Origin of the sequence: Nocardia panacis, assembly GCF_003598715.1 — a bacterium.
Classification (GTDB): Bacteria; Actinomycetota; Actinomycetes; order Mycobacteriales; family Mycobacteriaceae; genus Nocardia; species Nocardia panacis.
Window position 1 is genome coordinate 1 of sequence record NZ_QZFU01000020.1, and the last position, 54,298, is coordinate 54,298.

Annotated in this window: 61 protein-coding genes and 1 pseudogene (1 of these 62 cut by a window edge); 25 read left to right on the top strand and 37 right to left on the bottom strand. The window is 68.9% G+C overall.

Annotated features, from left to right (window positions below; all coding sequences use genetic code 11):
• Positions 1 to 123 precede the first annotated feature (123 nt).
• The 4 genes from D5S18_RS18105 to D5S18_RS18120 form a co-directional block, all read right to left on the bottom strand.
• The gene (locus tag D5S18_RS18105) at positions 124 to 306 is read right to left on the bottom strand and encodes a hypothetical protein (protein WP_120042243.1); all 183 of its coding nucleotides are present in this window, start codon (positions 304 to 306) and stop codon (positions 124 to 126) included.
• A gap of 74 nt (positions 307 to 380) precedes the next feature.
• Positions 381 to 1,373 carry a HEAT repeat domain-containing protein gene (locus tag D5S18_RS18110; RefSeq protein ID WP_120042244.1) on the bottom strand — a complete coding sequence of 331 codons (993 nt, stop codon included), beginning with the start codon at positions 1,371 to 1,373 and terminating at the stop codon, positions 381 to 383.
• An 11-nt stretch (positions 1,374 to 1,384) separates the two neighbouring features.
• Positions 1,385 to 2,035, bottom strand: coding sequence for a HEAT repeat domain-containing protein (locus tag D5S18_RS18115; protein ID WP_120042364.1), 651 nt, complete (start codon positions 2,033 to 2,035; stop codon positions 1,385 to 1,387).
• A gap of 66 nt (positions 2,036 to 2,101) precedes the next feature.
• The gene (locus D5S18_RS18120) at positions 2,102 to 3,190 is read right to left on the bottom strand and encodes a hypothetical protein (RefSeq protein WP_147403990.1); all 1,089 of its coding nucleotides are present in this window, start codon (positions 3,188 to 3,190) and stop codon (positions 2,102 to 2,104) included.
• 94 nt (positions 3,191 to 3,284) lie between these two features.
• Here D5S18_RS18120 and D5S18_RS18125 point away from each other — a divergent pair, with 94 nt between their 5' ends.
• Positions 3,285 to 4,031: a DUF2470 domain-containing protein gene (locus tag D5S18_RS18125; RefSeq protein WP_120042246.1), complete on the top strand. Its 747-nt coding sequence runs from the start codon at positions 3,285 to 3,287 to the stop codon at positions 4,029 to 4,031.
• Here D5S18_RS18125 and gloA2 read toward each other — a convergent pair.
• Positions 4,019 to 4,405: an SMU1112c/YaeR family gloxylase I-like metalloprotein gene (gene gloA2, locus D5S18_RS18130; protein WP_120042247.1), complete on the bottom strand. Its 387-nt coding sequence runs from the start codon at positions 4,403 to 4,405 to the stop codon at positions 4,019 to 4,021. The two genes, D5S18_RS18125 and gloA2, sit on opposite strands and share 13 nt — an antisense overlap.
• A 63-nt stretch (positions 4,406 to 4,468) precedes the next feature.
• Between gloA2 and D5S18_RS18135 the strand changes: the two are divergent.
• A pseudogene (locus D5S18_RS18135) lies at positions 4,469 to 4,990 on the top strand (LLM class F420-dependent oxidoreductase); the annotation flags it as partial.
• Between the two features lie 3 nt (positions 4,991 to 4,993).
• Here D5S18_RS18135 and D5S18_RS18140 read toward each other — a convergent pair.
• The 6 genes from D5S18_RS18140 to secY all read right to left on the bottom strand — a co-directional run bounded on the left by D5S18_RS18140 (position 4,994) and on the right by secY (position 9,386).
• Positions 4,994 to 5,542, bottom strand: a complete 549-nt coding sequence (locus D5S18_RS18140; RefSeq protein WP_120042248.1) for a cysteine hydrolase family protein — start codon at positions 5,540 to 5,542, stop codon at positions 4,994 to 4,996.
• A 51-nt stretch (positions 5,543 to 5,593) separates the two neighbouring features.
• A complete protein-coding gene (locus tag D5S18_RS18145) occupies positions 5,594 to 5,986 on the bottom strand; it encodes a GNAT family N-acetyltransferase (RefSeq protein ID WP_203236799.1) in 393 nt (130 codons plus the stop codon).
• A gap of 166 nt (positions 5,987 to 6,152) precedes the next feature.
• Positions 6,153 to 6,380 carry an acetyltransferase gene (locus tag D5S18_RS18150; RefSeq protein WP_120042365.1) on the bottom strand — a complete coding sequence of 76 codons (228 nt, stop codon included), beginning with the start codon at positions 6,378 to 6,380 and terminating at the stop codon, positions 6,153 to 6,155.
• A 46-nt stretch (positions 6,381 to 6,426) separates the two neighbouring features.
• A complete protein-coding gene (locus tag D5S18_RS18155) occupies positions 6,427 to 7,014 on the bottom strand; it encodes a pyridoxamine 5'-phosphate oxidase family protein (protein WP_120042250.1) in 588 nt (195 codons plus the stop codon).
• A 108-nt stretch (positions 7,015 to 7,122) separates the two neighbouring features.
• Positions 7,123 to 8,013: a response regulator gene (locus D5S18_RS18160; RefSeq protein ID WP_120042251.1), complete on the bottom strand. Its 891-nt coding sequence runs from the start codon at positions 8,011 to 8,013 to the stop codon at positions 7,123 to 7,125.
• A gap of 77 nt (positions 8,014 to 8,090) precedes the next feature.
• Positions 8,091 to 9,386: a preprotein translocase subunit SecY gene (secY, locus tag D5S18_RS18165; RefSeq protein ID WP_120042252.1), complete on the bottom strand. Its 1,296-nt coding sequence runs from the start codon at positions 9,384 to 9,386 to the stop codon at positions 8,091 to 8,093.
• 280 nt (positions 9,387 to 9,666) lie between these two features.
• Between secY and D5S18_RS18170 the strand changes: the two genes are divergently transcribed.
• On the top strand, positions 9,667 to 10,269 hold the full coding sequence (locus D5S18_RS18170) for a GNAT family N-acetyltransferase (protein ID WP_203236800.1): 603 nt from the start codon (positions 9,667 to 9,669) through the stop codon (positions 10,267 to 10,269).
• Between the two features lie 10 nt (positions 10,270 to 10,279).
• Here D5S18_RS18170 and D5S18_RS18175 read toward each other — a convergent pair whose 3' ends face one another.
• Positions 10,280 to 10,801, bottom strand: a complete 522-nt coding sequence (locus D5S18_RS18175) for a CcdC protein domain-containing protein (protein WP_203236801.1) — start codon at positions 10,799 to 10,801, stop codon at positions 10,280 to 10,282.
• Positions 10,802 to 10,956: 155 nt separating this feature from the next.
• Between D5S18_RS18175 and D5S18_RS18180 the strand changes: the two genes are divergently transcribed.
• From D5S18_RS18180 to D5S18_RS18195, 4 genes are all read left to right on the top strand, one after another.
• Positions 10,957 to 11,574: a TetR/AcrR family transcriptional regulator gene (locus D5S18_RS18180; protein ID WP_120042254.1), complete on the top strand. Its 618-nt coding sequence runs from the start codon at positions 10,957 to 10,959 to the stop codon at positions 11,572 to 11,574.
• 170 nt (positions 11,575 to 11,744) lie between these two features.
• Entirely contained in the window at positions 11,745 to 12,233 is a 489-nt protein-coding gene (locus D5S18_RS18185; protein ID WP_120042255.1) for an NUDIX hydrolase, read from the top strand.
• A 182-nt stretch (positions 12,234 to 12,415) separates the two neighbouring features.
• On the top strand, positions 12,416 to 12,802 hold the full coding sequence (locus tag D5S18_RS18190) for a peptidase inhibitor family I36 protein (RefSeq protein WP_120042256.1): 387 nt from the start codon (positions 12,416 to 12,418) through the stop codon (positions 12,800 to 12,802).
• A gap of 193 nt (positions 12,803 to 12,995) precedes the next feature.
• The gene (locus tag D5S18_RS18195; protein ID WP_120042257.1) at positions 12,996 to 13,790 is read left to right on the top strand and encodes a thioesterase family protein; all 795 of its coding nucleotides are present in this window, start codon (positions 12,996 to 12,998) and stop codon (positions 13,788 to 13,790) included.
• A gap of 9 nt (positions 13,791 to 13,799) precedes the next feature.
• On the opposite strand, the gene D5S18_RS18200 is transcribed toward D5S18_RS18195, so the two are convergent.
• The 3 genes from D5S18_RS18200 to mshC all read right to left on the bottom strand — a co-directional run bounded on the left by D5S18_RS18200 (position 13,800) and on the right by mshC (position 16,441).
• Positions 13,800 to 14,312: a mycothiol transferase gene (locus D5S18_RS18200; protein ID WP_120042258.1), complete on the bottom strand. Its 513-nt coding sequence runs from the start codon at positions 14,310 to 14,312 to the stop codon at positions 13,800 to 13,802.
• A gap of 80 nt (positions 14,313 to 14,392) precedes the next feature.
• Positions 14,393 to 15,013 (bottom strand): membrane protein YczE, encoded by a 621-nt coding sequence (yczE, locus tag D5S18_RS18205; RefSeq protein WP_120042367.1) that lies wholly within the window; start codon positions 15,011 to 15,013, stop codon positions 14,393 to 14,395.
• Between the two features lie 189 nt (positions 15,014 to 15,202).
• The gene (mshC, locus tag D5S18_RS18210) at positions 15,203 to 16,441 is read right to left on the bottom strand and encodes a cysteine--1-D-myo-inosityl 2-amino-2-deoxy-alpha-D-glucopyranoside ligase (RefSeq protein WP_120042259.1); all 1,239 of its coding nucleotides are present in this window, start codon (positions 16,439 to 16,441) and stop codon (positions 15,203 to 15,205) included.
• A gap of 202 nt (positions 16,442 to 16,643) precedes the next feature.
• Between mshC and D5S18_RS18215 the strand changes: the two genes are divergently transcribed.
• The gene (locus D5S18_RS18215; protein WP_120042260.1) at positions 16,644 to 17,513 is read left to right on the top strand and encodes an LLM class flavin-dependent oxidoreductase; all 870 of its coding nucleotides are present in this window, start codon (positions 16,644 to 16,646) and stop codon (positions 17,511 to 17,513) included.
• Positions 17,514 to 17,582: 69 nt separating this feature from the next.
• Here the strand turns inward: D5S18_RS18215 and D5S18_RS18220 are convergent, their stop codons facing one another.
• The 4 genes from D5S18_RS18220 to D5S18_RS18235 all read right to left on the bottom strand — a co-directional run bounded on the left by D5S18_RS18220 (position 17,583) and on the right by D5S18_RS18235 (position 20,730).
• Positions 17,583 to 18,392 carry an SCO1664 family protein gene (locus D5S18_RS18220; RefSeq protein ID WP_120042261.1) on the bottom strand — a complete coding sequence of 270 codons (810 nt, stop codon included), beginning with the start codon at positions 18,390 to 18,392 and terminating at the stop codon, positions 17,583 to 17,585.
• Entirely contained in the window at positions 18,389 to 18,973 is a 585-nt protein-coding gene (locus D5S18_RS18225; protein WP_120042262.1) for a DUF3090 domain-containing protein, read from the bottom strand. Before D5S18_RS18225 ends, D5S18_RS18220 begins: the two co-directional genes overlap by 4 nt.
• An 85-nt stretch (positions 18,974 to 19,058) precedes the next feature.
• Positions 19,059 to 19,793, bottom strand: a complete 735-nt coding sequence (locus tag D5S18_RS18230) for a histidine phosphatase family protein (protein WP_120042263.1) — start codon at positions 19,791 to 19,793, stop codon at positions 19,059 to 19,061.
• Positions 19,794 to 19,806: 13 nt separating this feature from the next.
• Positions 19,807 to 20,730 (bottom strand): undecaprenyl-diphosphate phosphatase, encoded by a 924-nt coding sequence (locus D5S18_RS18235; RefSeq protein ID WP_120042264.1) that lies wholly within the window; start codon positions 20,728 to 20,730, stop codon positions 19,807 to 19,809.
• 215 nt (positions 20,731 to 20,945) lie between these two features.
• Here D5S18_RS18235 and D5S18_RS18240 point away from each other — a divergent pair, with 215 nt between their 5' ends.
• From D5S18_RS18240 to D5S18_RS18255, 4 genes are read left to right on the top strand one after another with little or no spacing between them, the layout of a single operon-like run.
• Positions 20,946 to 21,905, top strand: a complete 960-nt coding sequence (locus D5S18_RS18240; protein ID WP_120042265.1) for an aldo/keto reductase — start codon at positions 20,946 to 20,948, stop codon at positions 21,903 to 21,905.
• Positions 21,906 to 21,925: 20 nt separating this feature from the next.
• Positions 21,926 to 22,942 (top strand): heme/hemin ABC transporter substrate-binding protein, encoded by a 1,017-nt coding sequence (locus D5S18_RS18245; protein WP_120042266.1) that lies wholly within the window; start codon positions 21,926 to 21,928, stop codon positions 22,940 to 22,942.
• A complete protein-coding gene (locus D5S18_RS18250) occupies positions 22,939 to 24,060 on the top strand; it encodes a FecCD family ABC transporter permease (protein WP_120042267.1) in 1,122 nt (373 codons plus the stop codon). The genes D5S18_RS18245 and D5S18_RS18250 overlap by 4 nt, the downstream gene beginning before the upstream one ends.
• Before the next feature lie 4 nt (positions 24,061 to 24,064).
• The gene (locus D5S18_RS18255) at positions 24,065 to 24,925 is read left to right on the top strand and encodes a heme ABC transporter ATP-binding protein (protein ID WP_120042268.1); all 861 of its coding nucleotides are present in this window, start codon (positions 24,065 to 24,067) and stop codon (positions 24,923 to 24,925) included.
• Between the two features lie 251 nt (positions 24,926 to 25,176).
• Here the strand turns inward: D5S18_RS18255 and D5S18_RS18265 are convergent, their stop codons facing one another.
• The 6 genes from D5S18_RS18265 to D5S18_RS18290 form a co-directional block, all read right to left on the bottom strand.
• Complete coding sequence (locus D5S18_RS18265) at positions 25,177 to 25,914, bottom strand: alpha/beta fold hydrolase (RefSeq protein WP_239003857.1); 738 nt, start codon at positions 25,912 to 25,914, stop codon at positions 25,177 to 25,179.
• Between the two features lie 64 nt (positions 25,915 to 25,978).
• Entirely contained in the window at positions 25,979 to 26,389 is a 411-nt protein-coding gene (locus D5S18_RS18270) for a DUF6463 family protein (RefSeq protein ID WP_120042269.1), read from the bottom strand.
• The gene (locus tag D5S18_RS18275; protein ID WP_120042270.1) at positions 26,386 to 27,006 is read right to left on the bottom strand and encodes a DUF2867 domain-containing protein; all 621 of its coding nucleotides are present in this window, start codon (positions 27,004 to 27,006) and stop codon (positions 26,386 to 26,388) included. Before D5S18_RS18275 ends, D5S18_RS18270 begins: the two co-directional genes overlap by 4 nt.
• Before the next feature lie 93 nt (positions 27,007 to 27,099).
• Positions 27,100 to 29,193, bottom strand: coding sequence for an MMPL family transporter (locus D5S18_RS18280; RefSeq protein WP_120042271.1), 2,094 nt, complete (start codon positions 29,191 to 29,193; stop codon positions 27,100 to 27,102).
• A 9-nt stretch (positions 29,194 to 29,202) separates the two neighbouring features.
• Positions 29,203 to 29,715, bottom strand: a complete 513-nt coding sequence (locus tag D5S18_RS18285) for a WKL family lipoprotein (RefSeq protein WP_239003858.1) — start codon at positions 29,713 to 29,715, stop codon at positions 29,203 to 29,205.
• Positions 29,716 to 29,742: 27 nt separating this feature from the next.
• On the bottom strand, positions 29,743 to 30,093 hold the full coding sequence (locus tag D5S18_RS18290) for a hypothetical protein (RefSeq protein ID WP_120042273.1): 351 nt from the start codon (positions 30,091 to 30,093) through the stop codon (positions 29,743 to 29,745).
• Between the two features lie 180 nt (positions 30,094 to 30,273).
• On the opposite strand from D5S18_RS18290, the gene D5S18_RS18295 reads away from it, so the two are divergent.
• From D5S18_RS18295 to D5S18_RS18305, 3 genes are read left to right on the top strand one after another with little or no spacing between them, the layout of a single operon-like run.
• Positions 30,274 to 31,365, top strand: coding sequence for a YncE family protein (locus D5S18_RS18295; protein ID WP_239003859.1), 1,092 nt, complete (start codon positions 30,274 to 30,276; stop codon positions 31,363 to 31,365).
• Positions 31,365 to 31,643, top strand: coding sequence for a DUF5703 family protein (locus D5S18_RS18300; RefSeq protein WP_120042274.1), 279 nt, complete (start codon positions 31,365 to 31,367; stop codon positions 31,641 to 31,643). Before D5S18_RS18295 ends, D5S18_RS18300 begins: the two co-directional genes overlap by 1 nt.
• Before the next feature lie 5 nt (positions 31,644 to 31,648).
• Positions 31,649 to 32,722: a quinone-dependent dihydroorotate dehydrogenase gene (locus tag D5S18_RS18305; protein WP_120042370.1), complete on the top strand. Its 1,074-nt coding sequence runs from the start codon at positions 31,649 to 31,651 to the stop codon at positions 32,720 to 32,722.
• 62 nt (positions 32,723 to 32,784) lie between these two features.
• On the opposite strand, the gene D5S18_RS18310 is transcribed toward D5S18_RS18305, so the two are convergent.
• Positions 32,785 to 33,153: a hypothetical protein gene (locus tag D5S18_RS18310; RefSeq protein ID WP_203236802.1), complete on the bottom strand. Its 369-nt coding sequence runs from the start codon at positions 33,151 to 33,153 to the stop codon at positions 32,785 to 32,787.
• A gap of 259 nt (positions 33,154 to 33,412) precedes the next feature.
• On the opposite strand from D5S18_RS18310, the gene D5S18_RS18315 reads away from it, so the two are divergent.
• The 3 genes from D5S18_RS18315 (at position 33,413) to D5S18_RS18325 (ending at position 37,822) form a co-directional block, all read left to right on the top strand.
• Positions 33,413 to 34,954 carry a carbohydrate kinase family protein gene (locus D5S18_RS18315; protein ID WP_120042275.1) on the top strand — a complete coding sequence of 514 codons (1,542 nt, stop codon included), beginning with the start codon at positions 33,413 to 33,415 and terminating at the stop codon, positions 34,952 to 34,954.
• A gap of 158 nt (positions 34,955 to 35,112) precedes the next feature.
• Positions 35,113 to 35,814 carry a GTP cyclohydrolase II gene (locus D5S18_RS18320; protein WP_120042276.1) on the top strand — a complete coding sequence of 234 codons (702 nt, stop codon included), beginning with the start codon at positions 35,113 to 35,115 and terminating at the stop codon, positions 35,812 to 35,814.
• 178 nt (positions 35,815 to 35,992) lie between these two features.
• The gene (locus D5S18_RS18325; protein WP_120042277.1) at positions 35,993 to 37,822 is read left to right on the top strand and encodes an AMP-dependent synthetase/ligase; all 1,830 of its coding nucleotides are present in this window, start codon (positions 35,993 to 35,995) and stop codon (positions 37,820 to 37,822) included.
• A gap of 40 nt (positions 37,823 to 37,862) precedes the next feature.
• Here the strand turns inward: D5S18_RS18325 and D5S18_RS18330 are convergent, their stop codons facing one another.
• A complete protein-coding gene (locus tag D5S18_RS18330) occupies positions 37,863 to 38,387 on the bottom strand; it encodes a YbhB/YbcL family Raf kinase inhibitor-like protein (RefSeq protein WP_239003860.1) in 525 nt (174 codons plus the stop codon).
• A 13-nt stretch (positions 38,388 to 38,400) separates the two neighbouring features.
• Positions 38,401 to 39,753: a M20/M25/M40 family metallo-hydrolase gene (locus tag D5S18_RS18335; protein ID WP_120042279.1), complete on the bottom strand. Its 1,353-nt coding sequence runs from the start codon at positions 39,751 to 39,753 to the stop codon at positions 38,401 to 38,403.
• A gap of 163 nt (positions 39,754 to 39,916) precedes the next feature.
• Between D5S18_RS18335 and D5S18_RS18340 the strand changes: the two genes are divergently transcribed.
• On the top strand, positions 39,917 to 40,477 hold the full coding sequence (locus D5S18_RS18340) for a GNAT family N-acetyltransferase (protein ID WP_158607900.1): 561 nt from the start codon (positions 39,917 to 39,919) through the stop codon (positions 40,475 to 40,477).
• A 199-nt stretch (positions 40,478 to 40,676) separates the two neighbouring features.
• Positions 40,677 to 41,150 carry a carboxymuconolactone decarboxylase family protein gene (locus tag D5S18_RS18345; protein WP_120042280.1) on the top strand — a complete coding sequence of 158 codons (474 nt, stop codon included), beginning with the start codon at positions 40,677 to 40,679 and terminating at the stop codon, positions 41,148 to 41,150.
• A 286-nt stretch (positions 41,151 to 41,436) separates the two neighbouring features.
• On the opposite strand, the gene D5S18_RS18350 is transcribed toward D5S18_RS18345, so the two are convergent.
• The 8 genes from D5S18_RS18350 to D5S18_RS18385 form a co-directional block, all read right to left on the bottom strand.
• A complete protein-coding gene (locus D5S18_RS18350; RefSeq protein WP_120042281.1) occupies positions 41,437 to 42,414 on the bottom strand; it encodes an Rpn family recombination-promoting nuclease/putative transposase in 978 nt (325 codons plus the stop codon).
• Between the two features lie 208 nt (positions 42,415 to 42,622).
• A complete protein-coding gene (locus tag D5S18_RS18355; RefSeq protein WP_120042282.1) occupies positions 42,623 to 43,087 on the bottom strand; it encodes an SRPBCC family protein in 465 nt (154 codons plus the stop codon).
• A 231-nt stretch (positions 43,088 to 43,318) separates the two neighbouring features.
• Entirely contained in the window at positions 43,319 to 44,080 is a 762-nt protein-coding gene (locus D5S18_RS18360) for an ABC transporter ATP-binding protein (RefSeq protein WP_120042283.1), read from the bottom strand.
• The gene (locus tag D5S18_RS18365; protein ID WP_120042284.1) at positions 44,077 to 44,868 is read right to left on the bottom strand and encodes an ATP-binding cassette domain-containing protein; all 792 of its coding nucleotides are present in this window, start codon (positions 44,866 to 44,868) and stop codon (positions 44,077 to 44,079) included. Before D5S18_RS18365 ends, D5S18_RS18360 begins: the two co-directional genes overlap by 4 nt.
• Positions 44,865 to 45,683 (bottom strand): ABC transporter permease, encoded by an 819-nt coding sequence (locus D5S18_RS18370; protein ID WP_120042285.1) that lies wholly within the window; start codon positions 45,681 to 45,683, stop codon positions 44,865 to 44,867. The genes D5S18_RS18365 and D5S18_RS18370 overlap by 4 nt, the downstream gene beginning before the upstream one ends.
• Positions 45,680 to 46,642, bottom strand: coding sequence for an ABC transporter permease (locus D5S18_RS18375; protein WP_120042286.1), 963 nt, complete (start codon positions 46,640 to 46,642; stop codon positions 45,680 to 45,682). The genes D5S18_RS18370 and D5S18_RS18375 overlap by 4 nt, the downstream gene beginning before the upstream one ends.
• Before the next feature lie 3 nt (positions 46,643 to 46,645).
• Positions 46,646 to 48,187 carry an ABC transporter substrate-binding protein gene (locus tag D5S18_RS18380; RefSeq protein WP_120042287.1) on the bottom strand — a complete coding sequence of 514 codons (1,542 nt, stop codon included), beginning with the start codon at positions 48,185 to 48,187 and terminating at the stop codon, positions 46,646 to 46,648.
• A 174-nt stretch (positions 48,188 to 48,361) separates the two neighbouring features.
• Positions 48,362 to 48,946: a TetR/AcrR family transcriptional regulator gene (locus tag D5S18_RS18385; RefSeq protein WP_120042288.1), complete on the bottom strand. Its 585-nt coding sequence runs from the start codon at positions 48,944 to 48,946 to the stop codon at positions 48,362 to 48,364.
• Between the two features lie 42 nt (positions 48,947 to 48,988).
• Here D5S18_RS18385 and D5S18_RS18390 point away from each other — a divergent pair, with 42 nt between their 5' ends.
• Together D5S18_RS18390 and D5S18_RS18395 are read left to right on the top strand one after the other, a co-directional pair.
• Positions 48,989 to 49,378: a DUF5360 family protein gene (locus D5S18_RS18390; protein ID WP_120042289.1), complete on the top strand. Its 390-nt coding sequence runs from the start codon at positions 48,989 to 48,991 to the stop codon at positions 49,376 to 49,378.
• 122 nt (positions 49,379 to 49,500) lie between these two features.
• Positions 49,501 to 50,484 (top strand): Acg family FMN-binding oxidoreductase, encoded by a 984-nt coding sequence (locus tag D5S18_RS18395; RefSeq protein WP_120042290.1) that lies wholly within the window; start codon positions 49,501 to 49,503, stop codon positions 50,482 to 50,484.
• Positions 50,485 to 50,507: 23 nt separating this feature from the next.
• On the opposite strand, the gene D5S18_RS18400 is transcribed toward D5S18_RS18395, so the two are convergent.
• Positions 50,508 to 51,245, bottom strand: coding sequence for a sigma 54 modulation/S30EA ribosomal C-terminal domain-containing protein (locus D5S18_RS18400; protein ID WP_120042291.1), 738 nt, complete (start codon positions 51,243 to 51,245; stop codon positions 50,508 to 50,510).
• 223 nt (positions 51,246 to 51,468) lie between these two features.
• Here D5S18_RS18400 and D5S18_RS18405 point away from each other — a divergent pair, with 223 nt between their 5' ends.
• The 3 genes in view from D5S18_RS18405 to D5S18_RS18415 are tightly spaced (at most 16 nt apart) and all read left to right on the top strand, a layout consistent with a single transcriptional unit that may run on beyond the window.
• Complete coding sequence (locus tag D5S18_RS18405; RefSeq protein ID WP_147403992.1) at positions 51,469 to 52,395, top strand: nitroreductase family protein; 927 nt, start codon at positions 51,469 to 51,471, stop codon at positions 52,393 to 52,395.
• Positions 52,392 to 53,039 (top strand): response regulator transcription factor, encoded by a 648-nt coding sequence (locus D5S18_RS18410; protein WP_120042293.1) that lies wholly within the window; start codon positions 52,392 to 52,394, stop codon positions 53,037 to 53,039. Before D5S18_RS18405 ends, D5S18_RS18410 begins: the two co-directional genes overlap by 4 nt.
• A 16-nt stretch (positions 53,040 to 53,055) precedes the next feature.
• Positions 53,056 to 54,298, top strand: partial view of a sensor histidine kinase gene (locus D5S18_RS18415; protein WP_120042294.1) — the 5' portion only. Its footprint extends 452 nt past the window's final position; 1,243 of the gene's 1,695 nt are visible here — the first part of the coding sequence; its start codon is at positions 53,056 to 53,058; the stop codon falls past the right edge of the window.

Below are 54,298 nucleotides of genomic sequence, written 5' to 3' on the forward strand. Positions count from 1 at the left end.
GGTTCGTCTTGGTAAACAAACCATCTACCGGAGACCTCACCCATTCCCAGCCAACGACACACCATGCCCAACAACAAGTTTCACACCGCCGCAACCAGCACCGACCTACTTCTTAAACACGACCTAGAACGCAACGCGCGCCAAGTATCCGCAGGGACCCACATCTTCCGGGATGGTCGCGCATTCGGGGTGGCCGATGGCCGCGAAGGCGAGGGTCGCGAGCAGCGGAACCGCAACCGCCACGCTGAGTACGAACGCCAGACTCATGATCGCCAGGCTTCCGATGGGGCGGGAGAGGACTGCCATGCGGTCAAACCCTATTGCCCCGACATCGAATGGCTATGACCCGGGGGAAGATCCGCATCGAGGATTGATGGGGCCTATGGGTTTTCCTCAAGGGTCCGCACCAGGGCGCCTGCGAGCAGCCGAACGGCTCGGTCGTCGTCGTCGACCAGTTGGCGCAGGGTGTTCAGGGCGAGGGTTCCCGGCATTTCGGCGAGGGCCTGGGTGAGGCGTAGTCGGGCGGCCTGGTCGGGGGTGGTGAGGGCGTCGGTGAGCGCCTTCATGATTCGGGTGGCCCAGTGCGGGTCGTGGGCGAGTGCGCCGAGGTGTTCGGCGGCTTCGACGTCGTTGGGGCCGGTGACGACGGTGGCGACGAGTTCGGGGATGGCGCCGGTGTCGCCGCGTGCGCCGAGGGCCAGGGCGGCTCGGCGGCGGATGTCCCGGTCGTTGTCGTGAAGCGCTTCGGTGAGCAGGGCGGCGGGTTCCTCGCCGGGCAGTTCGGCGAGAGCATGCAGAGCGCGGCGACGGATGTCGATATCGGTGGCGCGCAGGCCCGCGGCGAGGCGGGTGGCGCCGTCGCCTTCGGCGCGGGTCAGTGCCCAGCGCAGGGCGCCCGCGACGTTCGGGTCGGTTTCGGTGAGGATGGCTTCGGCGAGCAGGTCGGCGGGCATGGTGTCGTCGGTGAGGGCGGCCTGTTGGCGGTGGGCGGCGTTCGGGGAGCCGAGGGCGCGCAGGAGTTCGATGAGGCGCAGGACGTCTTGCCAGTCGTAGGGTTCGGCGGCGTCGACGGTGCGGAGTCGGTCGAGGAGTTCGCGTTCGCGGTGGAGGCGTTCCTCGGTTTCTCGGATGAGGTCGCCGACGAGCACGCTCGGGGTGAAGGCCGGGTCGTCGAGGGCGCGTGCGACTTGTTCGAGGGTCAGTCCCAGCGTGCGCAGGCCCTCGACGTGGAAGATGCGTCGGATGTCGGCGGGGGCGTATTCCCGGTAGCCGCCGAAAGTGCGGCCGGTGGGTCGCACCAGTCCGAGGGCGTCGTAGTGCCTGAGCATGCGGGCGCTCACTCCGGAGCGGCGGGCGACCTCACCGATCAGCACGGGGGATCTCCTTAGCGGTCGGGGCCGAGCGCGGCGACTCGTCGTGCCTCGTCGATGGCGAGGTGGAATCCGGAGTCCGGGTCGCGCAGTAGGCGTTCGGTGGCGGCGGCGTGGGCGCGCACGGTCGGGTCGGGATGTGTCCGAGCGGTGCGCAGGGCCGGTTCGGCGGTGTCGCCGAGTGCGGTGAGCGCGCGGCTCAGGCTCAGTTGTACCTCGCGGTCGCCGCGGCCGAGCTGGGTGGTGAGTTCGGCGGCCAGTTGTGGCCGCGCGTCGTCGGGGACGAGGACGACAGCAGCGCGCCATGCGGCCCGCGCGACTTCGTCGTCGGTGTCGCGCAGCAGTGCGGGTGTGATGTCGGGCCATGCGGTCCGGTCGGCGATCTTGGACAGGGTGTGCAGTGCTTGGCTGCGGGCTTGTGCCTGGTCGGAGCGCAGTTCGGCGCGCAGTTTCGGGACGGTGATCTCGGCGGGGTGCCGGGTCAGTGCCCAGGTGAGCATGTCGCGGACGTAGAAGTCGGGTTCGAGTGCGCACCGTCGGATCAGTGGGTCGATGTAGTCGGGTTCGGGATGGGTGCCGATGGCCAGGGCCGCACCGAGTCTGGTGGACGAGTTCGCGGCGGAAAGGGCGTCGAGCGGTTTGTGTGTCGTATTGATGGGGACCACCTCCGCCACCCAGTCAAGACCTTGACATCGTGACAAGGTCAAGTCGCGGTGGGGAGGTGGTGCGGGTCAGAGCAGGCGGTCGCGGTTGTCGTCGGCCTCGGCGCGGACGTCTTCGATGAAGTTGGTCTCGGGGGCGTCCTCGGCGCTGTGTTCGACGTAGAGAAGCAGGCAGCCGCGGATACCGTCGAGGAGGTCTTCGAGCAGGTCCAGGGCGGGGCGGGTGGGGTCGAGGCGGCTGATGCGGAATTCGGCGAGCAGGGCGGCGCGGGTCGCGCCGTCGACATTGTGTTTGCGGGCCTGTTCCTCGATATCGGCGACGCGGGCGACGACGCCCCACGGGTTGGGGACGTGCCCTTCCGAGACTGCCATGGCTTCGGCGATGAGGTCGGTGACGACATCGGTGGGGGTTTCGCCGGCGGTGAGGCGTTCCAGGACGAGGGTGGGGATTTCGACGGGGAGGGCCTCGATATCGTCGGCTTCGGCGATGACGTCGACGGTGGCGAGTTCGGCGAGTTCGCCCGCGGCCTCGGCGGCGGCGTAGAGCCAGTGGGCGGCGGCGACGGCGGCGGAGGCGGGATCGAGTTCGGTGAACAGTTCGATGCTGCCGAGCGGGTCTTGGCGCAGCAGGTCGTCGGCGGCTTGGACCTGGGCCGGTGATACGTCGGGGCGCGAGAGTTCGACGGCTTGGCGGGCGCGGCCGGTGAGGTCGCCGAGTTCGGCGGATTCGATGGCGGCTTGTTCGCGCCGGATCTCCTCGATGATCGCCGTGCGCAGGCCGGGATCGTCGATGGCGTGCAGGGTGCGGCCGAGGCGGTGGGCGGATTCGACGACGCCGCTGTAGGAGACGACGAGTCCGTGTTCGGTGGGGAGGTTGGGGGTGCGGATGCCGGGTTCGACTTCTTTGAAGTTGCGGCGTTCTTCGGCGCGGCGGTAGGCCTCGCTGTGCGGGATGTCCGGATCGCCTGCGGCGCTTGCGGGGTGGGTGTAGGTGCGCCATTGGAAGCGGGACAGGGTGGTGAGGTGCGACGCCAGATCCGTTGCGTGCTCGGTGTTCACCGGCGGGAGCAGGGCCACGGTTTCGGCGAGGTCGCCGCGGCCGCTCGCCCAGGTGGCGATGAGTGCGTTGCGGTCGGTATCGAAGGCGTATCGGGTCACCGGGTCAGTCTTGCCGATCGGGGGGTTCGGCGCGCGGGCAATGCGACCGATTGCGTTCTCGGTGGCGGCGTTTCGCTGTGGCACGCTTGGGGGCATGAGTTTCGATGCGGGTGTGCCGCAGTTGGCGGCGGTGGCCGAGCCGGTGCGTCCTTCGGTGGCAGAGGAAGCGAAAACTGTTGTGGTGTCGGCGATTACGGCGACGTTGGCGAGTGTGGGCGCAGACGGCCCGTGGGCGTCGCCGGTGGATTTCGGGGTGGCGGCGGGTCGGCCGGTGGTGCGCACGTTCGGGCGCGATGAGCATGTGACGAATTTGATGCGGGATCCGTCGGCGAGTGTGTCGATCGTGGCGGCGGGTGCGCAGGTGACGCTGGTGGGTTTGCTGGAGGAGCCGGTGGATGTGGCGGCGGCGCGGGCCGCCGTGTTGGCGGTCGAGGGTGAGGAGATGGTGGAGGAGGATTTGTGGGAGATGGATGTGTTGGGGTTGCGGTGGGTGGGGGGTGACGGCCGGACGGGGACGGCGTCGGGGCGCGAGTTCCTGGCGGCGCGGCCGGATCCGATTGTGCCGGTGGCGGGTCGGGAGGTCGGGCGGTTGAATGCGGAGCAGTCGGGGGCGTTGTTGGCGCTGGCGCGGGTGTTGGGTGGGTGTCCGGAGGCGGTGTCGGCGATGTGTGTGCGGGCGGATCGGTACGGGCTGGATTTGGCGGTGGGGTTGGTGCGGGGTCGGACGTTCACCAGGGTCGGTTTCGCGCGGCAGTTGGACGGGATCGACGAATTGTGGCCCGCGATGGAGGAATTGGCGCGGCGGGCCGATGCCGCCGAGGACGGTGTTCACGCCTCGTAGAGTTCCAGCGGCAGGTCGTCCGGGTCGAAGAAGAAGGCCATGGCCTTGCCGGTGAACTCGTCGGTGCGCAGTTCCTCCACGCGCACGCCCTGTGCGGCGAGTTCGGCGCGGGTGGCGGCGACGTCGTGGACGGCGAAGGCCAGGTGGCGCAGGCCGGTCGCTTCCGGACGGGTCGGGCGTGCGGGTGGGTTCGGGAAGGAGAACAGTTCCAGGCGGGCGCCGCCGGGGATGGCCAGATCGAGTTTGTAGGAGTCGCGTTCGGCGCGGTAGTGCTCGGCGATGATCGGCAAGCCGAGAGTCCGGGTGTAGAAGCGTTTGGAGCGCGCGTAGTCGGAGGCGATGATCGCGACGTGGTGGATGCCGAGGAAGTTCACGCAGTGACGGTATCCGGCGCGAGCTCGGAGAGTGGCGACGTTGTATAGCCGAAGTGTCCGCTGATCGGGATTATCGGCGGGAACCGGCGGTTCACGCCGTTCGTGCTGAAGCTGCCGATCCGGCCGCCGGTGCTGGTGGCCAAGCAGACCGCGTCGGTGGCGGTGTTGAGCGGCAACCGGTTCGGGCTCGGGGTGGGGATCAGTCCGTGGCCGGAGGATCGCTCCCGTGCCGACCGAGCCGGTGCCGATCCTGATCGGCGGGCACGGTGCGCCCGCGCTGCAGCGCGCCGCGCGGCGCGGTGACGGCTGGATGCACGCGGGCGGCTCTCCGGCCGAACTGGATCGCCTGCTCGCGCGGCTCGGTCGGCTGCGGGTCGAGTACGAGACCCGCTCGGATTTCGAGGTGCACGTCATCTCGCCCGACGGGTTCACCGTCGAGGGTGTCAAACGTCTGGAGACAAGGGTGTCACCGATGTGATCGTGGGTTTCCGCGATCCCTACACCACCGGACCCGATCCTCAGACGCTCGACACCAAGATCGCTCACCTCGAACGGTTCGCCGAGAAGGTCATCGCACGCTGCTGAGGATCAGATGATCGACCAGTCCGCGCAGGACACCACCTCGAACCCGCGGGCCGGGAAGACGGTGTCCATGAAGAAGTCGTGCACGGCCGGGTCGAGATCGGCGCAGCCGTCGCGCAGGACCGTCACCCGGTAGTCGCGGTCCGCCGCGTCGAGGCAGGTCGCGACGACCATCCCGTTGGTCGCGACACCCGCGATCGCGAGGGTGTCCACGCCGTTGGCGCGCAGCACCAGGTCGAGATCGGTGCCTGCGAACGCGCTCGCGCGGCGCTTGAGCACGGTCACGTCCTGCGCCGCGACGGGCAGCGCGATCTCGGTGCCGGGCGACCCCTCGTGGAAGGCGTCGCCGACGTCGAAGAACGACCGGACCATCGGGTTGCGCGGCGGCAGGTCGGTTCCGTTGGGGCGGAACGCGAAACGAACGAACACGACCAGTGCACCCGCCGCGCGGGCACGCGGGAGCAGGTCGGTCAGCGGCGCGAGGACCTGCCTGGTGACGGGGTAGTTGTCGGTGATGCCGCGTTGGACATCCCCGATGATCAAAGCGGTGGTCATGACAGGCTCCCGACGGTGCGGGACGGCAATGGGATACTCACCGGCTCCACCTTAGGAAACCGGACGGTCCCACCGCATGTCGACGGCATCCAGCCCCGGGGCGAATCCCTCCGGGCGGATACCGGTGACCGTGAATCCGAGCCGCTCGTAGAAGGGGCGCGAATGCTGACTGGTCACCAGTTTCACCGCCGAGGCCGTGCCGTCCTCCCGGATCAACCGCATCCGCTCGCGGAACAGATAGGAGCCGATCCCCCGACGATGGTGCGTGTGCACCACCATGCCCCAGCACAGCGACGCCGTCCCGTCCGGTTTGATCGCCCATCCCCCGCAGGCCAGGGTCCGCCCGTCCTCCTCGACGACGAAGTACTCCCCCGGATCGTCGAGAAACTCGGCGAATTCCGCCAGTTCCTCCGGTGCGAAGAATTCCGGGGTGTTGCCGCGCATGATGTCCAGGCAGAGTTCACGGTCATCGGCTTGGTAGGGCCTGATATCGATGGTTCGCTCCGATCCTCGGTGGTGTGATCAACTCTCGTCGCAGGCGCGACACATGACAAGTCCGACTCTCCTATCGGGGCAGGGGAATCCGATCCCGCCCACTCGGAGCAGGCGCCTATCGTTCCAGGAAAGTGTGCAGGCCGACCGTGGCGAGGATCTGCTGTGCGCCGAATTCCTCGAAGGTGTCGACGGTTTCGAAGCCCAGGCGGGCGGCGAGGCGCAGGGAGCGTTCGTTGACGGTCTGGGTGACGAGCAGGACCGGCTGGTCGGGCAGTTCGGCGGCCGCGGCGCGGGCCGGGCGCAGGACGAGGCGGTCGGTGCTGATCTCGGTGGGCAGGCTCATCGCTCGATTCTGTCCCATCGAGCCGATCATTAACGGACGCAGGACATTACGGGGAGGTGCGTTGGACCTCGGAGGGCAGTGGGTGGTCGGCGTCGAGGGCCGCCAACCCGTCGATGCTGTGCCCGTTGTCGCCCTCGATCCGGCGGGCGAAATCCTCCTCGGTCTTCCTGGCGTGGTGGGTGTCGAGGACCGGGCGTTCACCGACCAGTTCGTAGTAGGGCACCGAATAGCCGCAGGCGTCGGCGATGCGTTCGACATCGATGACGACGACCGCGCGGATACCGGGATGCTCGAGACCGAAATGGGTGCGCAGCTCGGCGAATTCGGTGTCGTCGGGACGCACGACGCGACCGGTTCCGAACAGTCGCAGAATTCTGGAGTTGCGGGTGAACGAGCAGAACATGACGGTGATGCGGCCGTTGTCGCGCAGGTGGGCGATGGTTTCGACACCGCTGCCGAACAGGTCGAGGTAGGCGACGGTGTGATCGTCCAGGACGGCGAAGGTGTCGCGGTATCCCTTGGGAGACAGGTTCACTCGCCCGCCCTCCGACGGCGCGGTGGCGACGAAGAACATCGCCTGCGCCCCGATGAAGCGCCGCAGGGATTCGTCCAGGTGCTCGAACTCCTTGGCCATATGCCTCCCTCGGTCGATCTACCGATTCAGCGTAACCACGGCGAACGCCGGGTCTCCGGTGAAATTCGTCTCAGCCGCGCGGTGATCGGCCGCTGTGCCGTGCCGCCGTCACGCCGATGAATGGTCGGCCCCATGGGACGGGAAGGGCACGATGCGTCGCGTGTGCGCGTACACCGCGGCATGCACCCGATCGCGAACCCCCAACTTGGCCAGCACATTCGACACATGCGTCTTCACCGTCTGCTCGCCGACGCCCAGGGCGCGGGCGATCTCGGGATTGGTGCGGGCATCGGCGATCAGCAGCAGCACCTCGTGTTCGCGGGCGCTGAGGGCCGCCAGTTCGGGTGCGGTCGGGAAAGGGTCGATGCCGGTGGTGAGGCGGGCGATGAGCCTGCCGGTGCGGTGCGGGTCGAGCAGGGTGTGTCCGCGCACGGCGGCCCGGATGGCGGCGACCAGTTCCGGCGGCGGCAGCGTTTTGGTGAGGAAGGCGCTGGCGCCCAGACGCAGTGCGCGGTAGAGGTTTTCGTCGGTGTCGCGGGCGGTGAGGGTCAGCAGGCGGGTGCGGCTGCCCAAATCGGCGACCGAATCGAGGACGGCCGGGTCGGCCAGATCGGGCATATCGAGGTCCAGGATGGCGATATCGGGGCGCAGGCGGGCGATCTCGCGGGTGGCGGCCGCGCCGTCGTCGACCTCGGCGACGCATTCCAGGTCGGGTTCGGTGCCGAGCGCCGCGCGCAGCCCGGTCCGGAACACCGGGTGATCGTTGGCGAGCAGCACCGTGATGGTCGGTCGGGCCTGCGGTGCGGCATCGGCCGGGCAGACACCCTGATCGGCGGAAGCGGGTGCGGGATGGCGCGGTTCGAGTTCGGTGACTCCGCCCGCGGCGGTGGTCGGGGCGGCGGCGAGCGCCGGACCCGCCGACACCGTGGAGGCGGTGAGCGCGAGCACGAGCGTCGACGCCACCCGCAGCAGGTGACGTTTCGGGGTGGGCGGGACCATTCGTCCCACCGTAGGTCGCGGGCGCGGCGATGTACATCGGCCGGGTGCGGTATCCGGTGTTCCCCCGATCGGGGGACTCAGCGCAGGAATCCCGCGTAATTGCGGCTCACCACCTGGGATTCGATCTGCTTCACCGTATCGAGGCCGACGCTCACCACGATCAGCACCGAAGTGCCCGCGAACCCGAAACTCTCCGCCGAACCCGGCAGCAGGGTCGGTGCGACCGCCACCACGCCGAGGTAGATCGCGCCGGGCAGCGTGATCCTGGTCAGCACACGACTCAGGAACTGTGCGGTCGGTCTGCCCGGTCGGTAGCCGGGAATGAATCCGCCGAACTTGCGCATCTCCTCGGCCCGCTCGACCGGGTCCACGGTCACCGACACGTAGAAGTAGGTGCCGCCGACTATCAGCGCGAAGTAGACGATCACATGGACCGGGTTGGTCGGATTCGCCAGATATTTCTGCACCAGTTGCGCCCACCGGCTCGGGTCCGGTCCCTGCGTCAACTGGACCAGCAGCGTCGGCAGCGACAGCAGCGAGGAGGCGAAGATGACCGGAATCACCCCGGCCTGATTCACTTTCAGCGGCAGATACGTCGACGCCCCGCCGAACATGCGCCGACCCACCACCCGCTTGGCGTACTGCACCGGAATCCGCCGCTGCCCCTGCTCGACATAGACCACCACCGCGATGGTCAGCACCGCCGCCACGCACACCCCCGCGAGGACCAGCCCGCCCCGCTCCTGAATCGCCTTGCCCTGGCCGGGAATTCGCGCCACGATCCCCGTCAGGATCAGCAGCGACATCCCATTGCCGATCCCGCGCTCCCCGATCAACTCCCCGAACCACATCACCAGCGCCGCACCCGCCGTCATCACCACGACCAGCACCAGCAGCGCGAACAGAGAGGAATCGGCGAGAATGTTGTCCGCGCAGCCGCGCAGCAACTGCTTGCGCGCCGCCAACGCCGCCAACGCCGAGGACTGCAACAGCGCCACCGCCATGGTCAGGTAGCGGGTGTACTGGGTCAGCCGCGCCTGCCCGGACGTGCCCTCCTTGCGCAACTCCTCGAACCTGGGGATCACCACCGTCAACAGTTGGATCACGATGCTCGCGGTGATGTACGGGGTGATCCCCGCCGCGAACACCGACAGTTGCAGCATCGCCCCACCCGAGATCAGATCCACCATCTGATAGATCCCCGCCGCCTCACCCCCGGAAACCACCGCGAGACACCGTTTCACCGCCGGATAGTCCACCCCCGGCGACGGCAACGCCGCACCGAGCCGGAACAACGCCAGCAACCCCAGCGTGACCAGGATCTTCCGCCGAATCTCCGGGGTACGCAACGCCGGTCCGAACGCGGACAGCACACATCCTCCTGCAAGCCGATCTCGCCGGGTCCGCCGAATCGGAACCCGTTGGGAGACTTCGACGCTACGGACCGCAACCTGCCACGACGTCGGCGCGAAGGCGGAGATCGGGCTCCCGCGATGGAGGGAGCCAGTAGGGTGAAAACGACATCTCGCCCGAGGTCGATGCCGGATTCACCCCGGTCCGCCAACCTGTCGCGGTTGATCGACGCAGGCCCGCTACCGGAGCACTGAATAGGTGGATTTGCGGCGGGCGCCGGCGACCGTTGATAATTCGCCGGTGCCCGAGACCACCGTGTTCTCCGCCAAACCGACCCTGACCGGGCAGCGGGTGGTGTTGCGCCCGTTCGTGGCCGAGGATCTGCCTGTTCTCGTTGCGGCGCTCGCCGATCCGGAGGTGCGCAGGCTCACCGGGAGCGCGCACGACGAGCAGGCGGCGCTCGCCGCCGACCCGCCGGAGTATCGGGAGAAGCTGCGGGAGTGGTACGCGACGCGCGCCGAACAATCCGACCGCCTCGACCTGGCCGTCGTCGAACTCGGCGCCGGCCGCTGCGTCGGTGAGGTCGTGCTCAATCGGTGGGATCCCGGCAACCGCAGCGCCAACCTCCGCATCCTCATCGGCCCCGGCGGCCAGGGGCGCGGCCTCGGCACCGAAGCCACCCGCCTGACCGTCGGCTACGGCTTCGACGAGATCGGCCTGCACCGCATCTCCCTCGAGGTCTTCGCCTTCAACCCCCGCGCCCGCCGCGCCTACGAGAAGGTCGGCTTCCGCTCCGAAGGGGTCCTGCGTCGATCCCAGCGCTACGGCGACCAATGGTTCGATGCCACGATCATGTCGATCCTCGCCGACGAATGGGCCGTCCACCACGGGCATCCCGCGTAGCGCTGTCTCGCTACCTCCGCAATCGGGTCCGAAGGTCGTCGAGGGACGTGCCGCTCGCGCGGTCGCGTTCGGGGGCGAAGGGGATGCCGGTGCGGAGGGCGCGCAGGGTGAGGGTGGTGGCTTCACCGAGAAGGGAGACGCCGATGGACAGGGTGATGGGGCGGGCGTCGGGGTGGACGCCGAAATAGTGGGCGGCGTAGCCGATTCCGAGGCCGACCGAGGTGGAGACCACCCAGACGACGAGGGTCCACGGGCTGTAGCGCTGCCAGAGGTGCCCGTCGCGGTCGCTGAGGCGGATCGTGGTGCCGCGCACCGCGCCGAACGCGAGGCCCGCCGCGCAGCCCAGCACGAGCCACAGCACGTCGACGGCGGAGATGTCGTGGACCTTGGTGAGGCTGTAGACGCCGATGCCCAGCAGGACGACCGGGGGAATGAGGGTGTCGCGCGCATTGAGGGGTTCGCCGATGAAGCGTTTGACGATCACGCCGATCACCAGCGCCGCCACGACGACGAAGGTCAGGGTCGAACTCAAGTCACCACTCCTTAATAGCATGTGCGTGCTAATTAAATTAGCGTGAGTGTGCTAGAAAGCCGTCATCCGAACGAATGACCCGCGGCCGAGCGACGGGGCCGGAGACGGCAACGAAGCGTGACCACGCGGCCGCGAGATACAGAGTTAGGACGCCCATGCCGAAGATCGTCGACCCCATCCAGCGCCGGAAAGCGGTGGCCGACGCCGTTTTCCGGGTGGTCGCCGAGGAAGGAGTGCAGGGCGCGTCCCTGCGTCGGGTGGCCGAGGAAGCCGGACTCGCCATCGGATCGGTGCGCCACTACTTCGACGGTCACACCGAACTGCTCGGCTTCGCCCTGGCCGAACTCAACAACCGGGTCAACCTGCGCGTCGAGGCCCACCTCGCGCGGCGCGACACCGAAACCCGGCCGCGACCCGGCCATTTCGCCGAACAGGTCCTCGCCGAACTCCTCCCCCTCGATCCGCCCCGCCTGGAGGAGGCCGCCGTCTGGTTGGCCTTCACCGCCACCGCCCGCTCCCACCCCGCACTCGCCCCGATCGCCCTCGAGCTCGCCTCCGGTGTCCGGTGGATCGCCCACCGCGCACTGACCGGCATGGCCGAGGCAGGCGTCCTGAACGACACGATCGGCGACCTCGAGCACGAAAGCGACCGCCTAGCCGCCCTACTCGACGGACTCGCACTGGCCGCAGTCATCGATCCGGGCCGCCGCGACCCCGACACCATTCGCGCCGTCCTACGCCTGCACCTCGCCTCCCTCGTCCGCAACGGGTGAATTCCGCACTCGGACGCCGCGGATCGTCCGGGAGCACTGCCGAACAAGCCGCCCCAACACGGATCGGCCTTGCCGTGATTGGCAGGGCGGCCCAACGTTTGATACGCAAGGGTCCGGACACGCGGGCCTGCGGTAGTGCGGCCCGGTCGCGACGAACTCGAGGAACAGAGATGTCGGCACCCGCCCAACCCGTTCTACGCCCCACGGCCCGAATCCTGCTGGTGGACGAGGATGATCGGATTCTGCTTTTCTCCGGCACGGACGAGGCCGACGGGCGGACGTTCTGGCTTCCGGTCGGTGGCGGATGCGATCCGGGGGAGACTCCGGAGCAGGCGGCGATTCGCGAGATGCGGGAGGAGACCGGGCTCGACGACATAGCGCTCGGCCCCATGGTTTGGCGGCGGAATCTGATCGCCACGTGGGGCGGAGTCACCTATGACTGCCGCGAGCACTATTTCCTCACCCGCACAGCGGCATTCGAGGTCGACACGTCCGGATTCACCGAGGTGGAACGGGCCACGGTCACCGGGCACCACTGGTGGACGCTCGACGAGTTGCGGGCGACCACCGACCGCCTGGTCCCCCGCGACCTGGCCCGGCTCCTCCCGGATCTGCTCCGCGCCGGACCGCCGCGGACTCCGATCCTCCTGGAGCGCTGAATCCGAGCCTGCCGGGGGAAAATTCGTCCGACTCGCGCACGCGACCTTGCTGTCGGGATTGCGACCGCTGCCGGTCCTAGGCTCACGCCCTGAGGAACAGACCGGTGAGTTTGCACCGGTCGCCGACGGAACGCTCGTCGGCACGGGAAAGAAACCGGCAAACAACGGGAAGGAACTGGATCATGAAGAGGTCTGTGTTCGTCAAAGCCGGAATGTTGTGTTTCGCACTCGTGGCATCGCTGTCGACCGCCGGTCTCGCGGGAGCCGAACCGGATGAGATGGAGCCGCAGGCTCCGTCCGGCGTCCAAGAGATGACGCTGTGCCCGCAGGGTTGGTTCTGCGTCTGGAACAAGCCGCATTTCCAGGGCAATTGGCTGGGTGGCACCGTCGTGGGCACCTGCTACACGCCGTTCCCGGCCCCGGCGGGACTGAACTCGGTCTCGAATCAGACCGGGCATACGGTGCGCCTCTACAGCCAAGAAGGTTGCGGCGGAATCCATCAGGACATCGGCACGGGGATGGGCGTCGACCCCACCTCGATCAAGGTCCGCGCCGCCCGGATCCTGTAGGCGAGGATTCGCTCGGACGGGTCCGCGACCCGTCCGAGCATCCTTCGCGGCAACTTCGAGCGCGACCCGCGCAGTAACATTCGGGCGCGACCCGCAACACCGAGCGCATCCTTCGCAGTGACACGGACCACCCCGCAGCGGACGCGAAATCCCGCGCCGGGGATGATCGTGAGCCAAGGGAAAGGATCGACGCATGACGACCACGGCGGGCTACGCCTACGACACCGATACCGCGAGCACCAGGGTGGGCGAGCACGAGTACGCGTTGGAACTGTCGCGACGCTGGTACACCCCCGCCAACACCGCCAACGGCGGTTATCTGCTCGCGACGGCGCTGCAGGCGCTGCGACAGGAGATCCCGCACCCGGATCTGATCGCGGCCTCCGCGCATTTTCTGCGGCCCGGCACCGCCGGACCCGCCCGCATCACCACCGAGACCGTCCGGATCGGGCGGCGCACCGCCACCGGGCAGGCCGCACTGTTCCGCGAGGGGCGCGAAATCCTGCGCGTGCTGGCCACATTCAGCGATCTCGCCGCCGCCGAGGGGCCGACCGCGATCATCGGCGCCCCGCCCGTGCTGCCACCGCCGCAGGAATGCGTGAACCCCATCGTCGACCCGATGCCCGGCATCGCGGAGCGGGTCGAATTCCGGATGCCGCGACTGCCCGGATTCCTGCGCGGCGAACCGGGCGGCACCGCCGTCGTCGAATTCTGGATGCGCTTCGCCGACGGTCGCGACGCCGACCCGATCGCGCTGGCACTGCTGGTCGATGCCGCCATGCCCGCCGTCTTCGATCTGGGGACGGTGCCCGCCTCCTCCACCATCGAACTCACCGCGCACATCCGCCGCAGGCCCGCGCCGGGATGGCTGGCCTGCCGGGTGGGCACCCGCTTCCTCATCGACGGATTCCACGAGGAGGATTTCGAGATGTGGGACAGCACCGGCGCGCCGGTGGCCCAGTCGCGGCAACTGTCCCTTATTCCTTGACCCGGCCCGCTATTTCGCGATCCGACCGAGGACGCCGCGCAGGTAGGCGGCCTGGCCGACGTGCTGCAGGTCGTCGGAGATGACGCTGATCAATCGCACGGCCAGCGTGACCGGCGGATCCCAGCGGGTGTCGACGACGCGGGGCAGGTCGGCGTCGACCAGGTCGCGCACGTAGCGCAGAGTCTGCTCGTGCACCGCGTCGTAGTAGCCGGTGAGCAGTTCGGCGGAGGCGTGCACCTCCCCGGCCTGATCGGCGGTGTCGCCGTAGCCGATGCGGTGCTTGTCGACGGGCAGGGCGAACCGGTCGAACCAGCCGCCTGCCAGCCACACCTGCTCCAGACCGGCCACGGCGGCGACGTGGTCGTCCTGGACTCTGGTCAGGTGCCAGACGAGCCAGGCGATGGAGTTCGCGCCCGGATCGATCCGATGCGACAGGTCCGCGACGGACAGTCCGTCGACGGCGGCGTGCACTTCCTCGCGGACGCGTTCGAAGGCGTCGGTCAGTAGCTCGGCGCTGGTCATGGTTTCCTCACTCCAAGGGGTTGTTCCGACGACCCTACAACCGGGATCCGACAGATCGGGATCCCGCGCGGCACAGGCGATTACCCGGCGACCGGGACGGGTTCGGGTTCGGGCTCCCGGAAGCCGGGCAGCAGCCGATTCGCCACCGGGATGAGCACCTGGATCAGCGGACCGATCCCCAACGCGTAGAGCAGGGTGCCGGCACCGACATTGCCGCCCAGCAGCCATCCGATCGCCAGCACCGTCACCTCGATCGAGGTGCGCACCACCCGCACCGACCACCCGGTGCGTCGCACCAGCCCGGTCATCAGGCCATCGCGTGGTCCCGGACCCATGCCCGCCCCGATATAGAGGACGGTGGCCACCGCGTTCAAGGCCACTCCGCCCACCAGCAGCGCGATCCGCACGGGCAACCACTGCGGGTGCCCCAGCAACGCCAACCCGGCGTCGACCGACACCGCGATCATCACCACATTGCTGACCGTTCCGAATCCGGGCCGCTGCCGCAGCGGAATCCATGCCAGCAGCACCAGCGCTCCCGTCACGGCGGTCACCACCCCGAAACTCACGGGCACATGTGCCGCGACCCCCTGATGGAACACATCCCACGGGTCGAGCCCCAGCCCGGCCCGCACCATCAGGGCCATCGACAACCCGTACAACCACAGTCCGACGAACAGCGCCGGTAGACGACGAAGCATGCCGACCAGCATCGACCACAACTGGACACTTGATCCATATCCACTGGCGAAAAACTGGCCCCACAACTGGATCTCATCGGATCAGCCGCAGTCGCCGCCGCCCCGCTCCAGAGGTCGGTGAATGCGAACGGCCGGCCCCGCACACCGGGGCCGGCCGTTCGGAGCTCGAACGCCCTGAGCACTTCCTCGCTAGAGCGCGACACCCAACAGCGCGTCGACCGCGTTCCTGACATCACCGGGCGCGGCCGCGTCCGAACCGCCGTACTCGAGTGCCGAATGCGCCCAATTGTCCACGGCGTCCAGAGCTTTCGGCGTGTCGAGATCATCGGCGAGATGCTGACGCAGCCGGGCGATCGTGTCGGCCGCCGAGGGACCGGACGCGAGAGCGCTCGCCCGCCGCCACCGATCCAGCCGGGACTGCGCCTGCCGCAGCACCTCGTCGGTCCACATGCGGTCCTGCCGGTAGTGGCCGGCGAACAGGCCGAGCCGGATCGCCGCCGGATCCACGCCCGCCTGCCGCAGCCGCGACACCAGCACCAGGTTGCCCCGCGACTTGGACATCTTCTCGCCGTCGAGTCCGATCAGACCCGCGTGCACGTAATGGCGGGCGAAGCGACGGCCCGCGATCAAGGATTCCGCGTGTGCGGCGGAGTACTCGTGATGTGGGTAGATCAGGTCGCTGCCGCCGCCCTGGACATCGAATTCCGGACCGATCCGATTGAGCGCGATCGCCGCGCATTCGATATGCCAGCCGGGGCGTCCCGCGCCGAACGGGGCGGGCCACGACGGCTCGCCGGGGCGGGCGGCGCGCCACAGCAGGGCGTCGATCGCGTCGCGCTTACCGGGACGGTCCGGATCGCCGCCGCGCTCGGCGAACAGCGTCTCCATGGTGGCGCGGTCGTAGCCGGATTCGTAGCCGAACTGGTCGGTGGCGTCGGCACGGAAGTAGATGTCCGGGAATTCGGCATCGTCGACCACGTAGGCCGCGCCCGAGGCGAGCATCTTCTGCACCAGCTCGACCACCTCGTCCACCGATTCGATCGCACCGATGTAGTCGCGCGGCGGCACCACCCGCAGGGCGGTCATATCGGCGCGGAACAGGTCGATCTCGCGGGTCCCGAGCGCGCGCCAGTCGATGCCGTCGCGGGTGGCGCGCTCGAAGAGCGGATCGTCGACGTCGGTGACATTCTGCACGTAGTGCACCTGGTGGCCCGCGTCGTGCCAGACCCGGTTGACCAGGTCGAAGGTCAGGTAGGTGGCGGCGTGGCCGAGGTGGGTGGCGTCGTAGGGGGTGATCCCGCAGACGTACATGGTGGCGGTGGGGCCGGGGGTCACCGGGCGCACCTGACGGTCGGCGGTGTCGTACAACCGCAACGGCGGCCCTGCTCCGGGGACGGTCGGTAGGGCGATTTCGGACCAGGACTGCATGATTCGAGGGTAAAGGTGTGGTCGAGATCATCCACCCCCGCCCCTGGGCGGCGCCCGGTCCTCGACCGGCGAACCCGCAGCGCCACCAGGGAGTTCGCGGGGTTTCGCGGATGTCAACGGTTCCGGTCCCGCGGATTGATATCCCGACGACCGCACCGCAATTCGGGTGCGACTCCGACACCGGGCCGCTAACTTGGCGGGCATGACTGTTCTCGGCGCGGTGTCGATGCCCCACCTACCCCCCGAACACCTCGCGGCGGCGGCCGACGCGGCCGAGCACAGCGGAGTCGACGAGCTGTGGGTGTGGGAGGACTGTTTCTGGGGCGGCGCGATCGCCAGTGCCGCGACGATTCTCGCGCGGACCGAGCGGATCCGGGTCGGTATCGGGGTGATGCCTACCCCGCTGCGCAATGTGGCGGTCACCGCCATGGAGCTCAGTGTGCTGTTGCGCGCGCATCCGGGTCGCCTCGTCCCCGGTGTGGGTCACGGCGTGCAGGAGTGGATGGGACAGATCGGCGCCCGCGTCGAATCCCCGCTCACCCTGCTGCGCGAACAACTCGACGCGCTGCGCGGACTGCTCGGCGGTGAGAAGGTCTCCGTCGACGGCCGATACGTGCGACTCGACGGCGTGAGCCTCGTCTACCCGCCCACCGTCCCCACCCAGCTCATCGCCGCCGCCTCAGGACCCAAGACACTGCGACTTGCGGGCCGGTACGCCGACGGCGTCACTCTCACCTCGAGCACCTCCCCCGAGGGTGTGCGCGCCGCCCGCACGCTCATCGCCGAGGGCGTCGCGAAATCCGGCCGCACCCGCCCGCATCGACTCATCGCCAATATCGAGGCCGCCACCGGTCCCGACGCCGCCGAGCGCCTCGCCCGCGCCCAAGCGACCCGCCCCTCGCATCAACCCGGTGCGGGCGTCGCCGGAGACGCCCACGCCATCGCCGATGCCGTCCACCGCTACGTCGAGGCGGGCGCGGACACCGTCATCCTGCAACCCACCGAGGACGATCCCGATCTCGTCGGCTTCATCCGCTTCATCGGCGAACAGGTCCGTCCCCTCGTCTCCTGAGCGAGCCACCGCGCGGGCAGTCGACGCGAGAACGCACGCGACGCAAACTCGCGGTCCGCGCGGACCTGCTCAGAATGCGGGCCAGGGGATCGGGCGGGAGGTGCGGGGCATGGGCATCACCGGGTTGTCGAGCAGCGCGCGGCCCCGCACGAGCAGTGCTTCGATCTCCGCGTCGGTGATGTGCGGGGCGAGGGCCTCGGCGAGTGGGCCGGGCACGGATTTGACGAAGACGGCGATATCGGCGATCAGGTCCTCGCTGATGGGCCGACCGGCCCACCCCCACAGGACGGTGCGCAGTTTGTGTTCGTTGTGCAGGCAGATGCCGTGGTCGACGCCGTACACCTGCCCGTCGACGCCCTCGAGTGCGTGGCCGCCCTTGCGGTCGGCATTGTTGAGCAGGATGTCGAGCACGGCCATGCGGCGCAGGCGGGGGTCATCGGCGTGGATTAGGGAGACCTCCTCGCCCGAAGCGTCCTCGGCGCGCAGGATCTCGCAGAACCCCTCGGGGACCGCGCCGACCGGGCACAGGTCGACCAGGTCGAGACGGTCACCGCGTTCGGTGTGGTTGTCGACGGCCCGCACCCAGCGCTGCACCATGCCGGGGCCGTAGGGGCCTTCGCGCAGGATGGTTTCCGGGATGATGCCCCAGCCGAGGGCCTCGGACACCAGATAGGAGGCGACCTCGCGGCCCGCGAGGGTGCCGTCCGGGAAGTCCCACAGCGGGCGCTCGCCGCGCACCGGTTTATAGACCACACGCAGTGCGTCGTCGATATCCGCTTGGTCGATATCGCAGACGAGCGTGACGTTGCTCGCGACATTCACCCGACCGATCACCGTCAGCTCGCCGCCGTGGAATCGGTCTGTAGTCACCGGATTCACTCCTCGGTGTCGGCCGCGCCGAAGATATCGCCGCGTTTGTAGCCGTTGGTGCGCACACACATGTGACCGCGCGGGGACAGCGGTTCCCCGCAGAGCGGGCACGGCGGGCGGCCCGCGGCGATGACCCTGGCCGAGCGCAGCGCGAATTCGCGCGCCTGGATCGGGGTGAGGAAGACCCGCACCGCGTCGGGTCCCTCTTCGGTGTCGTCGAGCACCACGGACTCGTCGACCTCGGTCTCGGTGATGGCCAACAGTTCCACCACCACGGCGCCTGCGTCGGCGTCCCAGCCAAGGCCCATGGTGCCGACCCGGAATTCGGCGTCGATTGGGGTGAGCAGGGGCGCGCTGTCGACGATGTCGTCGGCGGGCGGCGGCACCGGCGCGCTGAACCGGCGCGCCACCTCGTCCAGCAGCAGGCCCATTCGGTCGGCGAGCACCTTGACCTGCTGTTTCTCCAGCAGGACGCTCACTACACGTGGTTCCTGCACGGCCTGCAAATAGAATGCGCGATCGCCCGGCTCACCGACGGTCCCGGCGACGAAACGATCGGGGGTGCGAAATACATGGATCGCTCGTGCCATCTGCACCTCCTGATGCGTAACCCTCAACATCGACTACCTGCGGCAGCGCGCCACATACCTCTGCGAGCAACGCGCCGCGTACTTACTAAAAGGAATCGGTGCGCTCCGCATTCCCATTATCCGCGTCGTCCGCCGCGCCGATCTCCCCGCCGGGGACGGGGGCGCCCGCGGGCGGGGAATCCGCCTGGACCGGTGGCGGTTTGAGCGCGGACAGGTCGGCGGTGTCGTTGACCCGCAGCACCCGCGGCAGCGTCGGGGTGTAGGTGATGACGCTGACCGAGGCCGGTTCGACGACGATGCGCTGGAATCCGTCCAGATGCATGCCGAGCGCGTCGGCCAGGACCGACTTGATCACATCCCCGTGCGAGCATGCCACCCAGAGCACGTCGCGGCCCTTTTCCGCGGCGAGGGCGCGGTCGATCTCCCGAATGGCGGCGACGGCGCGGACCTGCACCTGCGCAAGCCCCTCCCCGCCGGGGAACACCGCGCCGGAGGCGTGGCGCTGCACGACCTTCCACAGCGGTTCGTCGACCAGTTCGTGCAGGGGCCGCCCGGTCCACTCGCCGTAGTCGACCTCGATGAGTCGGTCGTCGAAGTCCGGTTCCAGCCCGAGTCGTTCGGCCAGCGGGGCCACGGTGCGCCGGCAGCGCAGCAGCGGCGAGGCGGCGATGTGTTCGACGGGGAGGTCGGCCAGTCTGTCGGCGACGGCGCGGGCCTGGGCGGCGCCGCGCTCGGTGAGATCGACGCCGGATCCGCGTCCGGCGAGGGTGTGGGCGGTGTTCGAGGTGGACACGCCGTGTCGCAACAGGATCACCGTCATGGGATCAGCCTAGTCATGTCGCCGACACCGCCCCGGTCGCGAGCAGCCCCATGACCGCGAGGCCGAGCACGATGCGGTAGCCGACGAACCAGCCGAGGCTGTGTTCGGCGACGAAGCGCAGCAGCCAGGCGATGGAGGCGTAGCCGACGGCGAAGGCGAGGATGGTGGCCACGATCAGTTGCGCGCCACTGGCATTGAGCCCCTCCCCGGCGGGCGCGAACGCGTCGGGGATGCTGAACAGGCCCGAGGCGGTGACGGCCGGGATCGCCAGCAGGAATGAGAACCGCACGGCCGCGGGCCGGGTCAGCCCGGCGAACAGTCCGGCCGACGAGGTGGCCCCCGAACGCGACACGCCCGGAATCAGCGCGAGGCATTGCGCGAATCCCATGACCAGTCCGTCGCGGGTGGTGAGCTGTTCGATCGGACGGCGTTGCCGCCCGTAGTATTCCGCCGCCGCGATGACCAGCGCGAACACGATCAGCATGGTCGAGACCAGCCACAGGTTGCGCGCCCCGGTGCGGATCGCGTCCTTGAACAGCAGGCCGAGCACCCCGATCGGGATGGTGGCGATGATCACATACCAGCCGACGCGGTAGTCCAATTCCCGCTGGGGATCGATCACGGGCAGTTTGGTGGTCACCCGATCCGCGAGCGGCACCCGCGAAAGTTCCTGGTGGACGGCGGGATTCGCGCGCCGCGCGGACAATCGCGCGCCGACGCCCGCGAACCAGGCCAGCACGATGCGCCAGATGTCCTTGGCGAAATACACCAGCACGGCGGCCTCGGTGCCCAATTGGGTGACCGCCGTGAACGATGCGCCCGCGTCGTCGCCGAAGCACACCGCCGACACGATGCGCAGATGCGCCGAGGAGGAAACGGGCAGGAATTCGGTGAGACCCTGCACCAGGCCCAGCACCAGCGCCTGCACCCAGGTCATCGACTCGCCCGTCACACACCCTCCTGTTCCCGCGCCCGAAAATCCCGGCCCGACTGGGCAATTGGATCCTCGCCCGATTCGACCGGTTCGCTGCGCGCCGCAATCACGCAGCGACAGTACAGTGTCCGGCGCGGGGGACGCACCGGCGGCCGGTGGCCCCGCGCACCCCGCGCCGCTCTTTATGCTTGCGCCGTGACGAATGCGCGGACGCGGTGATGGAACAGCGAACGGTGGGTCGCAGCGGCCTGCGGGTGTCGCGGATCGGATTGGCCACCCACACCTGGGGTGCGCATACCGACGGCGACGGCGCGGCCGTGCAATTGGCGGCCTTCGCCGAGGCGGGCGGCACGCTGGTGGACACCTCCCACGCCTACGCGGGCGGTGCGGCCCAGGCGATCCTGGGCGAACTGCTCGACGCGGTGGTGCCGCGCGAGGAACTGGTGCTGAGCGGATGCGCGGGTGTGCTCGCCCCGCTCGAGCCGCCGCTGGACGGGTTGCCGCCGCGGCCGCCGACGCCGGATGCCTCGCGGCGCACCCTGCTGCGCCAGCTCGATCGCACCCTCGCGGCATTGGGCACCGACCACCTCGACATCTGGAACGTGGGCGTGTGGGATCCGGGAACCCCGCTCGACGAGGTGGCCGCCACCCTGGACGCGGCGTTGTCCTCCGGGCGGGTCCGCTACGCGGGGGTGCGCGGATACACGGCGTGGCAGTTGGCGAGTCTGGCGGCGATCGCGCCGATCAGCGTCGCCCAGACCCCGTACTCGCTGCTGGCGCGGGGCGCGGAGACCGATGTGGTGCCCGCCGCCGCCCATCACGGCGTCGGGCTGATCGCGTCGGCGGCGCTGGCGGGCGGCATCCTCACCGGCAAGTACCGCGACGGTGTCCCGGCCGATTCGCGCGGCGCGGACGAGGCCACCGCGGCCGAGATCCGCCACCGGCTCGACGAGCGCGCCACCAGGGTGGTGGAGGCGCTCGTCACCGCCGCCGATGGGCTGGGCACCTCGCCGTTGGCGGTGGCGCTGGCCTGGATTCGCGACCGGCCCGGCATCGCGAGCATGATCGTCGGGGCGCGCGATATCGGCCAGCTCACCGGGGTGATGGCCGCCGAGACGCTGGAGTTGCCCCGTGCCATCGCCGCCGCCCTCGACGACGTGAGCGCCCGCACAGAGTGAGGAAGATTAGCCTTGCCCGCATGAGGTTCCTCCGGCGGGCCGCGCTGCCCGTGCTCGCGCTCACCCTGATTCTCGGCGGCACCGCCTGCGGTGCCGACCATGCCGCCGGGGGCGCTCAGCGCGGGCACGCCACCGCCACGCTCGACGGACTCGACCCGGTGCCGATCGGGCCGGAACCCACCCCGGCGCTGCCCGCGACCGTGCGATCCTTCGACGGCGCGGAGGTGACCGTCACCGACGCCGGTCGGATCGTCGCGGTGGATCGCTCCGGCACCCTGGCCCAGACGGTGTTCGGGCTCGGGCTCGGCCCCCGGCTGGTCGGGCGCAGCAGTTCGGCCGCGTTCCCGGCGGTGCGGCAGGTGACGAATGTGGCGGGCGGTAACGGCTCGTTGAATATGGAGGCGCTGCTGGCCCTTCGGCCGTCGGTCTTCCTCACCGACACCACCACCGTGACACCGCAAATGCGCGAGCAATTGCGCGCCACCGGTGTCACCACGGTCTATTTCGATCCGACGCGGACCATGGACGGGGTCGCGCCGCTGATCGAATCCGTCGGCGCGGCCCTGGGCGTGCCCGAGGCGGGAAAGGCGTTGGCGCGCCGCACCGCCGCCGAGATCGACACCGCGAAGGCCGCCGTCCCCAAGCAGGACAAGCCGCTCACCGTGGCCATGCTCTACCTGCGCAGCACCGCGATCACCATGCTCGCCGGACCGGGATCCGGCGCGGATTCGCTCATCGCCGCGCTCGGCGCCCGCGACGCGGGCACGGCCTCCGGTTTGCAGGAGCCGTTCACGTCCATCACCAGTGAGGCGATGATCGCGGCCGCTCCCGATGCGCTGCTGGTGATGACCGACGGACTCGAATCCATTGGCGGCGTCGACGGACTCGCCAAGATTCCGGGCCTGGCCCAGACGCCGGCGGGTCGCGACAAGCGGGTCGTCGATATAGCCGATTCGGTGCTGCTCAGCTTCGGACCCAATACCGGTCGCGTCCTGGCCGCGCTCGCGCACGCCCTCTACGGGCCGACCTCGGCATGACCGGTTCGGTGAATACGCCCGACACGCGGGACGATTCGGTTCCGCATGTGCCCGATCCCGCGATACGCGCTGGCGGGCGGGGAAATTCGGGACGCACCGCGCTGGTGTTCGCGGTGGCGATCGCGGCGCTGGTCGGATTGGCGTTGGCCTCGGCCGCGATCGGGCAGGTGCCGACCACGCCCGCCGAGGTGGCGGGCAGTGTGCTGCATCGGATCGGGCTGGATTGGGGGCCGCTGCCCGCGCATCCCGCGGGTGAGGTGACGCTGTGGCAGGTGCGGTTCCCCCGTGTGCTGCTCGCGATCCTGGTCGGCGCGGCGCTGGCGACGGCGGGGGCGCTGCTGCAGGGCGTGTTCGCGAATCCGCTCGCGGAGCCCGGTGTGATCGGGGTGTCGGCGGGAGCGGCGGTCGGCGCGGGCTCGGTCATCGTGCTCGGCGGCGCGTTCGTGGCGTCCTGGTCGGTGGCGGCGGCCGCCTTCGCGGCCGGACTGCTGACCACACTGCTGGTCTATCTGCTGGCGCGGTCCAACGGACGCACCGAGGTCGTCACCCTGGTGCTGACCGGGGTCGCGATCAACGCTTTCGCCGCCGGGCTCATCGCCTTCCTGGTGTTCGTGGCGAGCCCGGCCGCGCGGGACCAGATCGTGTTCTGGCAGTTGGGCAGTCTGAACGGCGCGACCTGGGAGGCCGTCGGGGTGGTCGCGGTGCTCTGCGCGGGTGGGCTGCTCGCCGCCGTCCTCGTCGCGCCGCGCCTGGATCTGCTCGCCCTCGGCGAATCGGCGGCCCGGCACCTCGGCGTCGACGTGGAACGCCTGCGCCGCACCGTCATCCTGGTCGTCGCGCTGCTCACCACCGCGGGTGTCGCCTTCACCGGCATCATCATGTTCATCGGGCTGATCGTCCCGCACCTGGTGCGCATGATCGTCGGTCCCGGCCACCGCGTCCTCATCCCGCTCAGCGCCATTCTCGGCGCGGTCGTCCTGCTGCTCGCCGACGTCTGCGCCCGCTCCCTGGTGGCCAATGCCGACCTTCCCCTCGGCATGCTCACCTCCCTGATCGGCGGTCCGTTCTTCTTCTGGCTGCTGCGCCGCACCCGCGCCCGATCGGGAGGGTGGGCATGACCCGATGTTCGATGCTGTTGACGGGCAGGTGGTTTCGGTGATCGGCAAGGCGTTGACCCGGTCGCACGCGATGCCGGACCGACCGGAATTGGGGACGGTGACCCTGCGGGCGCGCGGGCTGAGTGCGACACGCGGCAACAGGCCGGTGCTCGACGGTGTGGATTTCGCGGTGGCGGCCGGGGAGATCGTCGCGCTCGTCGGCCCGAACGGGGCGGGAAAGTCGACGCTGCTGGCGGCCTTGGCCGGGGAGTTGGCCCCGAGCGCCGGGACCGTGGAACTGGACGGGCGGGCGCTGGCGCACTGGTCACCGCTGGATATGGCGCGGCGGCGGGCCGTACTGCCGCAGAGTCATACCGTGGGATTCCCGTTCAGCGCGCGGGAGGTCGTCGCGATGGGGCGCGCCCCGTGGCTGCGCACCGAGCTGCGCGAACGCGACGACGAGCTGATCGCCGCCGCCATGGCCCTCACCGATGTGGAACATCTCGCGGCACGCCCGTTTCCGGCGCTGTCGGGCGGTGAACGGGCACGAGTGGCCCTGGCGCGGGTGCTCGCCCAGGACACCGGGACCCTGCTGCTGGACGAACCGACCGCGGCACTGGATCTGGGCCATCAGGAGGCGGTGCTGCGCTTGGCCGCCGAACGCGCCGCGGCGGGGGCAGCAGTGGTTGTGGTCCTCCATGACCTGGGTGTCGCCGCCGCCTACGCCGACCGAGTCGCCGTCCTCGAAGCCGGGCGGATCGCCGCCGACGGACCACCGCGCGCCATCCTCACCACCGAATTGCTGACCCGTGTCTACCGCCATCCCATCGAAGTCCTCGATCACCCGCGCACCGGAGCGCAACTGGTCCTGCCCGTCAGGAGCTGACCGGACGGATGCTCACCCGCCGCACTGCCATTGCTGCGGGTTTCCCGATTCTGCGGGCACGACGGCACCGCAGTCGCAGTCGCAGTCGCAGTCGCAGTCGCAGTCGCAGTCGCAGTCGCAGTCGCAGTCGCAGTCGCACCGACGATCGGCGACACAGGGCATCTGGCGCGCTGCGACGGCCTGCGGCTGGAACTCCCGCTGCCGCATCTTCACAAGATCGGTAACCGCGTCCAACCGGACGTCGGTCGCCCCTATCGTTCTCGCCGGCGGGCACCCGTGAACGCGGCGATATCTTCGACGAACCGGTGGTGTCGAAGCACACCCATATGGCTCGCTCGGGGATAGACGATCAACCGCGCGCCGGGGACGCCCGCCGCGGTCCTGCGGAAGGTCTCGACCGGGATGCCCGCGTCGCGACCGCCGCCGAGCACCAGTGTCGGCGCGACGATCTCGCCGAGCCGGGCGCCGATGTCGAACGAATCCTCGGCGCGCAGGAAGGCCACGGTGTCGGCCGGGCGCGCCGGCCGCAGCAGCGGATCGGCGAGCCACATCGCCGCTCGGGCGGGTCCGGCCAGGATCGCGGAGCCTGCGACGGCGGGGGCGAGGTGATGCAGACCGCGCCTGCCCGAGGCGAGCGCGGCGGCGTAGTCGCGCTGGCTCGCGCGCACGGTCTCGGGCAGTGTGTCGCCCGAGGACGCGAGGATCAGTGTCCGCACCGCCCGCGGATGGTCGGCCGCCAGTTGCAGTGCGATCGAACCACCCGACGAGACGCCGAGAACATCGACGGCCGTACCGAATTCGGCTGCGATCGCGGCGGCATGCTCGGCCGCGATCTCGGCCATCGTGGTGCCCGCCCGCATCCCCGGCGCTCGCGACACCGCGTACACGCGGAAGCGTCGGGCCAGTGGGGCCAGCAGCACCCGCTCCGAAATACGCATCAGCCCTGCGGGATTGGCGTGGGCGGGGGTGAACCACCGCAGCAGCAGCAACGGCGGACCCGACCCGAATGCCCAATACGGCAGCCGTGCTCGAGCACGCCTTCGGTCGACGTGATCACGACGCGATTGCCGCGGCAACTCCAGCGGTCGCTTCGCGACGCGCGGCCCGGTGGCCTCCGAGGACCAGCAGGGCACCCGCCAGGGTGGTGACCGGCCAGGGCGCGGGCTCGAAGATGATCGCGCCGAGCACCGACCAGGCCCCCATCGTCCACCCGATGAACGCGGGCGGCGTGATTGCCTTGCGGTCCATCCACAGCACCGTCGCGCCGAGCACGATCTGCGGAATGCCGAAGCTGCCCACCGACACCCAGAACGCGCCATTGGCGTGGCTCATCTCCGAGAGGTGCTCGCCGTACACACCGCCCCGAAACCAGGTCCCGGCATGTTGGGTGGCCGTCAACGCCAGGCTGGAGGCCATATGCCCGCCGCCGATGAGCACCAGCAGCCTGCCCGCCCACTTGATCATTTGGCCACCTCTTCGCGGCGATTGTTCGCCTGCGGACGATTGCGCCAAGCACGTTCCCATTGCTTTTTCATCGCCGGGTAGACGATCAGATAGCGGAAGGGAGCGATCCCGGCCATGTACAGCCGTCCGAACAGCCCGTTCGGCTTGACCAGGGCCGCCATCCGCAGTTCGTAGTCGCCGTTGTCGCCCTGGACCCACCCGAGGTGCAGGATCGTGTGCATTGTTTTGTTCGCGAGTTCGTCGGCGGATTCGTGGTGCAGTCGGTACACGCTGGTGAACGGGGTGTCGCCGACCGGTTGCCCGGCGTCTTCCTGCCGCAGGTCCTCGGGCAGCCGATCGCACAGCGACTCGCTGCGACCCGCCAGGCCCGCTTCGGGTTCGTCCCAGTCGAACAGTTCGCCGAGCTTCCAGCGCACCGCGAACACGAGGGCGGTGAGCCCGGTGTTGCTGGAGAGTCCGGCCTTGGCCGCCAGCGCCTCGCGCATGACGTGGAAGTCGTCGGGTCCGGCGCCCGGCGTGCGGAAGGCCCAGACATCCTCGATCCGGAAGTCGGGGGCGATCTCGTGGATGCGCCACGGTAGGGCGGTGTGCGCGGCAGCGGGGAGTCTGTTGGACATCGTGACCTCCTGAACTTCTATACGTCTATAACAGGAGGTTAGACCAGTTATACGGGCACGTACAACCCATGGAGAGGTGAACCACATCCGCCGTCAGCGCCACACCAGTTTCAGGATCGCGGGCGTGAGCAGGAGCCGAATCACGGTGGCGTCCAAGATCAACGCGGCGATCATCCCGTAGGCGATGTATTTCATGAGCACCAGATCGGAGAACCCGAACGCCCCGGTGACGACGATGAGTATCGCCGCGGCCGAGGTGATGACGCCGCCGGTGTGGGCGATGCCGTAGCGGATCGCCTCGGGCGGGTCCGCGCCGCGCGAACGCGCCTCGGCCATGCGGGACAACAGGAATACCTCGTAGTCGGTGGACAACCCGAACACGACGGTCACGATGAGCGCCAGGACCGCGAACATGAGCGGCCCCGGCGTGAAGTGGAACAGCCCGGCCCCGTGTCCGTCGACGAAGATCCAGGTCAGCACCCCGAGGGTGGCCACCAGGCTGAGCGCGCTCATGGCGACGGCCTTGAGCGCCAACACGATCGAGCGGAACGCCAGGTACAGCATGAGCAGCGCCGCCAGGATCAGGATGCCGACCAGCAGCGGCAATCCGCGCAGCAGTCCGTTGATGCTGTCGCGCTCCAGCGCCGGCACCCCGGCCACCATGATCCGCACCCCGTGCGGCGCGGGTATGGCGCGCAGGGCCGCGATGACTCGGTCGGCGTCGCCGCGACGCACCAATCCCGCCTGCAGGACATTGATTCCGTCCTTGGTCGGCGCGGCCGATTCGAAGCGTCCGGTGAGTCCGGGAATCGCACTGGCCGCCAGCCGGATATCACCGAGCTGCGGCGAATCCGCGCCCACCACCACGAGTTTGAGCGGCTCGGTGCGGAATTCGGGGAACAGCCGGTCGAAACGTTCCTGGGCGACCCGCGCCGGATTGTCCTGCGAGAGATAGCGTTCGCTGATCCCGCCGAATTCGATGCCGCGAAGCGGCAGGCTCAGCGCCAGCAGTCCCAGCACGAGCGGCACGACGACCGGCAGTGGCCGCCGCATGGCCGCGCGGGCCAGTCGGGAGAAGAATCCGGCGTCGATCCGCGCCTCGGTCTTGGTGCGGGAGAAGCGTTTCCAACCCCACAGGTCGATGCGCCGACCGACGATGCCGAGCACCGCGGGCAGCGCGGTCACCGACAGCACCGCCGCGAGCAGCACCGCGCTGATCCCGCCGTAGGGCACCGAGCGCAACACCCCGTTCGGGTAGATGAACAGCGCGCCGAGGCTGAGGGCGATGATGGCCGCCGAGAACAGCACGGTGCGCCCGGCGGTGGCGACGGTGCGGGCCACCGCGTCCTCGATCTCGCGTCCGGCCGCGATCTCCTCGCGGAACCGGGTCACCGTGAACAGTCCGTAGTCGATCGCCAGCCCCAGGCTGACCAGCGTCACCACGGCACTGGCGAACACATTGACCTCGATGTGCGCGGTGAGCAGCCGCATCACGCCCTGGGTGCCGAGCACCGTCATCCCGCCGATGAGCACCGGCAGCAACGCGCCGAGGATGCCGCCGAAGACGAAGTACAGCAGGATCGCCACGAGGGGCAGGGCGATCAGCTCGGCGCGGTGGATATCGTCCTGCATTCCGGTGTTGATGCCTGCCACCACCGGTTGCAGTCCGGCCAACTGCACGGTGGTGCCACCGGGTCCGCCGCCGGGATGTCCGGCGCCGAATTCGCCTTTCACCGCTAGGTAATTCTCGACGGCGGCGGTGCCGCTGCCGCGCAGTCCGACGCTGGCGAAGGCGTGCTGTTTGGCCGGATCGGCGGCGTTCGCGGCGAAGGGGCTGTCCCAGTAGCTGTCGATCTTGAGGATGCGGTCGCCGCGGCTGCTCAGCAGTCGGTTCAATGATCCGGTGACCGCCGCGCGCACGGCCGGATCGTCGACGGTGGCGCCCGCGGGCGCGGTGTAGAGCAGGATGATGTCGCTGTCGGTATCACGACCGAAGGTGGCGTCGGCCAGTTTCGAGGCGGCGACGGATTCGCTGCTCTCGTCGAACCATCCCTCCTGCGTGTAGCGGCCGGACAGGTCGCGCCCATACCAGCCCGAGGCCAGCACCGCCGCCGCGAACACCACCAGCACCAGGTAGCGGTGCCGGTACATCAGGCGTCCCCAACGCTGGGATCCGGACCTCGGCATGCGGGCGGGTCAGCCGCAGGCCGGGGTGTGGTAGTCGGCCGAGCGCAGGATGCCGCACAGGTCGGTGCGCGAGATCTTCCAGCGGCCGTCGAGGAAGACGAAATGCACCACGGTGGTGCGCACGGCGGCGCCGGTGCCGTCCTTGTCCAGGCGCATGGTGGCGGTGAGGGTGCCGTCGCGATTGTCGAAGACGGGGTCGGTGACGCCGTAGACGGCGTGCGGGTTGTCGTGCAGCGCCTGGTACATATCGGGGATGGCGCCGCGAAACGCCTCGCCGTCCTCGATCAGCGCGGTGCGCTCGGTATCGGGCAGCGCCGGGTCGAGCGCGCGTTTGATCTGCGAGTCGAGTTCGGCGGCGGTGGGCATGGGATGGCGGGCGGCACTGCTCGCCGCGACGACCGAACTCGACAGCGAGGCGTTGGCCGAGGAGCGGGCCGCGTCGACGGCGGCCTCGTCGGTGTCGGAACCGCAGGCGGTGAGCAGGACAACGGCGGCGAGACAGGTCGGGCCCAAGGACCGCACGGTACGCACTGTGGATTGCATCACCATCTACATACCATCAATGACCGCGCTGATCCGGCCGAGCAGTGCCCGCACAGCGGTCATGTCGCGGTCGGCGGCCACCGGGACGGCGTGGGCGATCAGGTCGCGCACCAGGGCGGCGACGCTGCGTTCGTCGTCGAGGTCGATATCGGTGACGGGGGCCTCGGCGAGGGCGACGATATCGTCGGGGCCGGGAACGTCGTCGGCCAGGTCGGCGCGATAGAGCTCGAGCACGAGGGTGCCGCGCAGCGTCCGGAAGGCGAAGGGGCGGCCATCGGCGGCGGCGCCGAAACCGTGGGCGAAGGGACCGACGGTTAGGTCATCGATGACGAAGCCCGATGGATAGTCGGCTTTCACCCGGATCTCCCTGAAGTGGACGCTGTTTCGTCTCCACCGTAACGCCGCAGATCATTCCGATATGCCGCACATCACTCCGATATGTGTCCGATAAGGCTCAGCCACCCCGGAGAAGCCCTCCCATTCGGCATCATGGTCAGATGATGGGGTTGCGTCTCGTCGGTAGAAGGAGTTCGGTGAATGCGCCCTAGCGGCAGTCCTCACGTGGCGGCGCGCGCGGAGTCGACCCCCGATACCGGGTCCGCGAGCCAGGACACCGACGCGCATCCCCGAAGAGGCCGCCGCGCCGGGATTCTCGCCGCGGTGGCCCTCACCGTCGCCGTCGCGGGCTGCTCGTCCTCCGGCAAAGACACTATGGAGACCAGAGAGCCTGCCACCGCGGCCGCCGCCCCGGTGCCCACCGCCCAGCCTGCCGGGCAGCTCATCGCGTCGGGTCCTGTCGGCGCGCTGCTCGCCGAGGCAGGCACCGGACAGTTGGCGGCCCTGGACGGATCCACCCTCACCCTCTTCGACACCGCCGCCCAACCGCCCGCCGCGCGCACGGTGCCGCTGCCCGCCCGCGGCGCGGGCCTGAGCCAGGGCAGGCCCGGCGAACTGCTCATCCCGATTCCGGAGGCCGTGCTGCGGGTGGATGTCGCCTCGGCCCGCGTCGACCGGATCCCGGTCCCCGGCGATGCCCGCTCGGTGCTGCGCCGCGACGAGGACCTGCTCGTCGGCGGCGCGGACGGCGCGGTGCGGGTGCTCGGCCCCGACAACGCGGTGCGCCACACCCTCTCCGGTCTGGCCTCCGCCGACGCCCTCGCCGCCGTCGGCCCCCGCGTCGCGGTGCTCGACCGCCGCCAGTCCGCCCTGGTCGAACTCGACCTGACGAAGAACAAACTCGGCCTGGCGCTGCGCGCGGGCGACGGCGCGACCAACCTGATCTCCGACACCAGGGGCAGGCTGCTGGCCGTCAACACCGAATACAGCGAACTGCTGGTCTACACACCGGGACCGCTCGTACTGCGACAGCGTTTCCCGGTAGGATCCTCGCCTTACGCGATTGCCTACGATCAACGGTCCGACACCGTGTGGGTGACGTGCACCCAGACCAACGAGATCGTCGGATTCGATCTCTCGACGGGAATACCGAGGGAAGTGGGGCGTTATCCGACGGTCCGGCAACCGAATTCGGTGACCGTCGACGAACGCACCGGCGATCTGTTCGTCGGATCCGCGACCGGGGACGGCCTGGCGCGGATCCGCGCGGACCAGCGGAAGAGAGGGCAGTGATGGCGGCGCGCAAACCCGCGAAGCGTTCGGCGCTACCGAAGGATTGGGAAACCAGCGGCGATGACTACGAGTACGTGCCGCTACGACTACCACCGGATATGAACAGGGTGACCGCGTCGATGCGATTATCGATCCAGGCCGAATTCGGTGGCTGGGAGCTCTCGCGCGTGCGCGCCTACACCGACGGCAGCCGCCGGGTGCTGCTGCGCCGCCGCAAGTCCCGTCTGTCCCCCGTCGAAGCGGGCCAGGCCGCCCCGCAGTCGGAAGCGGGGATGTGACCTCGATGTACGCCCTGCTGCTGCGCCTGATGTTCCTGATCCCGCCCGAGCGCGTCCACCATCTGGCTTTCGCCTTCATGAGATTGGCCACCTGGCTCCCGCCCGTCCGCTGGGTGATCGCGAAGATCCTGGTGGTCGATGATCCGATCCTGCGCACCACCGCCTTCGGGGTGGATTTTCCGGCGCCGCTCGGACTGGCCGCCGGATTCGACAAGAACGCGGGCGGCGTGGATGTCTGGGCCGCGATGGGTTTCGGTTTCGCCGAGATCGGCACGGTGACCGCGCGGGCGCAACCGGGTAATCCCGCGCCGCGCATGTTCCGGCTCTCGGCCGACCGGGCGCTGATCAACCGGATGGGTTTCAACAATCACGGCGCGGTCGAGGCCGCCGAGCGGCTGGCGAACCGTCGGCCCGGCGGGGTGCCGATCGGCGCGAATATCGGCAAGACCAAGGTGGTGGCGGCGGCCGACGCGGCGGGCGACTACGCGGTGAGCGCGGCCCTGCTCGGGCCGCGCGCCGATTTCGTCGTCGTCAATGTCAGCTCCCCCAATACGCCGGGTCTGCGCGATCTGCAGGCCGCGGCCGCGCTGCGCCCGCTGTTGCAGGCGGTGCTGGACAGCGTGGAGGTCCCGGTGCTGGTGAAGATCGCCCCCGACCTGTCGGATGAGGATATCGACGCCGTCGCCGATCTGGCGCTGGAACTCGGACTGGCCGGAATCGTGGCCACCAACACCACGATCCGCCGCGACGGCCTGCGCACCCCCGCCGACGAGGTGGCCGCGATGGGTGCGGGCGGGCTGTCGGGTCCGCCGGTCGCCGACCGCTCGCTCGAGGTGCTGCGCCGGCTCTACCGCCGCGTGGGCGGCGAACTGATCCTCATCTCCGTCGGCGGCATCGAGACCGCCGACCAGGCGTGGGAGCGCGTCCGTGCGGGCGCGACCCTGCTGCAGGGTTTCACCGGGTTCATCTACGGCGGCCCGTTCTGGACCCGCCGCATCCATCGCGGTCTGGCCCGCAAGTTGCGCGAGGGCGGGTTCGGATCACTCGCCGAGGCGGTCGGCTCGGCGCACACCGACTGACTTCGGTAGTTGCGCAAGGCAATTCGGCCCCCGCCTCGGTGGGGGCCGAATCATGTCGCCGGTCAGTGGACGTACGGATCGAGCAGTCGTCGACCGAGGCGCGGCGCGCGAGCGCCGGGCGGGTCGAGTTCGTCCTGCAGGCGCGCCGCGATGCGCTTGGCCAACCGGACGATCGCCTGATCGCGCGCCATGCCGAGGCGGTCCGCGCAATCATCCATCCTGGCCAGTTGCACCCGGTCGGTGACGCGGGACGGATCACTCAGCAGCTCGTCGAGTTCCATGCCCGCGACGGCCTGCTCGCGGGTGAGCGCCCGATCGGGCAGCCAGCTCAGTCGCCACGCCGTGATTTCCCTGGCGGATCCGCCGGACCTGGTCGCCCACTCCGGCGTGATGTCGCTGATGATCGACCATTCGGTGATTTCGAGTGTCACGCTGACCTCCTCGGGTGGCGCGCGATGACCGGACGACGCGGTTTTCGAGGTCGGATTTCTCCCTGCACCAGAGCCCTCCCCAAAAGTTGCTGGTGTGGCGGAATCGCCCATCAAGTCTGGCATTTGCCGCCGACAACGGTCAATTGCCGTTGCGATTTGGTAATTGACCGCCCTTCGGATGGCTAAACCCGGTGCGCCCGGCATAGTGTGAGCCCGGCACAACGAATCGGCGACAACCACGCGGAGGGGTGATCCGGAGATGCTGCCGCAGGATCCGGGCACGATCGCGATCCGGAATATCCTGACCCGCCTGTGCAAACGCTCGGGCCTGAGCCTGGATCGCCTGCGCACCACCGAGATCGACGTCGCCGCGCTGCTGGATTTGCCCGCTGTTCGCCGCCACGCCACCCGCGCGGGAATCGACCCCGCCGCCGCCGTACTGCCCGTCGTGGTGGAACTGGCCCGCCGCCTCGCCCCCACCAACCGGCTCATCGCCGACGCCGAACTCACCCTCGGCCTGCTGCGCGAGAACACCTGCACCGGAATAGATTTCGACCGGCTCTACGCCGCCGACCTGGGCGAGCGCCGCCGCTACCTCACCGAACAGTGGGAACCGCTGCACCGCGCCATCGCCGCCGAACACATCCCGCCGGCACCGACGGTGCGCTCGCTGCGGGCCAGCCCGGAGCGGCGCGCATTCACCGCACTCGCCGGGCTGCTCACCGGCGAGAATTTCGCCCCCGCGCAGACCGAGGCGCAGACCGCGCCCGTGCGGTCCCTGCTCGGACGGGGCGCGGTCACCGTCATCGGCGACGCCGTCATCGACCACATCTACGTCGTCGATCGGCTGCCGCGCGCCGGAGAAGCCGTGCAGGGCAACAAATTCGAGGAACATCCCGGCGGCAAGGGATTGGCCCGCGCCATCGCCGCCGCGCGCCTGGGGCTGCAGGTGCGGTTGGTCAGCGCCGTCGGACGCGACGATCTCGGCGAACGCATCCTCGACCATCTGCGCCGCGAAGGCGTGGACACCTCGCTGGTGCGGGCGGTGCCCGACGCGCCGACACCGGTCACCGCGCTCATGATCACCGGCACCGGCGCGGCGGCCCGCATCGGCTGGAGCGACGAGCGCATCCGCACCAACCGGCCCGACCGGGCCGCCCGCGACGCCATCGCCGCCTCCGACGTGGTCATCCTGACCTTCGGCCAACCCGTCGACGTCCTCGCCGAGGTGATGGATATCGTGCGCAAACTACCCTCGCCGCCGATCCTGGTGGTTCATCCGGCCCCGCGCCTGGAACAGCCCCAATACCTCATCCCCTACTTCGGGGCCGTCGACTATCTCATCGGCACACCGGCCGAACTGGCCGATGTCATCCCGGCCGAAATAGGCGCGCGCGGCAACCATTCCCGCGATCTCGACGCCGATATCGCGCCGCGACTGCGGGCGCTCGGCGTCGCGGGCGTCTGCGCGCTCGACGGATTCGCGTGCAGTGTGCGCTCGGCCGACCTCACCGCCGATATCACCCGCTCCCCCGCCGCCATGCTCGAGGACGCGCCCGGCGCGCAGGCCGCGTTCGTCGCGGCGCTCGCCTACCGTCTCGTCACCACCGGACGCACCGCCGACCGCCGCGATTTCGAATGGGCCACCGCCGCCATGGCCGCAGCCCAGTCCTTCGGCGACATCCCCACCGCCATGCCCGCCATCGAGGAGATCGACCGCATCGCCAACCTCGCGCCGCGCCGCGCCGCCGAGGGTCGGTCAGTCGGCAATCCGCGCGAAAACCGTACTGCGCCAGGGTAGCTCGTCTGTTCGGTCGGCGGCGTGCCGCGCGCAACGACCCAGCACACAATGCGCGGCGCGTCATGGCGGCTCCCGCGCTGCCGGACGGTCGCCACTGCGCTAATCTCACCTCGAATTCGATCTCGGTCGAGACCATGCCACGATGCCGCGGAGGACGCATGCGCACAACTGTGTCGAATCTGGCCGGTGACACCGAGCACCGGATCACCCGTGCGGGCGGCGAGTTGCGGGTTCGGGTACTGGAACTCGACGGTTACGGCGAATCCGGCCACGCCCTGATCTTCGGCGATCCGGCCGACGGCTGCCTGGTGCGGGTGCACTCGCGCTGCCTCTACGGCGAGGCGCTGGGCTCCGACGACTGCGACTGCGGCCCGGAGTTGACGAAATCGCTGGATCTCATGCAGGCCAACGGATCCGGTGTGCTGATCTACCTCGAACAGGAGGGTCGCGGGCTGGGTCTGCTGGCCAAGGCGCGCGGCTACCGGCACAGTCAATGCCGCGGCACCGACACCTTCGCCAGCTACGAGGCGCTGGGCTATCCCGCCGACGCCCGCAGCTATGACGCCGCCGCCCGCGTCCTGCTCGCGCTGCGGCTGCGCGCGGTCGATTTGCTCACCAATAACCCGGCCAAGGTCGCCGCGCTGACCGCCGCGGGCCTCGCCGTCACCGCGGTCCCGCTGTACACCCGTGTCCGCTCCGAGCGCGCCCGCGACTATCTCGAGGCCAAGCGCCGCAGGCGCGGGCATTGGATCCCCACCGACGCGGCGCCGTGGGCCGCCGATCCGGAACCCGCGACTTCCACTGCACCCGAACAGCTTTCGAGCCTCCTGGCGGCGCCCGAAGCCCCCCTCCCGGTCTGAGCCCGGCGGGAATCGCGGCCGAAAATCCCGACCGCGGGCCGTGCGTCCTGACTATCCTGAGTGAGCCGCGCCACTCCGCGCCGGACTCCGTGCAAGGATGAGAGAAGTTGCATTACTTCATCTCACGCGTGCGGCGGGCGTTCGCGCGAGTGCTCGACCAGCTAGCGGGAACAGGGATATGACGACAACAGATATCGGCTACGCGCACGAATCCGGCAAGACCGTCTACACGGTCACCGAGGCATTCCAGGAGACGGCGCGGCTGCGCCCCGATCAGGTCGCGCTGCGCACGGTCGGCGGCACACAGCAGATCACCTGGCGCGAATACGGCGCGCGGGTGGAGAAGTTGGCGGCCGGGCTCGCCGCATTGGGCGTCGGGCCGGGCGACACCGTCGGCATCATGCTCACCAACCGCCCCGAATTCAACCTGATCGACACCGCCGCACTGCATTTGGCCGCCGTCCCGTTCTCCGTCTACAACACCAGCTCACCCGAGCAGATCGCGCACCTGTTCACCAACGCGGCCAACCGGGTGGTCGTCACCGAGCAGCGCTTCCTCGACATCGTGCGCGATGCGGGCGTCACCGTCGAGCACACGGTGGTCGTCGACGGCCCGGCCGAGGGCGCGCACACCCTGGCCGACCTCGAGGCGAATCCGCTGCCGGACTTCGACTTCCACGCCGCCTGGACGGCCGTGCGCCCCGACGACCTGGCCACCCTCATCTACACCTCGGGCACCACCGGCCCCTCCAAGGGTGTCGAGGTCACCCACCGCAATGTGCTGGCCCAGATCATCGCGCAACTCGACGGCTCCCTGGCCGCCGGACTCGACGACCGCGCCATCTCCTATCTGCCCGCGGCCCATATCGCCGACCGCATCTCCGCGCACGCCACCAACCTCCTCGTCGGTATCCAGTTGACCACGGTCGCCGATCCGCGCGAGGTCGCCGCCGCACTGCCCGACGCCCGCCCCACCGTCTTCTTCGGCGTGCCGCGCGTATGGCAGAAGATCAAGGCCGGGATCGAGGGCAAGCTGGCGCAGGAACCCAGCCCGGTCAAACGAGCCCTGGCGAGGTGGGCCATCCAGACCGGAATCGCCGCCGCCCGAGCCGATCTCGCGGGCCGACGCGAACCGCTGCTCACGCTGCGCCACACGGTGGCCGAGGCGCTGGTGCTCTCGAAGCTGCGACACGCCATGGGAGTGGACAAGCTGCGGGTCGCGGCCTCGGGAGCGGCGCCCATCCCACCGGAACTGCTCGAGTACTTCCTCGGACTCGGACTCGGCTTCACCGAGGTGTGGGGCATGTCCGAGACCACCGGCGTGGCCACCTACACCGATCTGACCAAGCCGCGCCCCGGTTCGGTCGGAAAACCGGTCGGCGGGCTGGAACTGCGCCTGGACGCCGACGGCGAGGTGCTGCTGCGCGGCCCGATCCTCACCCGCGGCTACCGCGCCATGCCGGACAAAACAGCCGAGACCATCGACGCCGACGGCTGGTTGCGCACCGGCGATATCGGCGCGCTCGATCCCGACGGCTGGCTGCGCATCGTGGACCGCAAGAAGGAACTGATCATCAACGCGGCGGGCAAGAACATCGCCCCCACCAATGTGGAGAACGCCGTCAAAGCGGGCTGCTCACTGATCGGACAGGTCGTCGCGGTCGGCGAGGCCGAACCCTATATCGCCGCGTTGATCGTCCTCGATCCGGATGTGGTCGCCCTGCGCGCCAAGGAATTCGGCGCGACCGACGCGGATTTCGCGACGCTGGCCGCGCGCCGGGAGATCCTCGACGAGGTCCTCGCGGCGGTGCGGGCGGGCAATGCCCGACTGTCCCGCGTCGAGCAGATCAAGCGGTTCATCGTATTGGACACGGTGTGGGAGCCCGGCGGCGACGAACTGACCCCGAAGATGTCGCTCAAGCGCGTCCCGATCGCCGCCAAATACGCCGAACAGCTCACCCGGCTCTACGCATCGGACCTGCCGGAGGGCGTGGTGAACGTCGGTTGACAGCTTCCCTGCACCGCTGCGCGGTGCAGGGAAGGTCGCGCTACTGCTGGTAAGTGGCGATCAGGGCGGCCCGCGCCAGGGTGTGCGAGAACAGGTTGAACCCGAGATAGGCCGGGGTGGCCTCGGGATCCACCTCGAGGGTTTCCACATCCACCGCGTGCACCACGATGAAGTAGCGGTGATACCCGTGACCGGGCGGCGGGGCCGCCCCGACGTAACCGGGGAAACCGCCGTCGTTGCGCAACTGCACCGCGCCCGAGGGCAACTCGGCGCTCGCACCGCTGGGCAGCGACACGGTGCCCACCGGGATGTTCGCTACCGCCCAGTGCCAGAAACCGGACGCGGTCGGCGCATCCGGGTCGTACACCGTCACCGCGAAACTCTTGGTGCCACTCGGAAAACCGGACCAGGACAACTGCGGGGACACATCCTTGCCGCCCGCGCCGAACACACCGCTGACCTGATCGTTGCCGAACGGCTCGCCGTCGCTGACATCGGCGGAGGTCAAGGTGAACGACGGCACCTGCGGCAGCGCGGCATAGGGATTGTAGGAGTAGTCGGGCACTGCGATCCTTTCGTCAGCTGTGCAACAGGAAATGTTCGAGCACGCGAGTGCCGAATTCGAGGGCGGGGACCGGAACCCGCTCATCCACCCCGTGGAACAGGGCCGTGAAATCCAACTCCGGCGGTAGTTGCAGCGGCGCGAACCCGAAGCAGCGAATCCCCAACTTCGCGAATGCCTTGGCGTCGGTGCCGCCCGACATCATGTAGGGCACGGTGCGCCCCTGCGGGTCGTGCGCCAGGATCGCCTCATTCATGGCATCGACCAGGTCACCCTCGAAAGTGGTCTCGTAGGAGTCGAGATGGGTGATCCACTCCCGCTCCACATCCGGGCCGATCAGCTCGTCGACCTCGCGCAGGAACTCCGCCATCCGCCCGGGCACCACCCGGCAGTCCACCACGGCCTCCGCCGTCTGCGGAATGACATTGGCCTTGTAACCGGCCTGCAGCATGGTCGGATTCGCGGTATCGCGCAGGGTCGCGCCGATGATGCGGGAGATGGTGCCCAGCTTCGCCAACTGGCCGTCCAGATCCGGATGGTGCGGATCCAGGTCCAGACCCGACTCCTCCGACACCGCCGCCAGGAATTCGGCCACCGCGTCCGAGATCACCAAGGGGAAGGTGTGTTTGCCGAGGCGGGCCACCGCGTCGGCAAGGATGGTCACCGCATTGTCCTGATGGATCATCGACCCGTGCCCGGCGCGCGCCTTGGCGCGCAACCGCATCCAGCCCAGGCCTTTCTCCGCCGTCTCCAGCAGGTAGAGCCTGCGCTCGCCACCGTCGGGGCGCGGCACCGTCAGCGAGAAACCGCCGACCTCGCCGACCGCCTCGGTGATCCCGGCGAACAGATCCGGCCGATTCTCCACCAGCCAGTGCGAACCCCAGCGGCCGCCGTTCTCCTCGTCGGCGAGGAAGGCGAAGACGATATCGCGCGGCGGCACCGTGCCCTCCAGTTTGAACTGGCGGGCCACGGCCAGCATCATGCCGACCATATCCTTCATATCGACCGCGCCGCGCCCCCACACGTAGCCGTCGCGCACCGCGCCGGAGAACGGGTGCACACTCCAGTCCTCGGCCTGCGCGGGCACCACGTCGAGGTGGCCGTGCATCAGCAACGCGCCCCGATTCGGATCGGCCCCCGGCAGGCGGGCGAACACATTGCCGCGCCCCTCCGCGCCGGACTCCACGTATTCGGTGACGTACCCGGCCTGGTGCAACTGGTCGGCCACCCACAGGGCGCATTCGCGCTCCCCCTTGGTGGTGGCCGGGTCTCCGGTGTTGGAGGTGTCGAACTGGATCAGCTTGCTGACCAGTTCCACCACCTCGCCCACCGCGCGCGTGCTTCGATTCGGATCTTCGACGGTTGACACACCCCCTTTCCTACCATCCGGGATCGGTTCTGCCACGGCGATCCCCACGCCCGCACCGTCCGCCGATGCGCACCGCGTGCCGATTCCGGTCCGAATCACCGTGAGCCGAACTCCCCGGCGCGTGCCCGGCGCGGCGGGCGGGTCGGCGGCGCAGAATCGGGGTGTGACCGGAGACGAACCCGAAAAGCTCACGCACGGAACCCAACCCACACTTCGCACACCCGAAGGGCTGGTCCTGCGGCCCTGGTCGCCCGACGATGCCGCCGATGTCCTCGCCGCGTATCAGGATCCGACAATCCGGCGTTGGCACCACCACCCCGAACCCACCCTGACCGCGACCGCCGCGCTCCTCGAGAACTGGGCGCGCGCCTGGGACGCGGGCTCGGGCGCGCACTGGGCGGTCACCTCCGACGGTGCGCTGCTGGCGCGTGTCTCGCTCAAACACTTCTCCGCGCGGGAAAGGTCGGCCGAGATCGCTTACTGGGCGCTGCCTTTCGCGCGGGGGCGGGGAATCGTCAGCACGGCGGTGGGCACCGCGACCGAGTGGGGATTCCGCGCGATCGGTTTGCATCGGATCGAACTCGAGCATTCGATCGGGAATCCCGCCTCGTGCCGGGTGGCGGGGAAATGCGGGTTCGCGTGGGAGGGCACCAAACGGCAGTCGATTCGGCATGCCGACGGGTGGCACGATATGCATCTGCACGCCCGGCTCAGCGATGACTGAGGATCCGTCGGCGGGTGGCGGATAGATTGCCGCGGTGCGGATCATCGACATCCTCACCGCTGACCACCTGCCGCGCACCGAGCCTTCGCGACGCCGGCCTGACTTCTCGCATACTCCCGGCCGGGGATGTCACACTTCCGACCGCCGCATCGTCGTCCTGATATCCAGCCGCTGCGGCGGCCCGACGAGAGGACACCCCATGGAAACCCGCTTCAATCTCTTCGCCGACAAGGTCGGCGCGGACATCGTCAAGCGCCTCGCCGCCACCGGGCCGACGCTGCGAAAGTCCACCCTGCCCATCCGGATTCAGCATCTCGTGGAGATCCGCGCCAGCCAGATCAACGGCTGCGGCTTCTGCACCGATATGCACACCAAGGACGCGATGGCCGAGGGCGAGACCACCCTGCGTTTGAACCTCATCGCCGCTTGGCGCGACGCCACCGTCTTCACCGAGGCCGAACGCGCCGCCCTCGCCTTCACCGAGGAGGGCACCCGCATCGCCGACGCCCACACCGGCGTCGGCGCCGACACCTGGTCCGAGGTTCGCAAACACTTCGACGACGACCAGATCGGCGCCCTCATCTCCGTGGTCGCCCTCATCAACGCCTTCAACCGCCTCAACGTCATCGCCCGCACCCCTGCGGGCAGCTACGAGCCCGGCATGTTCCACTGACCCCGAATGCGCTTGCAGCGCCGCCAATTCCGGTCACGGCGCGGGGGGATGGGCAGCCCGCTGTTGGGACGCGGTCGAGCCACGTCCCAAGCTTCGCCCCCGATGCGCGCCTTTGATCAGGACAACGGTTCCATTCGGTGACCTGCCGAACTTGGCAGTGAATAGATTATCGGCATGTCGGCGCGCTCTCGGACCCGGCCTGCCGCTGCATCGTCGACGTACCCTTCAGCGCGCCCTCTCGCCTTCCGTCGGTCTCGAGGTCAGCTACCGATGGCCACCTCGGCACCTACGAGCCGGTGTGCAACACCTCTTCGAGGTGGTTCGCGGTGAGCGCGCGATCGAACCAGGTCCCGAGCTTCGCCGCGTCCGCACTTTTGATCGACACAATGGTCTGCTTCGGCAACCTGCCGAACTTCGACGCCAACAGCTTCAACAGCATGTCAACGCGCTCTTGGACACGCCCTTCGGCCCTGAGGGTGTCTGCGATGGTCATTACTATCTCCTTGGCATCGGAACCCAGTCGCGCGAACGCAGTGTCGATGATCTCATCCGAGGTCAGGTCGGTATTCAAAATGTACCCGGCCATCGCCTTCAAGTCTTCGTCGTCAAAGGAGCCCTCCGGCGCGTCCAGCATGTGGTCGATCAAGCTGTTCAACTCGACCTCGGCGTTGCGGCTCGGCCGTGCCATCGTGAGGAGCATGAGCAAGGCGAATACCGGCACCGTCAATGGACGTTCCCGCAGCGCGTCCACTTTCGTGGCACAGACGTCGTCGAGCAGGAAGCGGAACCGGGGCAGGTAGGCACCGAACTTCTCCAACGCGACCGGGTCCGCATCGATCACATCCAACAACTCGGTCGGCCCGGTCCACCGCGCGCGGCGACCCGCGTGCACCACCAGCGGGATGATCAGTGGCACCTTCTTCGGCTTCGGCGTCTTCGGTTGATCCGCCAGCCACCGATTCCAGATCTGCACCATGTACTCCAGCATCCGGAACGGCATCAGCGGATCGGGCTGCGACTGATGCTCGATCAGGATATAGATCACCGTAGAGCGGCCGGCCAGCTTTGTCCGGAAGATCAGATCACTCTCGCGCTCCCTGAGTTTCGGGGATATGAGACTCCGGCAGTCGCGCTCCAGCGCATCCCAATCCAGCTGCTCCGCCAGCTCTTTCGGCAGCACGGCACGCAACTCCGACGCCGCATTCGCAAGCGTCTCCAACACCTTCCGGAAATACAGATCGTTGATGTTCGGCCCCCGACTCATGCCGCACAACGTACACCCCGAGATCGTCGCCACGCCAATCCAATTCTCTTGGCATACAGGCTATTTGACTCTGAAAATTACACGGCTCTGTTTCGGATCCAAAACGGGCGGTACGGCGAGCCGGAATGAACTTCGAAAATGGTCGCGACGCGATCCGTTCCGACCCGATCCGGAATCGAAAGCCGCGTCCACGGCGGTGGGGCGCCTATTAGGCCGCGGCCGATTCGAGGTGATTCTTGACGGCGGCCAAGTAAGCGTCATGCGGTTCGGGCGACCCGAAATACGCCCGCAGGGCGCGGGGCAGCGCGGTCTCGGTGGCCAAAGCGGTCACCATCGACCGTTTCACCTCGATCGCACCGCTGCCGAGCGGCACGATCCGGAACGAGACGGTGACGGTGGCGGCGACCGCGCCGAATTCGGTGCGGGCGTTGATCATCCACATGGTGGGCGGGGAGGCGGCGTCGGTGCGCCAGCGCAGGCGGGCGGTGGTGTCGGCGAGGGCGACCACCTCGAGGAAGGTGGTGCCGGTGGCGGCGACGGGGCCGGGAAGGTCGACCAGGATGGAGGCCGGATGCCAGTCCGGCCAGCGGGTCGGGTCGGTGATCGCGGCGAAGACGTCCTCGGCGGGCGCGTCGATGGCGGCGTGGGACTGGGTCTGGAAGATCCTGGTCAATGTTCCCCTCCGATCTGCGGGGCGTCACGCCCCGAGGGGCGGCCGACCGGCCGCCCCTCGAGGTTCTGCAATCATTCAGCATCCATCAGTACCCCGCGAATGATGGTGTGCCGCTGAGCAGTACGCCCGAATCTCGAGTTCTATTCCATTCAGAAACTTTCTAGCAAATCCGATCGCGGGCACGCCCGTCCCATACGGGCGGGTCGGGCGAGACTTTGGTCACATGTCCAGTCAGCGGGGCAGGCGCGGCACCGACGCCAGCAGCCGCCGGGTGTATTCGTGGGCGGGCGCGCCCAGCACGGTGCGGGTCGGCCCCTGCTCGATCACCCGCCCGGACCGCAGCACCACCGTCCGCTCGCACAGCGACGCCACCACCCCGAGATCGTGCGAGACCATGACCACCGTGGTGCCCGCCACACTCAATTCCCGCAGCAGCTCGATGATCTGGATGCGAGTGGCGACGTCGAGCGCGCTCACGGGTTCGTCGGCGAGCAGCACCCTGGGCCGGGACACGATGGCCCGCGCGATGGCGATGCGCTGCCGCTGTCCGCCGGAGAATTCGTGCGGATACCGCAGGGCCGCGTCGGCGGGCAACCCCACGGCGGTCAGCGCTTCGGCGACCCGCTCGCGCGCGGCCGATCCGGTGGCCAACCGCAGCGAGGACAGCGGTTCGCCGACAATGCGGTCCACCCGTTGCCGCGGATCGAGCGAGGAGTACGGGTCCTGGAAGACCATCTGCACATTGCGGCGGAACGCCCGCATCCCGGCCCGGTCGCGCCGGTTCAGTGGCGCACCGTCGAACCACACTGCACCGCTGGTCGGACTCGAAAGACCGAGCAGCAGCGAGAGAATCGTGGACTTGCCCGCCCCCGACTCACCGACCAGTCCGACGCCACTACCTTCCTCGATGGTCAGCGAAACATCCTCGAGCGCGGCCGAATCCGCGCGACGGTAGCGGAATCCGGTGTGGCGCAACTCCAGCACGGCGGTCACGGCTGCACCTCCAGAGCGGCGTCGAGTGCGCGGGCGCTGTGCACCAACTGCGCGGTGTAGGGGTCGGTGGGTGCGGTGAGCAGCCGCTGGATCGGTCCGGATTCGACGACCCGTCCGCCGCGAAGCACCAACGCGCGCTCGGTCATTCGGGCGACCACGGCCAGATCGTGGCTCACGAACAGCAGCGCCATCCCGCGCTCGACCACCAAAGTGTCCAGCAGCGCGAGGATTTCGGCCTGCACGGTGACGTCGAGCGCGGTGGTCGGCTCATCGGCGATGAGCAGTCGCGGGCGACAGGCCAGGGCCATCGCGAGGGCGACGCGCTGGCGCTGGCCGCCGGAGATCTCGTGCGGGTAGGCGCGCGCCACCCGCCGCGGATCGGGTAGGCGCACCTCTTCGAGGGCGTCGAGTACGGCCCGGCGCAGTGCCGTCCCGCGCAGTTCCCAGTGTCGGCGCAGCGGTTCGGCGAGCTGCGCACCCAACCGCATCAGCGGGTCCAGTGCGGTGAGCGGCTCCTGGAAGACGAGTGCCGCGGTGCGACCGCGCAGCGGCACCAGGGCGCGCTCGCGCGCCCCGACAACCTGCACACCGTCGAGTCGGGCGCTGCCGCGCGCGGACAGTCCGGCGGGAAGCAGTCCGGTCGCCGCGTAGGCGGTCAGTGATTTACCCGAACCGGATTCGCCGATCAGACCGACCCGCTCCCCCGCGTCCAGTGTCAGCGACACATCGTGCACCAGGGGCGTCCCGTCGCGACCGTGCACGGACAGCCCGGCGATATCGAGGATCATCGCGACCTCCGCCGGGTCGGGTCGCCGAGGTCGCGCAGACCGTCGGCCACCAGGTTGACGCCGATCACCAGGACCACCACCGCGACACCCGGCGCGATGGCCCCGACCGGCGCGGTCGCGACCGTCCCCTGCGCCTCCTGGAGCAGTCGTCCCCATGAGGCGTTGGGCGGCGGCGCGCCGAGTCCGAGATACGACAGGCTCGCCTCGGCCAGTACCGCGACCCCGAACTGCAGGGCCAGGTTGACCACGAGCGTCGGCCAAATGTTGGGCAGCACATGCTTTCCCACCACACCCGGCCATGAGGTGCCCGAGGTGCGCGCGGCGGTGACGTACTGCTGGGCCAATACTCGTTTGGCCAGCACCCTGGTCAGTCGCGCGACAGCCGCCGACATGGCCAGTCCGATGGCGAGGATCGCGGTGCCCAGGCTCGCGCCCTGCGCGGCGACGATGAGCATGGCCAGCAGCAGGGTCGGGAAGGCGATGAGGATGTCGAGGAAGGCGGAGAGGGTGTCGTCGAGCCAGGCGCCCGCGAAGGCGGCGAGCACGCCGATCGTGACGCCGATCAGCGCGCCGATGGCGACCGCGCCGCCGCCGACGGCGAGTGCGACCCGTGCGCCGATCATCACCTGGGCGGTGAGGTCGCGGCCGAGTTTGTCGGTGCCGAGCCAGTGCGCGCCGCTCGGACCCTCCAGTCGCCCGCCGGAGGTGTCGCTCGCGGGATAGGGCAGCCAGAGCAGTGAGAGCACCGCGACCACCGCCACCGCCGCGACCAGCGCCGCCCCGATCAGCAGTGCGGGCGAGTATCGACTTTTCATCGCGCCCCCGAAATGCCGTGGCGCAGCCGGGGATCGATGAGCCGCTGCACGATATCGGCGGCGAAGCCGATGAGGAGCACTGCCAGTGTGCTGATGAGCAGGATGCCCTGGATGTTCGGGTAGTCGTGCTGCTGGATGGCGCGCAGCAGCATGGTGCCCAGTCCGGGGAGAGTGAACACGCTCTCCACCACGACCGCGCCGAGGAAGGTGGTGGCCAATTCGATGCCGAGCATCGAAACCACGGGCACCGCGCCATTGCGTATTCCGTGCCGCCACAGGGCCGCTCCGAAACTCGCGCCCAATGAACGCGCGGTGCGCAGGTAGTCGCTGCCGAGCACATCGAGTGTCGCGGCGCGTACATAGCGGGCGATCGAGGCGCTCATCACCAGTGCGACGGTGGCCACCGGCAGCGCCAGCGAGGTGAGCGCCGCGCCGGGATCGGCCCAGTCGTCGCGCGGAAATCCGCCGGAGGGAAACCATTTCAGGTCGACCGCGAAGACGCTGACCAGCAGGATGCCGATCCAGAACACCGGGACGGCGATCCCGAGTTGCGAGAAGGCCGACAGCGCGACCCCGTACCAGCGGTCGGCGCGCCAGGCGGCCACGAATCCGATGACCAGCGCCATCGCCGCCGCGACCGCGAAGGCGAGGAAGGTCAGCGGGATCGTCACCACCAGCCGCGTCCCGATCTCGGGACCGACGGGCAGCGAGGTGATGAACGACCGCCCCAGGTCGAATGTGGCCAGCTGCCCGAACCATTCGGTGAATTGGCGAGTCGGCGGTTGGTCGCTGCCGACCTGGTGCCGCGCCGCCGCGATCTGCTGCGGCGTGGCCTGCACCGACAGCAGCGCGTTGGCGGGATCGCCGGGCAGCACGCGCAGCAGCAGGAAGATCGCGACCATGGCGAGCAGCAGCGACACCACCAGGAATGCGGTGCGCCGCAACAGGTATGCGGCCATCGGTTACTTCTTGACGATGTTGTAGGTGTAGAAGGTGGAATTCAGCCCGTTGATCGTGTACCCGCCGAGATTGCCCGCGGCGACCACGATCTGCGGCGTCAGGTAGAGCCAGGCGCTCGCCGCGTCCTTGGCGATCTGCTCGTTGACGAGCTTCAGCTTCGCCACCTGATCCTCCGGACGGGCCGCCTGCTCGGCCTCCTCCACCCACTGTGTGACCTGCGGATTGCGGTAGCCCCAATAGAAGTCGGGATTGCCGTACCAGACGACGTCGCGATCATTGACGTGCTCCTGGAGGGTGGCTTCGAAGTTGTGTTCCTTGAACACCTTCGAATACCACTCGTCGGCGGAGATGGGCCGAATATTCACGGTGACACCGATTTTGGCGAGTTCGCTCTTGACGAATTCGGCGACGGCCGGATGCGGATCGTAGGTCGGGGTGTCGAGGGTGAAGGCGAAGCCGTTGGGCAGGCCCGCCGCGGCGAGTTCCCGCTTGGCGAGGTCGATATCGTGCGGGTTGACCTTGGTCAGATCCTCGTACCACGGATCGCTCGGCGGCACCATCGAACCGATGAGGGTGCCGTATTCGCCCCAGATGGAGTTGAGCAGCTTCTTGGTGTCGATGGCGGAGTAGACGGCCTTGCGCACTTCGGGCTTGTCGAACGGTGCGACGCGATCGTTGAAGGCGAGCAGTTCCTTGACCGTCGACTTGCCCTCGTTGATCGTGTAATCCTTGTTGGCTTTGAGGCGCGAGAGCGCGTCTGGGCTCTGGATATTCGTGATGATGTCGACCTTGTTGGTCAGCAGCGCGTTCGAAAGCGCGGAGGCGTCGGTGAAGTAGTCGAACACCACTTCCTTGTTCTTGGCTTGTTCACCCCAGTATCCGCTCCAGCGTTCGATGCTCAGTGAACTGCCGCGCTTCCACGCGCCCAGGGTGTAGGGGCCGGTGCCATCGGCAGCGGTGCGGTAGTCCTGCACGCCCGGCCCGTACATCCAGACGTAGCTCAGGTAGTAAGGCAAGGAGATGGAGCGGGTCCTCAGTTTGACCACGACGGTGTGCGGGTCGGGAGTTTCGATGGCCGAGATCACCGAAAGCTGGGATTTGCGTGCGGATTTGGATTCCGCGGCGGTGACCCGCTCGAGGCTGCGTTTGACATCGGCGCTGGTGAATTCGGCGCCCGAGTGGAATTTGACGCCGTCGCGCAGGGTGAAGGTGTAGGTCAGGCCGTCCTCGCTGGTCGCGTACTTGGTGGCGAGCAGGGGTTCGACCTTGCCGTCGTCGGTGAGTTTGAAAAGACCTTGGTAGACATTGCCGTTGAACGCCTCGGTGACGCCGCTGCCGCTGCCCGCGGTGTTGTCCAGGTTCACCGGTTCGTTCTGTGAGCCGACGGTGATGACGGCGTCCGCGCCACCCGCCGAGGAGGCCCCATTCGCGCAGCCCGCCAAGGCCACGGCGGCGGCCAGGCCGAGAGCGAGCAGGACGGGGCGGCGGGGCGTGCGCAAGGCGTTCTCCTGATTTCGAGCGGCGAGCACACCCGTGGCAAGCATCGGACCCGAATCTAGGCAAACCCTGTTATGGACGCGAGGCCGATACCGGCGACGAGTACGGCGCGAACCACAGTCGGGCGGTAGAGCAAAGGTCAAGCTACTTTCGCCCGGTAGGAGTGTCAACCATTAAACGCACCGAAGATCCGAATGATCATTTTCACACGGAAGGGTTCGCTACGCGGGGTCCAACTCGGCCAGCAGGCATTCGGCCTGGCGGCGCAGCAGCGCCAATTGTCGCTCGGGAGTGAATCTTTCGGGGTCGAAGACGGCCTGGATGCCGATACCGTCGATCACCACCATCAGGGCCTCGGCAACCTCGTCGAGTGCGGGTCCGGCGCGGTGGCCCGCCGTGATCAACACCAGCCGCACCCCCTCGTGCCAGGCGCGATACCGCTCGCGGTGATCGCGCGCCAATTCCTCGTCCTGAAGGGCGGAGTCGCGGAAGGCGATCCAGACCCGCCACTCCTCGGTGCGTGTTCGGTCCAGCGGCAGGAAATGACCCAGCAGCGCATAGAGATCCGTGGTCTGCGAGATGCCCGCCGCGACGCGTTCCGCGACAGTGGAACTCGCGGCCGCCAGTGCGGCCCGCAGCACCTCGCGCTTCCCGGCGAAGTAGTGCACGACCATCCCGGTGGTGCAGCCCGCCTCGGCGGCGATATCGCGCACGGTGGTGTTGGCGACGCCCGAGGCGGCGATGACCCGGCAGGCCGCGGCGCTGATGGCTCGGCGGCGCTGTTCGTGATCCACGATTCTCGGCATTGACACGAGACTTTACCTCACGGATATTACGTAACCGTGGTTATGAAAAAGTCGATCAAGCGCACCATGCTGGTCACCGACCTCGGCTTCCTCGCCTACTGGATCGCGACCGCGTTCGGCGTCATCGGCGTCGGACCCGATCCCTTTCTGCGACAGTGGAACTGGTCATTCCTCGGACTCGATCTGGCCGCCATCGGGCTCGGACTGGCCGGACTCGCACTGAAGGGGCGGGCGATCGCGCTACCGCTGCTGGTCGTGGCGCTGCCGCTCACCTCGGCGGCCGGGCTGATGGCGTTGAACTTCTACGTGATTCGCGGCGAGTTCAGCCCGCTGTGGTGGATCCCGAACCTGTGGTTGCTGAGTTTCCCGATCCTCGCGCTGATCGTCGCGTTCCGCGACACGTCCACCGATCGGGTCCGGATGACCGTGTAGTCGAAGTGTTCGCGCGCCGAGCTGATTGTCTTGCGACACAAGGGAATATCGGCGACCAAGGTAGTCATTTCGAGGTCGAACTACCCTGCCGACGGCGGGCGCGCCGGCGAAATGTAGCCGGTATGAGGACCATTGCCGGGAACCACCCCGATTCCGACACCGTCAGAGCCGCGCTGGGACTCGCCGTGCGAGCACCGTCGCTGCACAATACCCAGCCGTGGCAGTGGCGGGTCGGCGGTCCGACGGTGCACCTGTACGGCGATCCCGACCGCTACCTGCCGATGACCGATCCCGACGGCCGCGAGATGCTGCTCAGTTGCGATGCGGCCCTGCACCATCTGCGGATCGCCGCCGAATCGCTCGGCTGGCGAACGAAGGTGCGGCGCCTGCCGAACCCGGCCGAACCCGAGCATCTGGCCGGAATCGAATTCTCCGCCGCTACACCGACATCGGAGGTGATCACACTGGCAAAGGCGATCGCTCACCGTCGCACCGACCGCAGGCGGGTGACCTCGTGGGAGGTTCCGGCCGCGCACCTGCGCGCGATGATCGCCGCGGGCTGCGCCGAAGGCGCGTTCATCACCGAGATTCCGGGCGGCCCAACGCGCATCCGGCTGGTCGAGGCCTGCACCGCCGCGGCGCGCGCGCACGCCGCCGACGCAGGCTACCGCTCGGAACTCATCGCGTGGAGCGGGCGCCACGCAGCGACCGACGGCGTCCCCGCCCGCAACGCCGTCGCACCCGCCGACCCGATGACACGGGAATTCCGCGCCCACACCATGTCCGAACCACCCCTGTGCGATCTGGCCGACCACGGCGCCCTGCTGCTCGTGCACACCACCGCCGACGACCACCTCTCGCGCCTGCGCGCGGGCGAGGCGGCCAGCGCGGTCCTGCTGAGGGCCACCGCCCTCGGCCTGGCCACCTGTCCCCTCACCGAACCACTCGAACTGCCCGGCACCCGCGAATTGGTCGCCGAGGATATCCTCCCCGACAGCGGATTTCCCCAGATGATCATCCGAATCGGCTGGGCCGCCACGAGTTCGCCGCCCATCCCGCCCACACCGCGCCGCCCCCTCGCCGAGGTCGTGGCGCCCATGGGCTGACCCGCGATCGCCCCCTCGGCGAATCAGGAATCCAGGCGCGGCGCCACCAGGGTGAGGTCGCCGTCGTAGCGCCGATACAGCAGACGACCGCGTCGATCGGCGGGATCGCTGAAGAAGAGGAAGGGCAGCCCGTACCGGCAAAGGTGGGCGACGGCCTCGTCCTCGCCGAGATGCGCAGCCGGATGCGGACTCACGGTCAGCCCGGCGAGGCGGGAGGCGGGCGGCCCGAGGCTGAGCTGCCGCGCCAACCGGACACCGAGCGGTCCGGCGCGGTAGACAACGGCGTCCAAACCGGTTTCGGCGTCGGTGAACAGGTGCGCGTCGTAGTCCATGGCGTTCAGGGCCGAAATCGCCTCGTACGCGCTCCCGTTCAGCAGTGCGCAGGCTTTGTGGCGGGCGATCGGACGCGACTCGGTCGGCATGGACAGCGCGGGTCGGGCCGGATCCGGCCAGCGGCGCGGCGCGGTCTTCTCGCCCGCCAGTTGTCGTTCCAACCTGTCGGCGGCCAACCCGGCGGCGGTGCCCGGCGTGCCGACGACCTGCGCCCGCACCGGCGTCGCACCGCGGGTGGCGTTGGCCTGCACCAGAATCGGGCCGCCAAGGCAGGAGGCGGCACTGATCCGCACCCGCATCGATCCGCTGATCCCGCGCCTGGACAGCACCCCGCCGAGTCCGGCCACCGCCCGCTCCGCCCAGCCGTCGGGCACCGCGCCGCGCAACGTGAGCTTGATCGAATCCGCCTGCGACCCGGACGATCTCATCTGACGGTCCCCCCGCTTCCTCGGTAGCCGAAACAGCGCGGCACAGTCGAAACCGCGCGCCGCCCATATCACCACCGGCTCGCAACGCGGGGCAGGGTCGAATGTCCCCGTCCCGCAGGGACCGAATGCCCCCAATCCATCGGAAGTCCCGCGCATCGGGGACATGGTGCCCTGTCGGACGCGCGGCGCGCCGGGCACCGTGGAAGTCGAGGAAAGGATCTGGATGACCGGTGCATTCCCGCAGCGGCGCGCACTGACCGCCGCGCTCGATCTCGCGGTGCGCGCGCCGTCGGTGTATCACCGTCCGCCGTGGCGCTGGCGCGTCGATTCCCGCGCGGTGCGTCTGCACCTGGATCCGACGTGCATGCATCGCGATGCCGTGATCGGGTGCGGCGCGGCCATGCACCATCTGCGAATCTCCTTGGCGGCCCTGGGGTGGTCGACGATCGTGGATCGCTTCCCGACCCCGGCCGACCCCACGCACCTGGCCTCGCTCGAACCGGTGCCGCACCGTCCGACCGGCAGCGAACTCGCCCTGCACGGCGCCATATCCCGCAGGGGCGGTGACGATCGCTTCGGCTCGCGCCCCCTCCCGCCGGGCTATCTGGGGTTGGTCAGCGAGCGTGCCGCCACGCTCGGCGCCACGGTGCACCGACCCGCCGACGCGGCGCGCGATCGTCTGGTCGCCGCGATAGAGCTTGCCGCGCACCATCATTCGATCCCGACACCGTCGAACCGACCGGGGGGCCTGCCGCGCGATATCGAGCGGACCCCTGCCATCGAAAATCACCACGCCACAACGGATTCCACCGAACTCCTGATCCTCGGCACCCGAACCGACGACCCCCGCGCCCATCTCGACGCGGGCGAAGCCCTCAGCGCGGTCCTGTTGACCGCCACCAATATCGGCCTCGACACCCGAATCCTCACCGAACCCATGGCCCACGAAGCCCTGCGTACCGAAATCCGCACCCATGTCCTCGGCCGCCGCGACCACCCGCAGGCGATCATCCGAATCGGCAGGCCGACCGCCGTCGCGGCCCTGGACTGTCAAGGGACCTCCGTCACCGATCCGGGGACCACCGCCGCGCCTCGCGGGCGTTACGCTCCGTACGCTGAGCCCATGGCTCGGAACGGAATCCCCCGGTGATCACGGTATTTCTCGTCGACGACCACGCCATCGTGCGGCGCGGCGTCGCCGATCTGCTCGGCGCGGAATCCGATCTGGAGGTCATCGGGGAGGCGGGCACGGTGGCGCAGGCGCTGGCGCGCATTCCGGCGCTGCGGCCCGATGTGGTGGTGCTGGATGTGCGTCTGCCCGACGGCAATGGCATCGAACTGTGTCGCGACCTGCTCGATCACCATCCGGCCCCGCGCTGCCTGATCCTCACCTCCTTCACCGACGAGCAGGCCATGCTCGACGCCATCCTGGCGGGCGCGAGCGGGTACGTGGTCAAGGACATCGGCACTCTGGAGTTGTTGGAGGCCATTCGCGAGGTCGGGGCGGGCCGTTCCCTGCTGGACAATCGCGCGGCGGCGGCGCTGATGGCCAAGCTCCGCGAGGAGGCCGCCGCCAAGACCGGCCCGCTGGCCGGACTCACCGATCAGGAACGCACGCTGCTCGGTCTGCTCGGCGAGGGCCTGACGAACCGTCAGATCGCCAGTCGAATGTTCCTGGCCGAGAAGACGGTCAAGAACTATGTCTCGCGGCTGCTCAGCAAGCTGGGCGTGGAGCGGCGCACCCAGGCCGCGCTCATCGCCTCGAAGCTCGATGTGCCGCCGCTTCGGGAGTGATGCGAGAATCCGGGCCATGGCCTCCGATTCGTCCCCGGTGCTGGAAACCCTGTCCCAGTTGCGGCTGCGCGAGCTGCTGGCCGAGGTACAGGACCGAATCGCACAGATCTCCGGCGTCCGCGACCAGATGGATCGCCTCATCGAGGCGATGCTGGTGGTCACCGCCGGCTTGGATCTGGACAATACGTTGCGCTCGATCGTGCACACCGCCATCGAACTGGTCGAGGCCCGATTCGGCGCGCTGGGCGTGCGGGGCGAGGCGGGCGCCGAGCTGGCGGAGTTCGTCTACGAGGGCATCGACGACCGCACCAGGGTGCTCATCGGCGATCTACCGCGCGGTCACGGGGTGCTCGGCCTGCTCATCGCGGAGCCGAAACCCATTCGGCTGAGCAACCTTTCGCACCATCCGGCCTCGGTCGGCTTTCCGGCGCACCATCCGCCGATGAGCACCTTCCTCGGTGTCCCGGTCAAGGTGCGCGACGAGGTGTTCGGCAACCTGTATCTGACCGAGAAATCCGGTGGCCGCGAGTTCACCGAGGACGACGAGGTGGTGGTGCAGGCCCTGGCGGCCGCGGCCGGTATCGCCATCGCCAACGCCCGCCTCTACGAACAGTCGCGGGTGCGTCAGCAATGGTTGGAAGCCACCCACGAGGTCGCCACCGAACTGCTCGCCGGTGGTGCGACCAATCAGGTGCTCGACCTCATCGCCGATCGCGCCCGCAGGCTCACCCGGTCCGAGAGCGTCTTCCTGGCGCTGCCACGCGACGAAGAGTTTCTGATGGTCGCGGCCGCCTCCGGCCTCGGGGCGAAAGTCCTGCCCGGACAGGAGATTCCGATCGAGGACTCCGATATCGGCACCGCGTTCCGCCGGGCCGGGGTCCGCGCCGTCGACCGTCCGCGGCCGCTCCCGGACTACCGCGAGCACGCCGAATTCGGTCCGGCCCTCATCCTTCCGCTGCGCGCCGCGGGCACCGTGATCGGCGTGGTGACGGCCCTGCGTCCGGTCGGGGCCGCACCGCTGGATCCGGCGGGTCAGTCCATGCTCACCGCCTTCGCCGACCAAGCCGCACTGGCCCTGCAACTGGCCGAGACCCAGCGCCGCATGCGCGAACTCGATGTACTCACCGACCGCGACCGCATCGCCCGCGACCTGCACGACCACGTCATCCAGCGGCTGTTCGCCGTCGGACTCTCCCTGCAGGGCACCGCGCAGCGCGCCCACACCCCCGAGGTCGCCGAACGCATCGCCGACACCATCG

Excerpts from the sequence above, each read along its gene's own strand:
- D5S18_RS18105 (WP_120042243.1), bottom strand. The coding sequence starts at position 306 with ATGGCAGTCCTCTCCCGCCCCATCGGAAGCCTGGCGATCATGAGTCTG.
- D5S18_RS18125 (WP_120042246.1), top strand. The coding sequence starts at position 3,285 with ATGAGTTTCGATGCGGGTGTGCCGCAGTTGGCGGCGGTGGCCGAGCCG.
- D5S18_RS18140 (WP_120042248.1), bottom strand. The coding sequence starts at position 5,542 with ATGACCACCGCTTTGATCATCGGGGATGTCCAACGCGGCATCACCGAC.
- D5S18_RS18145 (WP_203236799.1), bottom strand. The coding sequence starts at position 5,986 with ATGCGCGGCAACACCCCGGAATTCTTCGCACCGGAGGAACTGGCGGAA.
- D5S18_RS18150 (WP_120042365.1), bottom strand. The coding sequence starts at position 6,380 with ATGAGCCTGCCCACCGAGATCAGCACCGACCGCCTCGTCCTGCGCCCG.
- D5S18_RS18155 (WP_120042250.1), bottom strand. The coding sequence starts at position 7,014 with ATGGCCAAGGAGTTCGAGCACCTGGACGAATCCCTGCGGCGCTTCATC.
- D5S18_RS18160 (WP_120042251.1), bottom strand. The coding sequence starts at position 8,013 with ATGGTCCCGCCCACCCCGAAACGTCACCTGCTGCGGGTGGCGTCGACG.
- D5S18_RS18180 (WP_120042254.1), top strand. The coding sequence starts at position 10,957 with ATGCCGAAGATCGTCGACCCCATCCAGCGCCGGAAAGCGGTGGCCGAC.
- D5S18_RS18185 (WP_120042255.1), top strand. The coding sequence starts at position 11,745 with ATGTCGGCACCCGCCCAACCCGTTCTACGCCCCACGGCCCGAATCCTG.
- D5S18_RS18190 (WP_120042256.1), top strand. The coding sequence starts at position 12,416 with ATGAAGAGGTCTGTGTTCGTCAAAGCCGGAATGTTGTGTTTCGCACTC.
- D5S18_RS18195 (WP_120042257.1), top strand. The coding sequence starts at position 12,996 with ATGACGACCACGGCGGGCTACGCCTACGACACCGATACCGCGAGCACC.
- D5S18_RS18200 (WP_120042258.1), bottom strand. The coding sequence starts at position 14,312 with ATGACCAGCGCCGAGCTACTGACCGACGCCTTCGAACGCGTCCGCGAG.
- yczE (WP_120042367.1), bottom strand. The coding sequence starts at position 15,013 with ATGCTTCGTCGTCTACCGGCGCTGTTCGTCGGACTGTGGTTGTACGGG.
- mshC (WP_120042259.1), bottom strand. The coding sequence starts at position 16,441 with ATGCAGTCCTGGTCCGAAATCGCCCTACCGACCGTCCCCGGAGCAGGG.
- D5S18_RS18215 (WP_120042260.1), top strand. The coding sequence starts at position 16,644 with ATGACTGTTCTCGGCGCGGTGTCGATGCCCCACCTACCCCCCGAACAC.
- D5S18_RS18225 (WP_120042262.1), bottom strand. The coding sequence starts at position 18,973 with ATGGCACGAGCGATCCATGTATTTCGCACCCCCGATCGTTTCGTCGCC.
- D5S18_RS18230 (WP_120042263.1), bottom strand. The coding sequence starts at position 19,793 with ATGACGGTGATCCTGTTGCGACACGGCGTGTCCACCTCGAACACCGCC.
- D5S18_RS18235 (WP_120042264.1), bottom strand. The coding sequence starts at position 20,730 with ATGACCTGGGTGCAGGCGCTGGTGCTGGGCCTGGTGCAGGGTCTCACC.
- D5S18_RS18240 (WP_120042265.1), top strand. The coding sequence starts at position 20,946 with ATGGAACAGCGAACGGTGGGTCGCAGCGGCCTGCGGGTGTCGCGGATC.
- D5S18_RS18245 (WP_120042266.1), top strand. The coding sequence starts at position 21,926 with ATGAGGTTCCTCCGGCGGGCCGCGCTGCCCGTGCTCGCGCTCACCCTG.
- D5S18_RS18250 (WP_120042267.1), top strand. The coding sequence starts at position 22,939 with ATGACCGGTTCGGTGAATACGCCCGACACGCGGGACGATTCGGTTCCG.
- D5S18_RS18255 (WP_120042268.1), top strand. The coding sequence starts at position 24,065 with ATGTTCGATGCTGTTGACGGGCAGGTGGTTTCGGTGATCGGCAAGGCG.
- D5S18_RS18270 (WP_120042269.1), bottom strand. The coding sequence starts at position 26,389 with ATGATCAAGTGGGCGGGCAGGCTGCTGGTGCTCATCGGCGGCGGGCAT.
- D5S18_RS18275 (WP_120042270.1), bottom strand. The coding sequence starts at position 27,006 with ATGTCCAACAGACTCCCCGCTGCCGCGCACACCGCCCTACCGTGGCGC.
- D5S18_RS18280 (WP_120042271.1), bottom strand. The coding sequence starts at position 29,193 with ATGCCGAGGTCCGGATCCCAGCGTTGGGGACGCCTGATGTACCGGCAC.
- D5S18_RS18295 (WP_239003859.1), top strand. The coding sequence starts at position 30,274 with ATGCGCCCTAGCGGCAGTCCTCACGTGGCGGCGCGCGCGGAGTCGACC.
- D5S18_RS18300 (WP_120042274.1), top strand. The coding sequence starts at position 31,365 with ATGGCGGCGCGCAAACCCGCGAAGCGTTCGGCGCTACCGAAGGATTGG.
- D5S18_RS18305 (WP_120042370.1), top strand. The coding sequence starts at position 31,649 with ATGTACGCCCTGCTGCTGCGCCTGATGTTCCTGATCCCGCCCGAGCGC.
- D5S18_RS18315 (WP_120042275.1), top strand. The coding sequence starts at position 33,413 with ATGCTGCCGCAGGATCCGGGCACGATCGCGATCCGGAATATCCTGACC.
- D5S18_RS18320 (WP_120042276.1), top strand. The coding sequence starts at position 35,113 with ATGCGCACAACTGTGTCGAATCTGGCCGGTGACACCGAGCACCGGATC.
- D5S18_RS18325 (WP_120042277.1), top strand. The coding sequence starts at position 35,993 with ATGACGACAACAGATATCGGCTACGCGCACGAATCCGGCAAGACCGTC.
- D5S18_RS18345 (WP_120042280.1), top strand. The coding sequence starts at position 40,677 with ATGGAAACCCGCTTCAATCTCTTCGCCGACAAGGTCGGCGCGGACATC.
- D5S18_RS18350 (WP_120042281.1), bottom strand. The coding sequence starts at position 42,414 with ATGAGTCGGGGGCCGAACATCAACGATCTGTATTTCCGGAAGGTGTTG.
- D5S18_RS18365 (WP_120042284.1), bottom strand. The coding sequence starts at position 44,868 with ATGATCCTCGATATCGCCGGGCTGTCCGTGCACGGTCGCGACGGGACG.
- D5S18_RS18370 (WP_120042285.1), bottom strand. The coding sequence starts at position 45,683 with ATGAAAAGTCGATACTCGCCCGCACTGCTGATCGGGGCGGCGCTGGTC.
- D5S18_RS18375 (WP_120042286.1), bottom strand. The coding sequence starts at position 46,642 with ATGGCCGCATACCTGTTGCGGCGCACCGCATTCCTGGTGGTGTCGCTG.
- D5S18_RS18380 (WP_120042287.1), bottom strand. The coding sequence starts at position 48,187 with ATGCTTGCCACGGGTGTGCTCGCCGCTCGAAATCAGGAGAACGCCTTG.
- D5S18_RS18385 (WP_120042288.1), bottom strand. The coding sequence starts at position 48,946 with ATGCCGAGAATCGTGGATCACGAACAGCGCCGCCGAGCCATCAGCGCC.
- D5S18_RS18390 (WP_120042289.1), top strand. The coding sequence starts at position 48,989 with ATGAAAAAGTCGATCAAGCGCACCATGCTGGTCACCGACCTCGGCTTC.
- D5S18_RS18395 (WP_120042290.1), top strand. The coding sequence starts at position 49,501 with ATGAGGACCATTGCCGGGAACCACCCCGATTCCGACACCGTCAGAGCC.
- D5S18_RS18400 (WP_120042291.1), bottom strand. The coding sequence starts at position 51,245 with ATGAGATCGTCCGGGTCGCAGGCGGATTCGATCAAGCTCACGTTGCGC.
- D5S18_RS18405 (WP_147403992.1), top strand. The coding sequence starts at position 51,469 with ATGACCGGTGCATTCCCGCAGCGGCGCGCACTGACCGCCGCGCTCGAT.